Annotated in this window: 57 protein-coding genes (1 of these 57 running past the window's edge); 14 read left to right on the top strand and 43 right to left on the bottom strand. The window is 35.6% G+C overall.

Annotated features, from left to right (window positions below; all coding sequences use genetic code 11):
* Nucleotides 1-431, bottom strand: the 5' portion of a protein-coding gene (locus BKP35_RS14980; RefSeq protein ID WP_071314178.1) for a patatin-like phospholipase family protein. Its footprint begins 352 nt before the window's first position; the window shows 431 of its 783 coding nt (coding positions 1-431); the start codon lies at nucleotides 429-431; its stop codon lies beyond the left edge, outside the window.
* Nucleotides 432-729: 298 nt separating this feature from the next.
* Here BKP35_RS14980 and ylbJ point away from each other — a divergent pair, with 298 nt between their 5' ends.
* Nucleotides 730-1,950 carry a sporulation integral membrane protein YlbJ gene (gene ylbJ / locus BKP35_RS14975; RefSeq protein ID WP_139192895.1) on the top strand — a complete coding sequence of 407 codons (1,221 nt, stop codon included), beginning with the start codon at nucleotides 730-732 and terminating at the stop codon, nucleotides 1,948-1,950.
* Nucleotides 1,951-2,402: 452 nt separating this feature from the next.
* On the opposite strand, the gene coaD is transcribed toward ylbJ, so the two are convergent.
* From coaD to BKP35_RS14920, 10 genes are all read right to left on the bottom strand, one after another.
* Nucleotides 2,403-2,891: a pantetheine-phosphate adenylyltransferase gene (coaD, locus tag BKP35_RS14970; RefSeq protein WP_071314177.1), complete on the bottom strand. Its 489-nt coding sequence runs from the start codon at nucleotides 2,889-2,891 to the stop codon at nucleotides 2,403-2,405.
* A 115-nt stretch (nucleotides 2,892-3,006) separates the two neighbouring features.
* Complete coding sequence (gene rsmD, locus BKP35_RS14965) at nucleotides 3,007-3,558, bottom strand: 16S rRNA (guanine(966)-N(2))-methyltransferase RsmD (RefSeq protein WP_071314176.1); 552 nt, start codon at nucleotides 3,556-3,558, stop codon at nucleotides 3,007-3,009.
* Between the two features lie 647 nt (nucleotides 3,559-4,205).
* Nucleotides 4,206-4,481, bottom strand: coding sequence for a YlbG family protein (locus BKP35_RS14955; RefSeq protein WP_071314174.1), 276 nt, complete (start codon nucleotides 4,479-4,481; stop codon nucleotides 4,206-4,208).
* Nucleotides 4,482-4,608: 127 nt separating this feature from the next.
* Entirely contained in the window at nucleotides 4,609-5,049 is a 441-nt protein-coding gene (locus BKP35_RS14950; RefSeq protein WP_071314173.1) for a YlbF/YmcA family competence regulator, read from the bottom strand.
* Nucleotides 5,050-5,122: 73 nt separating this feature from the next.
* Nucleotides 5,123-6,085 carry a UV DNA damage repair endonuclease UvsE gene (gene uvsE / locus BKP35_RS14945; RefSeq protein WP_071314172.1) on the bottom strand — a complete coding sequence of 321 codons (963 nt, stop codon included), beginning with the start codon at nucleotides 6,083-6,085 and terminating at the stop codon, nucleotides 5,123-5,125.
* 9 nt (nucleotides 6,086-6,094) lie between these two features.
* Nucleotides 6,095-7,807, bottom strand: a complete 1,713-nt coding sequence (locus BKP35_RS14940; RefSeq protein ID WP_071314171.1) for a hypothetical protein — start codon at nucleotides 7,805-7,807, stop codon at nucleotides 6,095-6,097.
* Entirely contained in the window at nucleotides 7,795-9,453 is a 1,659-nt protein-coding gene (locus BKP35_RS14935) for a DNA repair helicase XPB (RefSeq protein WP_071314170.1), read from the bottom strand. Before BKP35_RS14935 ends, BKP35_RS14940 begins: the two co-directional genes overlap by 13 nt.
* Before the next feature lie 9 nt (nucleotides 9,454-9,462).
* The gene (locus tag BKP35_RS14930) at nucleotides 9,463-9,897 is read right to left on the bottom strand and encodes a hypothetical protein (protein ID WP_071314169.1); all 435 of its coding nucleotides are present in this window, start codon (nucleotides 9,895-9,897) and stop codon (nucleotides 9,463-9,465) included.
* 326 nt (nucleotides 9,898-10,223) lie between these two features.
* Nucleotides 10,224-10,463, bottom strand: a complete 240-nt coding sequence (locus tag BKP35_RS14925) for a YlbE-like family protein (protein WP_071314168.1) — start codon at nucleotides 10,461-10,463, stop codon at nucleotides 10,224-10,226.
* Nucleotides 10,464-10,507: 44 nt separating this feature from the next.
* On the bottom strand, nucleotides 10,508-10,975 hold the full coding sequence (locus BKP35_RS14920; RefSeq protein ID WP_071314167.1) for a YlbD family protein: 468 nt from the start codon (nucleotides 10,973-10,975) through the stop codon (nucleotides 10,508-10,510).
* A gap of 204 nt (nucleotides 10,976-11,179) precedes the next feature.
* Between BKP35_RS14920 and BKP35_RS14915 the strand changes: the two genes are divergently transcribed.
* Complete coding sequence (locus tag BKP35_RS14915; protein ID WP_071314401.1) at nucleotides 11,180-11,671, top strand: PaaI family thioesterase; 492 nt, start codon at nucleotides 11,180-11,182, stop codon at nucleotides 11,669-11,671.
* A gap of 123 nt (nucleotides 11,672-11,794) precedes the next feature.
* On the opposite strand, the gene BKP35_RS14910 is transcribed toward BKP35_RS14915, so the two are convergent.
* The 3 genes from BKP35_RS14910 to BKP35_RS14900 all read right to left on the bottom strand — a co-directional run bounded on the left by BKP35_RS14910 (nucleotide 11,795) and on the right by BKP35_RS14900 (nucleotide 14,793).
* Nucleotides 11,795-12,859 (bottom strand): CAP domain-containing protein, encoded by a 1,065-nt coding sequence (locus BKP35_RS14910; protein ID WP_071314166.1) that lies wholly within the window; start codon nucleotides 12,857-12,859, stop codon nucleotides 11,795-11,797.
* A 183-nt stretch (nucleotides 12,860-13,042) separates the two neighbouring features.
* A complete protein-coding gene (locus tag BKP35_RS14905) occupies nucleotides 13,043-13,471 on the bottom strand; it encodes a CBS domain-containing protein (RefSeq protein WP_071314165.1) in 429 nt (142 codons plus the stop codon).
* Between the two features lie 128 nt (nucleotides 13,472-13,599).
* The gene (locus BKP35_RS14900; RefSeq protein ID WP_071314164.1) at nucleotides 13,600-14,793 is read right to left on the bottom strand and encodes an alanyl-tRNA editing protein; all 1,194 of its coding nucleotides are present in this window, start codon (nucleotides 14,791-14,793) and stop codon (nucleotides 13,600-13,602) included.
* 216 nt (nucleotides 14,794-15,009) lie between these two features.
* Here BKP35_RS14900 and BKP35_RS14895 point away from each other — a divergent pair, with 216 nt between their 5' ends.
* Entirely contained in the window at nucleotides 15,010-15,360 is a 351-nt protein-coding gene (locus BKP35_RS14895) for a YugN family protein (protein ID WP_071314163.1), read from the top strand.
* A gap of 130 nt (nucleotides 15,361-15,490) precedes the next feature.
* Here the strand turns inward: BKP35_RS14895 and BKP35_RS14890 are convergent, their stop codons facing one another.
* A complete protein-coding gene (locus BKP35_RS14890) occupies nucleotides 15,491-15,838 on the bottom strand; it encodes an Asp23/Gls24 family envelope stress response protein (RefSeq protein WP_071314162.1) in 348 nt (115 codons plus the stop codon).
* Between the two features lie 132 nt (nucleotides 15,839-15,970).
* Here BKP35_RS14890 and ytvI point away from each other — a divergent pair, with 132 nt between their 5' ends.
* The gene (gene ytvI, locus BKP35_RS14885; protein ID WP_071314161.1) at nucleotides 15,971-17,026 is read left to right on the top strand and encodes a sporulation integral membrane protein YtvI; all 1,056 of its coding nucleotides are present in this window, start codon (nucleotides 15,971-15,973) and stop codon (nucleotides 17,024-17,026) included.
* Between the two features lie 391 nt (nucleotides 17,027-17,417).
* On the opposite strand, the gene BKP35_RS14880 is transcribed toward ytvI, so the two are convergent.
* The 6 genes from BKP35_RS14880 to cyoE all read right to left on the bottom strand — a co-directional run bounded on the left by BKP35_RS14880 (nucleotide 17,418) and on the right by cyoE (nucleotide 23,105).
* Nucleotides 17,418-17,870 (bottom strand): DUF420 domain-containing protein, encoded by a 453-nt coding sequence (locus tag BKP35_RS14880; RefSeq protein ID WP_084031693.1) that lies wholly within the window; start codon nucleotides 17,868-17,870, stop codon nucleotides 17,418-17,420.
* 463 nt (nucleotides 17,871-18,333) lie between these two features.
* Nucleotides 18,334-18,678 (bottom strand): cytochrome C oxidase subunit IV family protein, encoded by a 345-nt coding sequence (locus BKP35_RS14875; RefSeq protein WP_071314159.1) that lies wholly within the window; start codon nucleotides 18,676-18,678, stop codon nucleotides 18,334-18,336.
* A 4-nt stretch (nucleotides 18,679-18,682) separates the two neighbouring features.
* Complete coding sequence (locus tag BKP35_RS14870) at nucleotides 18,683-19,300, bottom strand: cytochrome (ubi)quinol oxidase subunit III (RefSeq protein WP_071314158.1); 618 nt, start codon at nucleotides 19,298-19,300, stop codon at nucleotides 18,683-18,685.
* A gap of 1 nt (nucleotide 19,301) precedes the next feature.
* On the bottom strand, nucleotides 19,302-21,134 hold the full coding sequence (ctaD, locus tag BKP35_RS14865; protein ID WP_071314157.1) for a cytochrome c oxidase subunit I: 1,833 nt from the start codon (nucleotides 21,132-21,134) through the stop codon (nucleotides 19,302-19,304).
* 22 nt (nucleotides 21,135-21,156) lie between these two features.
* Nucleotides 21,157-22,167 (bottom strand): cytochrome c oxidase subunit II, encoded by a 1,011-nt coding sequence (gene coxB / locus BKP35_RS14860; RefSeq protein WP_071314400.1) that lies wholly within the window; start codon nucleotides 22,165-22,167, stop codon nucleotides 21,157-21,159.
* Nucleotides 22,168-22,205: 38 nt separating this feature from the next.
* Entirely contained in the window at nucleotides 22,206-23,105 is a 900-nt protein-coding gene (cyoE, locus tag BKP35_RS14855) for a heme o synthase (RefSeq protein WP_071314399.1), read from the bottom strand.
* Nucleotides 23,106-23,614: 509 nt separating this feature from the next.
* Here cyoE and BKP35_RS14850 point away from each other — a divergent pair.
* Nucleotides 23,615-24,514 carry a COX15/CtaA family protein gene (locus tag BKP35_RS14850; RefSeq protein ID WP_139192894.1) on the top strand — a complete coding sequence of 300 codons (900 nt, stop codon included), beginning with the start codon at nucleotides 23,615-23,617 and terminating at the stop codon, nucleotides 24,512-24,514.
* 274 nt (nucleotides 24,515-24,788) lie between these two features.
* On the opposite strand, the gene BKP35_RS14845 is transcribed toward BKP35_RS14850, so the two are convergent.
* Nucleotides 24,789-26,570, bottom strand: a complete 1,782-nt coding sequence (locus BKP35_RS14845; protein ID WP_071314156.1) for a TIGR04190 family B12-binding domain/radical SAM domain protein — start codon at nucleotides 26,568-26,570, stop codon at nucleotides 24,789-24,791.
* Nucleotides 26,571-26,874: 304 nt separating this feature from the next.
* On the opposite strand from BKP35_RS14845, the gene BKP35_RS14840 reads away from it, so the two are divergent.
* Nucleotides 26,875-28,059 (top strand): NAD(P)/FAD-dependent oxidoreductase, encoded by a 1,185-nt coding sequence (locus tag BKP35_RS14840; RefSeq protein WP_071314155.1) that lies wholly within the window; start codon nucleotides 26,875-26,877, stop codon nucleotides 28,057-28,059.
* 337 nt (nucleotides 28,060-28,396) lie between these two features.
* On the opposite strand, the gene pyc is transcribed toward BKP35_RS14840, so the two are convergent.
* From pyc to BKP35_RS14815, 5 genes are all read right to left on the bottom strand, one after another.
* Nucleotides 28,397-31,846: a pyruvate carboxylase gene (gene pyc / locus BKP35_RS14835; RefSeq protein ID WP_071314154.1), complete on the bottom strand. Its 3,450-nt coding sequence runs from the start codon at nucleotides 31,844-31,846 to the stop codon at nucleotides 28,397-28,399.
* Nucleotides 31,847-32,132: 286 nt separating this feature from the next.
* The gene (locus BKP35_RS14830) at nucleotides 32,133-32,600 is read right to left on the bottom strand and encodes a site-2 protease family protein (RefSeq protein WP_071314153.1); all 468 of its coding nucleotides are present in this window, start codon (nucleotides 32,598-32,600) and stop codon (nucleotides 32,133-32,135) included.
* 109 nt (nucleotides 32,601-32,709) lie between these two features.
* Nucleotides 32,710-32,991 carry an Fpa/YlaN family protein gene (locus tag BKP35_RS14825; protein ID WP_071314152.1) on the bottom strand — a complete coding sequence of 94 codons (282 nt, stop codon included), beginning with the start codon at nucleotides 32,989-32,991 and terminating at the stop codon, nucleotides 32,710-32,712.
* 113 nt (nucleotides 32,992-33,104) lie between these two features.
* Nucleotides 33,105-34,037 carry a glutaminase A gene (gene glsA, locus BKP35_RS14820; RefSeq protein ID WP_071314151.1) on the bottom strand — a complete coding sequence of 311 codons (933 nt, stop codon included), beginning with the start codon at nucleotides 34,035-34,037 and terminating at the stop codon, nucleotides 33,105-33,107.
* A gap of 164 nt (nucleotides 34,038-34,201) precedes the next feature.
* Complete coding sequence (locus tag BKP35_RS14815; RefSeq protein ID WP_071314150.1) at nucleotides 34,202-35,533, bottom strand: PhoH family protein; 1,332 nt, start codon at nucleotides 35,531-35,533, stop codon at nucleotides 34,202-34,204.
* Between the two features lie 89 nt (nucleotides 35,534-35,622).
* On the opposite strand from BKP35_RS14815, the gene BKP35_RS19670 reads away from it, so the two are divergent.
* Together BKP35_RS19670 and BKP35_RS14810 are read left to right on the top strand one after the other, a co-directional pair.
* A complete protein-coding gene (locus tag BKP35_RS19670; protein WP_169819240.1) occupies nucleotides 35,623-35,772 on the top strand; it encodes a hypothetical protein in 150 nt (49 codons plus the stop codon).
* 2 nt (nucleotides 35,773-35,774) lie between these two features.
* On the top strand, nucleotides 35,775-36,473 hold the full coding sequence (locus BKP35_RS14810; RefSeq protein ID WP_071314149.1) for a YhcN/YlaJ family sporulation lipoprotein: 699 nt from the start codon (nucleotides 35,775-35,777) through the stop codon (nucleotides 36,471-36,473).
* Nucleotides 36,474-36,503: 30 nt separating this feature from the next.
* Here the strand turns inward: BKP35_RS14810 and BKP35_RS14805 are convergent, their stop codons facing one another.
* Nucleotides 36,504-36,959: a pyridoxamine 5'-phosphate oxidase family protein gene (locus BKP35_RS14805; protein WP_071314148.1), complete on the bottom strand. Its 456-nt coding sequence runs from the start codon at nucleotides 36,957-36,959 to the stop codon at nucleotides 36,504-36,506.
* 371 nt (nucleotides 36,960-37,330) lie between these two features.
* Between BKP35_RS14805 and BKP35_RS14800 the strand changes: the two genes are divergently transcribed.
* The gene (locus BKP35_RS14800; RefSeq protein WP_071314397.1) at nucleotides 37,331-37,531 is read left to right on the top strand and encodes a YlaI family protein; all 201 of its coding nucleotides are present in this window, start codon (nucleotides 37,331-37,333) and stop codon (nucleotides 37,529-37,531) included.
* Between the two features lie 317 nt (nucleotides 37,532-37,848).
* Here BKP35_RS14800 and BKP35_RS14795 read toward each other — a convergent pair whose 3' ends face one another.
* Nucleotides 37,849-38,181 (bottom strand): YlaH-like family protein, encoded by a 333-nt coding sequence (locus tag BKP35_RS14795; RefSeq protein WP_084031692.1) that lies wholly within the window; start codon nucleotides 38,179-38,181, stop codon nucleotides 37,849-37,851.
* Nucleotides 38,182-38,205: 24 nt separating this feature from the next.
* Nucleotides 38,206-40,050 carry a translational GTPase TypA gene (gene typA / locus BKP35_RS14790; protein WP_071314147.1) on the bottom strand — a complete coding sequence of 615 codons (1,845 nt, stop codon included), beginning with the start codon at nucleotides 40,048-40,050 and terminating at the stop codon, nucleotides 38,206-38,208.
* 184 nt (nucleotides 40,051-40,234) lie between these two features.
* Here typA and BKP35_RS19020 point away from each other — a divergent pair, with 184 nt between their 5' ends.
* Nucleotides 40,235-40,420 carry a DUF5325 family protein gene (locus BKP35_RS19020; protein WP_084031691.1) on the top strand — a complete coding sequence of 62 codons (186 nt, stop codon included), beginning with the start codon at nucleotides 40,235-40,237 and terminating at the stop codon, nucleotides 40,418-40,420.
* 193 nt (nucleotides 40,421-40,613) lie between these two features.
* Here BKP35_RS19020 and BKP35_RS14780 read toward each other — a convergent pair whose 3' ends face one another.
* The gene (locus BKP35_RS14780; RefSeq protein ID WP_071314145.1) at nucleotides 40,614-40,814 is read right to left on the bottom strand and encodes a hypothetical protein; all 201 of its coding nucleotides are present in this window, start codon (nucleotides 40,812-40,814) and stop codon (nucleotides 40,614-40,616) included.
* A 619-nt stretch (nucleotides 40,815-41,433) separates the two neighbouring features.
* On the opposite strand from BKP35_RS14780, the gene BKP35_RS14775 reads away from it, so the two are divergent.
* Complete coding sequence (locus BKP35_RS14775; RefSeq protein WP_071314144.1) at nucleotides 41,434-42,060, top strand: YktB family protein; 627 nt, start codon at nucleotides 41,434-41,436, stop codon at nucleotides 42,058-42,060.
* Here BKP35_RS14775 and BKP35_RS14770 read toward each other — a convergent pair.
* Entirely contained in the window at nucleotides 42,057-42,338 is a 282-nt protein-coding gene (locus tag BKP35_RS14770; RefSeq protein ID WP_071314143.1) for a UPF0223 family protein, read from the bottom strand. The genes BKP35_RS14775 and BKP35_RS14770 overlap by 4 nt on opposite strands.
* 45 nt (nucleotides 42,339-42,383) lie before the next feature.
* Complete coding sequence (locus BKP35_RS14765; protein ID WP_084031690.1) at nucleotides 42,384-43,346, bottom strand: NAD(P)H-dependent flavin oxidoreductase; 963 nt, start codon at nucleotides 43,344-43,346, stop codon at nucleotides 42,384-42,386.
* Nucleotides 43,347-43,527: 181 nt separating this feature from the next.
* On the opposite strand from BKP35_RS14765, the gene BKP35_RS14760 reads away from it, so the two are divergent.
* Entirely contained in the window at nucleotides 43,528-45,006 is a 1,479-nt protein-coding gene (locus tag BKP35_RS14760) for an aminotransferase class I/II-fold pyridoxal phosphate-dependent enzyme (protein ID WP_071314141.1), read from the top strand.
* Between the two features lie 243 nt (nucleotides 45,007-45,249).
* On the opposite strand, the gene BKP35_RS19015 is transcribed toward BKP35_RS14760, so the two are convergent.
* From BKP35_RS19015 to BKP35_RS14740, 5 genes are all read right to left on the bottom strand, one after another.
* Nucleotides 45,250-45,369, bottom strand: a complete 120-nt coding sequence (locus BKP35_RS19015) for a GapA-binding peptide SR1P (RefSeq protein WP_084031689.1) — start codon at nucleotides 45,367-45,369, stop codon at nucleotides 45,250-45,252.
* 186 nt (nucleotides 45,370-45,555) lie between these two features.
* On the bottom strand, nucleotides 45,556-45,852 hold the full coding sequence (locus BKP35_RS14755) for a DUF3055 domain-containing protein (RefSeq protein WP_071314140.1): 297 nt from the start codon (nucleotides 45,850-45,852) through the stop codon (nucleotides 45,556-45,558).
* Between the two features lie 179 nt (nucleotides 45,853-46,031).
* A complete protein-coding gene (locus tag BKP35_RS14750) occupies nucleotides 46,032-46,496 on the bottom strand; it encodes a hypothetical protein (RefSeq protein ID WP_071314139.1) in 465 nt (154 codons plus the stop codon).
* Nucleotides 46,497-47,003: 507 nt separating this feature from the next.
* Entirely contained in the window at nucleotides 47,004-48,119 is a 1,116-nt protein-coding gene (locus BKP35_RS14745) for a M23 family metallopeptidase (protein ID WP_071314138.1), read from the bottom strand.
* A gap of 291 nt (nucleotides 48,120-48,410) precedes the next feature.
* Nucleotides 48,411-49,313, bottom strand: a complete 903-nt coding sequence (locus BKP35_RS14740) for a polysaccharide deacetylase family protein (RefSeq protein WP_084031688.1) — start codon at nucleotides 49,311-49,313, stop codon at nucleotides 48,411-48,413.
* Nucleotides 49,314-49,722: 409 nt separating this feature from the next.
* On the opposite strand from BKP35_RS14740, the gene BKP35_RS14735 reads away from it, so the two are divergent.
* Entirely contained in the window at nucleotides 49,723-50,061 is a 339-nt protein-coding gene (locus BKP35_RS14735) for a thioredoxin domain-containing protein (RefSeq protein WP_169819239.1), read from the top strand.
* Nucleotides 50,062-50,141: 80 nt separating this feature from the next.
* Here BKP35_RS14735 and lpdA read toward each other — a convergent pair whose 3' ends face one another.
* From lpdA to BKP35_RS14710, 5 genes are all read right to left on the bottom strand, one after another.
* On the bottom strand, nucleotides 50,142-51,551 hold the full coding sequence (gene lpdA / locus BKP35_RS14730; protein WP_071314135.1) for a dihydrolipoyl dehydrogenase: 1,410 nt from the start codon (nucleotides 51,549-51,551) through the stop codon (nucleotides 50,142-50,144).
* 3 nt (nucleotides 51,552-51,554) lie between these two features.
* A complete protein-coding gene (locus BKP35_RS14725; RefSeq protein ID WP_071314134.1) occupies nucleotides 51,555-52,844 on the bottom strand; it encodes a dihydrolipoamide acetyltransferase family protein in 1,290 nt (429 codons plus the stop codon).
* A gap of 53 nt (nucleotides 52,845-52,897) precedes the next feature.
* Nucleotides 52,898-53,875, bottom strand: coding sequence for an alpha-ketoacid dehydrogenase subunit beta (locus BKP35_RS14720; RefSeq protein WP_071314133.1), 978 nt, complete (start codon nucleotides 53,873-53,875; stop codon nucleotides 52,898-52,900).
* A 3-nt stretch (nucleotides 53,876-53,878) separates the two neighbouring features.
* The gene (gene pdhA / locus BKP35_RS14715; RefSeq protein WP_071314132.1) at nucleotides 53,879-54,964 is read right to left on the bottom strand and encodes a pyruvate dehydrogenase (acetyl-transferring) E1 component subunit alpha; all 1,086 of its coding nucleotides are present in this window, start codon (nucleotides 54,962-54,964) and stop codon (nucleotides 53,879-53,881) included.
* A 468-nt stretch (nucleotides 54,965-55,432) separates the two neighbouring features.
* Entirely contained in the window at nucleotides 55,433-56,086 is a 654-nt protein-coding gene (locus tag BKP35_RS14710; RefSeq protein ID WP_071314131.1) for a YkyA family protein, read from the bottom strand.
* 377 nt (nucleotides 56,087-56,463) lie between these two features.
* On the opposite strand from BKP35_RS14710, the gene def reads away from it, so the two are divergent.
* Entirely contained in the window at nucleotides 56,464-57,015 is a 552-nt protein-coding gene (def, locus tag BKP35_RS14705) for a peptide deformylase (protein WP_071314130.1), read from the top strand.
* Nucleotides 57,016-57,671: the final 656 nt, after the last annotated feature.

The following is a 57,671-nucleotide window of genomic DNA, read 5'->3' as shown; positions in this document are numbered from 1 at the left end:
TCTGGAACAAATATTCCAGGTATAGAAATACTTGCTCTAAGCGCAGATGCAATATCCCCTTCATTAAATACTACTTTTTCACCTTTTAAAAGATCGGTAGCAACAATTGATAAGTCTATCTTTAAATCTTCAATACTTTGCCCCTTTGTTAAAATTCTAATTAGTTGCTTTATTTTTTCTCCAGAAATTAAACCCATTTTAGGAACAGTGAAATCTAAAAAATATTTCCTCTGAAAATGCAAAGCCATTTTTGCCATTTCCTTTGGAGTATAGCCACATCCATAAAACGCTCCTACAAGAGCCCCCATACTACTTCCTGCAATACAATGTATCGGGATATTGGCTTCCTCCAAAACTTTTATAACACCAATATGAGCAAAGCCCCTTGCACCTCCAGAACCTAGTGCTAAACCAACCTTTGGCTCCGACACAACCACTCCCCCTTATAACCATAAGTAAACTACAGACAAAGTTAGAAAAACAACACTCTTTTTAATTAACTGAGTGAATTTCATAATTACCATAAATGAGCCACACCACGCAACTATATATTGATCTTAGTGGCGAGAATAATGAATTATGAAATTCATTGAACTACCTCTAGTTAAGATTATAACTAAAAATCAACGTAATATCTCTTAAAATCATATGGTCTAAAATGCTTGTGTATACGTATATTGATTAATAGGACATGTATCATTGTACAACTATTCAAGGGAGGCTGGGCCATTGAACGCCTCAAAGCTAAAAACAATTATCCTCGCCATGAGCGCAACCATTTTAGCTCTTTCCTTAATGGTTTTTCCAAAGGAATCCTTTGAAGCGTCTATGCGCGGGCTTACGATGTGGTGGGAAGTCGTGTTTCCCTCACTTTTACCATTTTTTATTGTATCGGAGTTCTTAATTGGTTTCGGTGTTGTCTCCTTCTTAGGAAGTATACTAGAACCACTAATGCGGCCACTTTTCCGCGTTCCAGGAGTAGGCGGATTTGTTTGGGCAATGGGGCTAGCATCAGGATATCCTGCTGGTGCAAAACTTACAGCAAGGCTACGCCAAGAAAATAAACTTACAAGGTTCGAGGCCGAAAGACTTGTATCATTTACGAATTCATCAAACCCATTATTCATTTTCGGCGCAATCGCCGTCGGTTTTTTTCATAATCCCGCATTAGGAATTATATTAGCGGCGGCACACTATTTAGGAAATTTTTGCGTTGGATTATTAATGCGATTTCACGGTTATACAAAAGAAAAAAAACCAACTAAAGATAAAAATAAACGAATTTCACTCAGAACGGCTTTTCATTTACTTCACCAAGAACGCTTAAAAGACGGTAGACCTATCGGCAAAATTTTAGGGGATGCCGTTCAATCATCAGTAAATACGCTCTTAATGATTGGCGGTTTTATTATTTTATTTTCTGTCCTTAACCGTGTACTCTCATTATTAGATATCACTACATTTTTATCTTTATTTGTAACCGTAATTTTCGCGTTTTTTCAGTTACCTAATGAGTTAAGCTTACCATTCATTTCTGGACTTTTCGAAATTACGTTAGGCGGTCAATTGGCTAGTCAAACAAGCTCAGCTACACTTTTTCAACAAGTAGTAGTCACAAGTTTCATTTTAGCTTTTAGTGGTTTTTCCGTACAAGCTCAAGTGGCGAGCATTTTAGCAGAAACGGACATACGCTTTAAACCTTATTTTATCGCAAGACTTTTTCACGGAACGTTCGCAGCCTTTTTTACGGTCATTTTCTGGCAACCTCTATACGTTGATCAACAAGTGTTAGAAAAGGGAAGCAACACCATCCCTGTTTTTCTACAAAACGATACGTACTCATTGTTTTATAGAGGTTGGGATATGGTACTGCAATACGGATCGTATTTTACGTTAATTGCATTAATGGTTTATGTACTATTAACCTTTAACAAAATTACTAAAGTGTAATTATCTAGCTGAGGAAAAGGCGGACACTTTCCCTCACTTCGCAGTGAAGCTACTGACCTCAATCACATCATGTCACACATCTTAGCATAGTCTTCGTGCAGCTTTGCGACGAGTAACCACAGGAGCACACTCTTACGAAACTCAGAGGCTCGTTCACGGAACCATCTGCCTTTTTCATACAAAACTCTTATGACGTCACACCATCACCATCTAAGGTGTAAATGCCGGACGAATTCTCTCGCTTCGCTGTAAACCTCTATTTTAGAGGCTCACTCGAGAATTCGTCCTGACATTTTCATTCAAAACTCTCTTGGCGGCATGCATGCCGCCACCAATTAACATGAAAAGTCGGACGAGGCTCCTAACCAACTTTTACAAAATAAAGGCCAAGCGACTGCTTGGCACTATTATTTCTTTTATGTAATTTCACATTGACCGGTGTTCGATAACTATTATTTTAGTTCTGTATATTTTCCTTTTAACGCAGTTTCAACAATTTGCGGTACTAAGTCACCAACTGGTGCATTGTATTTAGCTATTTCCTTTACTATGCTTGAACTTAAGTAGGAATATTTATTGTTAGTCATCATAAAAAATGTTTCTACATCTTCATCAAGCTTTCTATTGATCGAAGCCATTTGCATTTCATATTCAAAATCTGAAACCGCCCTTAACCCTTTAATGATTGCACTAGCATCTTTTTCTTTCACATAATCTATTAAAAGGCCGTTAAATGAATCGATTTCCACATTCGGTAATTCCTTAGTCACTTCTTTTAATAATTCGACCCTTTCTTCTACTGTAAATAAAGGCTGTTTACTACGATTGTTTAAAACGGCAACAATTACCTTATCAAACACTTTCGCTCCCCTAGTAATAATATCTAAATGCCCTAAAGTTACTGGATCAAAACTACCTGGACAAACTGCAATACTCGCCATGATATAATCCCTCCTTTTTTATGTTAGTTTTGAATTATGAGTGTTGAGTTTTGAGTTTGTTTAGTATAGCTTCGTAGCTAAACCCTACTAACTCATAACTCATAACTCATAACTCTTAACTATATTTATAAATTGAAATCGCGGTATCTCCATATTTTTCTTGTCTATAACAAGTTAAACTGCCTATCATTTGATTTAATTTTACGGATGCGTCATGTTCTACAACAATTACCCCTTGGTTAGATAAGAGGTCATTTTCGCTTATGAATATTAACTCATCTTTTAGACGTTGCTTCGCATAAGGCGGATCAAGAAAGATGACATTGAATTTCATTTCTCGTTTTGCAACAGCTTTTAAAGCTCGTTTTGCCTCATTGCGATAAACTTCTGCCTTCTCTTCAAAATGACAACTTTTTAAATTTTGCTGAATAACTTCAATTGCTTTATAACTTTGGTCAACAAAAATCATTTGATCAATACCGCGACTTAACGCTTCAACTCCTAGGCCCCCACTACCAGCATACAGATCGAGACCTTGTCCACCTTCAAAAAAAGGACCGATAATATTAAAGATTGATTCTTTCACTTTATCTGTCGTAGGTCTAGTCCCTACACCAGGAACCGCTTTCAAAGGTCTCCCTTTACATAAACCTGAAATAACCCTCATAAATTTCACACACCTTATTTTCGTTACATTTGCCCATATCTTTTCCAATCCTACCATAAAAAATAAAAAATCTTAACAAATTATTAATAAAATTTTAAAATTAATCGAAAATTGCAAATAAAACAAATGACGTATATATCATTTTTCAATGGCCATAATAAAATTAGCAACATGAATATCTCATGTTGTTGACAACCGCGGAGAAGGCTTACGTTTCCCCATAAGTTCTTCCTCCGGTTTCTCCTCTCCCATAGCCTTGAACAAAAACAAACACTAATCGGTATTTGTTTTTGATATTAGGCACCTCGTAGGAAATCCTACGAGGATTTTTTTATTAGAAAAGCGCAAGCGCCTTGATAGGTCCGACAAAAAATGGAACCTTTCACCCAGAAGGCGCACTTTGCCTTTTGGGTGAAAGGTGAAGTTTTCGAGGGCCTAGGCGCTGAAGCTAGTCAGAGAAAAGCGCAAGGCGCCCGCCTATCGGCGAAAACCGGTGGAAGACCTGCCCGCAGCGGTCAGGTTTTAGACCGTGAGAGCAGGTCTGAAGCGGTCGAGCCGATGGCGCCTGAAGCTAGACAGAGAAAAGTGGACGCGCCCACAGAATAGAAATAGCTGACCTAAACTCTCGGTCAGCCATCATATATTCATTAAATACCCATTTTATAGTCGTATTCTTTTGCTTTATCCGGTTTTGAATTTTGAAATTCTGTTTTTAAATACGGTCGCATTGATTTATTAACTTTTTTAACATAATGCAAAGATTGTAGACGTTCCATCGTTTGATCTACTGAAGATTCATCACAATATAACACTACATACTTCATTTTTTTAGAAGCGTAATGAACGTTTCCGTATTTTCTCATTTGCCTTACATATTTTAAAGAATGTAACCAAACTGCTAGTCCGATACGGTTTCCTATCATTTTTATTTCTCCTTTTTTCTCACTTCAACCATTTTAAGTCTACCATGACTCAACAATAACTTCAATATTATTCCTTAGTTGGTGAGTTTAAGGCGAGGTCGATCTGAGGCATCTAATGAATCAGGATTTATTTACACCCACAACTTCCTCCTGTGCCACAACCACCTCCACAAGACATAGAGTCAAAAAACGGATTCCCTGTAGGAACTTTTATTTTTTCAGAAACAGCATGAGCAACCATTAAACTAATTTCGCTTAAAAGTTCGTCAAGTTGTTTTTCTGACTTTTTAAATTTGGCAATAGGGTCATATAAATCTAATTTCCTTTTTAATTCACGAACCTCTTTTGAAACACGGTCGTAATCAGGATGATACTTCCCAAATCGTTGCACTTCTTCAAAATCATTCTTTCTTTTCGTAAACTCCCAAATCATTTCTTGCGCATCTATATCACTTTTAACTGCTTGCTTAGCAATTTCATATTGTTTATATTGTTCTGATTTTAAAATCATTTCTGCTAAAGTTAATGACTCTGAAATAATGTCTGTATGTGTCACCTCTTTTAACATGATCACCCTCCTTAAGTACTAAATTATATCACGTCCATCGTTATAAAGCGAGTTTATAACGTCTAGGCAGTGCTTATATTTCAATACTTGCTTCCGACAAAAGAGAACAGTCATTTCTTTGTTTTAACTGCTCCATTAACTTAAATAAAGCATCATCTTTCATTTTCGCTTCAATCATCACATCGATTTGCTCTACAGAACCTTTTACTTCATGCAATAGTCTCATTAATCGATCAACATCAATGTAATCATGATGCTTCTTATCTAAGCCCCCCTCTTTCGGTGTTGATACGTGAATTTTTACTGGGAGTGGACTGTTCTGCCAAGTAGGCACAATTCGTTGCCATATCGTTGAAAAAGAAAAGTTTTCAGGTTGGTTAACATCATGGTGATGAACATCATATACGATCGGAATTTGTAGCTTCTCTCCTAAATAAAGGGCATCTTCTATATGAAAAACGGTGTCATCATTCTCTAACATCAACATTTGCTGTAAAGGTGTCGGGATCTTTTCAAAGTTTTCAACGAAATCCTCTAAACCACTTATTTTACCTTTTTTTGCACCACCTATGTGCAACACACAGCGATGAAGCGGATTTATATCCATTCCTCGTAAAAGCTTATGATGATAAATTAGTGTCTCGAGTGAGCGTTTTAATATTTTTTCATCTAAGTTATTAAGTACAACGAAATGGTCGGGATGAAAATCTATTCGCATTTTGTGTTTCTGAATAAATTCGCCAATCTCTTTTAGTTGTGGTGCAAGTGGGCGCTCATATTTCCATTCTTTAGTATACGGGTGATTTACTAAAGGAACTAATTTTGAAGAGAAACGAAAGAAAGTAACATCATTAGCTAAATTATGTTTTAAAAGGCGATAACAATTTTTCAAGTTAGAAATAGCAATCCGTTCTAATTTTCGGATTGCATCGTCCTTATTATTGATTTGTTCAAATTGTTTTACAGTCATGGTTTGAGATGGCGAAGCATTCTTTAAATGAACACTCATTGCTACATAACCGAACCTGACAATCATAATATCGCCTCATTTCTTTAAATTCAAATTTTTCAGTGGGTGTACAATAGCTAATTTTTTAATTTGTTGTAATGAGACACTTTTATTGTCTTGTCCCAAAACAGTATAAGAGCCATTTTCAATTTGTATTTTTAAAGGGTGCACTATGATGATATCTTCGTTTTTATTCTTTACTTCAATTGGAATTTTTAAAATAATCGCTTGTTTAATAATACGTTGCAATGCCTTCTCTTCATAGGCAGTTAAGCTAAACCACTGTTTCGGTAGTTTCTCAACCTCAGGAAAAACGTCCCCAAAATCCGGAAATGAATTATTGACCGTAATAGGAGATGGTGGTTGTAATTCGTGTTCCTTATTATCTGCCATAACGACAGTTACTGAACATTTTTGTAATAGTTGCTCAAACTTTGCTTCGAACTCTTTTTCAATCGTTATTCCTGAATCGCTTTTAGCCCACCAGTGCTGCCAATGTTGTTCAATATATTTCACATGTAACTTTTCAGTAACTTCATATAAAGTAAGCTTTGTTTTCTTTTTGATTGGACGCCCATGTTCAAGCCACTTTTTTACCGTTTCTTCGAAGGCAGACACATCAACTTTTGCAATAAATTTCTCTAAGTGATCGAACAATTTTTGCACGTCCCGATTCATCGTTAAAGCGTTCAATATAGTTTCACGCTTAAACGAAATGTGAACCATCGCTTCCCATTGGACAATCTCTCCCCAACATCGAAATATCCACAGTGCTTCATTATCAACGTAAGCAGGAATAAGAAATTCACATTTCCCAACGACCATTCCTCGTTTTTGACCTTGCTTATAATAATCATCTTCTTCACCCTGGACAACGATTACTCCCTCTGTCGATTTTGTAATTATATTTAATAACGTTAATTGCTCAATGACCGCATTTACGTTAACAATACTTTCTTGACCAAACTGAGTAACAAAGTTTTGAATTTCTTCTATGGTAATACTACCTTTTCTGAAGCAATTAACAATATAAAAAACGATATAAAAATCTTTTAAGTAATGAGATGCTATAAACAATGTCAATGATTGTTGAATGTCTTTGTTTTTTCTTTTAAGAAATTGATCACAGTTTTCATCTAAAACAATATAACCGCCATTTGTTTTCTTTAGCAAACGTTCGTGTACAAGGTAATTTATTAGTAATTCACCATCAATTGAAGTTAATGAAATACGGTCAGTAAAACTATCAAGTTGTGAGGCTTTTTTTATTTTTTCTTCTTTTATAAATAAAAGTACTTCAATTAATATATATAAGTATTGCTTTGTAGAAACGACGTCTTGATCAATCAATCTGCTTTTACCTTTAGTAACTGTAAGCTCAATATAGCTTTGTACAACCTCGATTGGTATTACATACCTTTGATGTTGGTTACGTGTTTCCACCTCAAACAATAAACCTTTTTGCCTTAACAAAAGAAGAGCAAGCTTCTCTTCGCTAGAAGCTAGCTGCTCTTCTTTTCCACCATTTTCATGATAAATACTGTATTTTCTTATAAATTTGATGAAATATTTTTTTTCAACATTAGTTAACGTCTTAAGCAACTTCTCACGAAACTGCGGGCTTTCTAAGCGTTCTTCTAAGGTAGCGAACGTCTCTGTAGGTAGTAGCTCATCTTGCTTTTCTTTTATTTTCTTTTTCACTTCATCATTTAGCTCTTTTAAACATTGGGTAATTTTTACGATAACCACTCTTCCACCTCATAAGTATATCCTTGCTCTAACATAAAAAGTTGACGCCGTTCGGAACATTGCTCTTCTTTCGTATTTCTAGTGACAATTGAATAAAAATAAGCTTCATTATTGTTTTTCTTCGGTCGCAAAACTCTCCCTACACGTTGGGCCTCTTCTTGTCTCGATCCAAAAGCACCAGAGATTTGGATCGCTACCTCTGCATCTGGGAGATCTACAGCAAAATTAGCGACTTTACTAACGACAAGAACGGAAATTTCCCCTTTTCTAAACTGGTCATAAAGTATTTCCCTGTCTTTTTGCGATGTTTTACCAGTGACCATCGACAAGTTAAGTTCCTTGGCAACTTCACCGAGCTGATCTATATATTGTCCAATAATTAGTGTAGGCTGATTCCGATGAGTTTTTAATAATTTTTTAATAACTTCGATTTTTGACGGATTTATAGAAGCAATTTTAAATTGCTGTTGGCCATTGCTTTGTACATAACACTCTAAATCTTCCTCAGCAAAATCAATTCGAATTTCTTTGCAAAGCGTCTTCGCAATCCAACCGTTGTTTTCAAGACCTTTCCAAGCAACTTCATATTGCTTCGGCCCAATTAAGCTATATGCTTCCTCTTCTTTCCCATCTTCTCGAACTAGTGTCGCTGTTAACCCCAATCTTCTCTTTCCTTGAATGCTTGAAGTTGTACGAAATACAGGCGCTGGCAGTAAATGAACTTCATCATATATAATTAGTCCCCAGCTTCGTTCGTTAAATAAAGGCAAATGAACAAATTGCTTGCGATCATGGTCTTTGTAAATCACCATTTGATAAGAAGCAATGGTAACTGGTTTCACTTCTTTTACAGAGCTCGTATAAAGTCCAATTTGATCGGCACTCAAGTTAGTTTTTTCGATAAGTTCTCTTTTCCACTGTTTCATTGATGTTTCACTTGAAGTAATGATTAGCACTTCTTCTTTTACTTTTTCTATCACACCTAAACCAACGATGGTCTTACCTGAACCACAAGGCATAACAACAATCCCATTACCCCCTGTGTTTGCCCCCTCTTTTAAAAAGTGTTTTACCGCTTCTTTTTGATATGGGCGTAAATTTGCATCATTTAAGAATTGAACATTTAACCTTTCCCCTTTTTTATAGCCGATACAATCATTAATAAAGTAACCGTAAGTTAAACAAACAGATTTAATTTCACCTCGATTGTCTTCGTTAAAAAACCATTCGTTTTTTTCTTTATCTTTACAAGTAACTAACTTCTTAATTTTTCTATCCTTAAGTACAATTTCGGCAGTCCTTTTATCACGAAATGTTAGTATGCAACCATCTTCATGCTTTTCCATCAAAATAGCTTTAGATCGATAATAATGTTCTTCGATAAACTGAACAACTTTTTGCGCTAACGGGTATTTACAATATTCATTTAAAAAATTAACCATTTCAGTCATTTGAATACCAACAGTTTGAGCCGACCAAATTGAATACGGAGAAAGTTTATACGTATGAGAAGATAACGAGGCCTTCTCTAATGTTGCCATTTGTGAGAGCATCGGTTGAATGATTGGAAATTGTTTATGATTACACTCGACAATAATGGTTCCGTCTTGTTGTACTACTAGCGGGTTATTGTAATTAAAAAGCATAACAGCCTCCTACAACGTTATCTCAAACTCTTCTGAAATCCCATAACGGGTATAATCATTATGTATGAGGTCTAACTTAATGTTATACGTGCCACTTGGTAAAGACCTTATGATAAACGAAGGTTGGAAGATCGAATCCACCTTATTACCATTAATATAAAGGTGGATATGGCCCTCCCCCTCTCTTTTAACCGATCCAATCTTTTCTCTACTAAAATTAAAATCCTTCACGAAACATTCGACGTAAATATCTTGATCTTTCACTTCATATTTAACACTTAACCTCTTATCTTCACTTGAACTTGTGACAACAAGTTCATACTTTTCGTCAAAAGGAATCGACTTCGTAAAGTACGTATCTTTTTCAGTCATTGTTAACTCATGTTGTACATCATTAAAAGCTCCTGTTGAAATTAGTAAAATAGTTAATATTATTTTAAGCATAGCAACACATCCTAAATTTTTAATCTCATCTAAAGTTTTGCCTGAATTGTATTGATTTATCCAAATTTACAAAATATCTTCAACACTCTCTCCCTCTTTTTACGTACCAAACTGATATGACGTAATATCATCACAATCTAATATGGAAAAGGCGGATGATTTCCTTCACTTCGCTTTGACATTCTTTCGAATCTCAGAGGCTCGTTCACGAAATCATCCGCCTTTTTTCATATAAACTCTCATAACGAAGCATCGGTAACCTGTTAGCATGCAAAAGTCGGGAGAGGGTGTCCCTAACTAACAAAACCAACTAACCAACTAAAAACTTATTTTGGTGCATTCATTCCTCTGATCATATCTAAAAGCATCATTGCCATATTTAGATTGGATTGAAACCTCTCGATTTTTTGTGGAAAGGTTTTTCCGTAAAAATGCTTAACTTCCTGTTCTAACTGAATGACAGATTCTGGATTACGGGATAAATACCGATACCATATCGGATTATTTCTTATAAATTGTTTTATTTCTGGGTGCTGATTAATATACAGTTGAACTTCATGTCTCATAAAAACAAAGCCCCTTTGTGATTAAAACTTATGGGTTCGCACCTTCAAAATTGGCGAAAATTAAATGGGTTTTGTTGGTTTTGTTGGTTTTGTTGCCCTTGTTGTCCCTGATTACCTTCTTGAGACTGTTGGTTGTTATTATTAGAGTTTGACTGAAACGACTGTAATAAGCTCTGAACTGAAGCCATCATCCCACTAAGGTTTTGAATGTGACCTTGAATATCGTTCAAATTAATATTTTTTAATAAAGATAACAAGTCACCGCCTTGTGATTTTGAAGGTTCATTCTCTTCCTCAGTTTCAATGTCAGCAGCTACTTCTTCACTCGCATCGTGATTATTTTTCTTATATTTCTCCCATACTTCATCTTTTTCACCTAATATTGTCCACTCTTCATAAATGTCTTGCCAAGTCTTGTTGCCATCCCTCACTTCCTTAATTAATAATGGATGTTTTTTCACAAATTGTTTAAACTGTTGTACAGATGGGTGTAGTTTCGTTTTTTTACTCAAAAGAACACCTCCTCATCATTCTTCATAACTAGCAGTAATTAGTTCTATTACATCATACAAAAGAGCCTAGCTATGTGTGCGCCTATTTTTTGGGCTGTTTCCACTGGAATTCACTTTCTAGAGGAGGCGGTGAAGTCCGCCATCGAAATTTTTAAAAATAACCGAGAAAAAGATCATTTAAATTGGGAAAGGGGTAAGTTAACTATGGACTGCAATCAATTGCTTGAAAGTATCGAAGATTATTTAAGTGAGGCTTCACCTGAAGAGGTTGATGTATTGTCATCTATACTCGAAGGTCTGAAAGGTAAAAAACACGGAGAATACCGTTCTTATATCTCCGCTCTCACGATGGATCGTCGTAGGTTTCTAGATAACGGTGATTATGAAGTTAGACTTCCTATTCAACCGTTAATCTACAACCCCCTAAATTTTGTTCACGGTGGAATTACGGCAACATTACTCGACACGGCCATGGGCTCATTTGTAAACCAATCGCTACCTGAACATTTAGCAGCTGTAACAACAGAAATGAAAGTAAATTATTTAAAGCCTGGCACTGGAAAAGAACTTATTTGTATTGCTTCTATCATCCATAAAGGAACATCCTTTTACGTTTGTGAAGCGAAAGTTTATAACGACAAAAATAAGCTGATCGCCAGCGGTTCAGGAAGTTTTTTTATCATTAAAAGAAACTGAAGAAGGTATCCTAAAAGTGTCAGTCAACATTAGACAGTAAATACAGGACGATGTTAATTCAATACATCTATCTCTATATTTAGTAGTTACCTTTGATGAACTGACACTTATGGGGTCCTTCTATTACCAAGGAGTTATAAAATTTTGTGTATAATAACGTTGGTAGACACCAACACCTAAATGAGTAAATTCTTCATGCAATAAATTAACTCGGTGGCCTTCACTATTTAGCCAACCTTCAACAGCTTCAATCGCATCTACATATTTTGCTGCAATATTTTCCCCTGCTAACTTATATAATATCTCCTGTCTTTTTAAGCGGTCTTTCAACTCGCCATTGGCTGGGGATGTATGAGAAAAATAGCTGTTAATTTTCATATCTTCGCTATGGAGGTATGCAACATGTGCCGTTTCTTCATCCCAGCTAAGTGTCTCTAAAGAGTGTTTCTTACGGATTTGATTAGTTATATAATAAATTTGTAGTGAAGAACCTACCTCAATCTCTCTCCATTCATTTTCACTTAAAGGTTGTGCTTCAATTAATTCTCCTCGATAAACAACAGAATATGGACGATGCTTTACGATCGTTTCATGGTCAAGATAACGTATACTTGATAACTGATTAGTAAAAGTATCGAAATACAACTGAACAAAAATGTTATCAATATAAAGTAACGGCCTAGTTTTCAGCTCTTCCTCAGTCAGATTAAACTGATAAGAGTTACTTCTTACATTAAATGATACTTGATCTTCAAAGTTAAAATTTTCATTAAGTTTGTCATAAGGTGCTCCTAATTGAAACGGTGCTGTTGACACATTTTCATCTCCAATCACATAAACAGACACCACCTTTTCGTCTTCAACCCCCACTTGTAAATAGCCATTTTCTAAATGATCACTGTAAATCCACCAATCATAATCATAAGCTGATTTATCGATGCGTACAGGCTCCCCAAGATTTTTTTCAAGATATGTAATGGGTTGTCCAATATAGGAGTGCAATCCATCATCTGTTAATTTATTGCGGTTGTTATTTCTAATTGAAAACGTTTCGCTTTCCATAACAGCTAGGCTTTTGTCTATTTGTTCTACATCTTTTTCAACGACTAATTTACTATCAACAAAAAAAGAAAAGTATATTGCAATACTAGTAAAAAAAACTATAATGAACAAATATATTTTCCCCATCAAATGCCTCCTCTTAAATGAATTTACGACCTTACCATCAAAGCATTGCACACAACTTAACTTGTACTAGTAATTATTGTTCTTTAATATATATACTTTTCCTGCAAATAGTTTATGACAAAATCATACAAAAAGGCTTACCCTATTGCTCGGATAAGCCTTTAATGGAAATAAAATTAAGTTTTAGTGGTGAACTTCTGGTCTCTCAGAAATCTCTGATAAAGCAAATCCAGCCTCATCATCAGTTCCTACATTTACTGCTAAATCTCCTAATGAACACATTCCGACTAAACGATTGTTTTCTACAATAGGCAATCGGCGGATTTGATGTTTTGCCATTAAGTTAGCAGCATCATCGATACTCATACCTGGGTCAGCAGTGACCAATTTTTCGCTCATAATATCAGTAACTTTTGTTGAGTTTGGGCGCTTTTCAGCAACTCCTCTAACAACGATATCTCTGTCAGTGATCATCCCTAAAAGATGGTCATTTTCACAAATCGGAATCGCTCCACAATCTAAATCCTTCATTTTAACAGCTACTTCGTAAACGTTGTCTAAAGGGGTACAATACTCAACATTTGATGTCATAACATCACGGACATGTTCCAAAATTAAAACCTCCTTAAAAAGATTAAATACATACATTTGTATCATGCCCTCTTTGTCATGTTGTTATTAGAAAAACTTGGCTTATTACGAAACTATGTCGAAAGCTTTATTTTCCTTATGCAACCACCTCATCCGTTATAAGTTGTTTTAATGTCAAAATCACCGATGGTTTGCTGTTTAAATTGCTCCCATTGTTCATCATTGATTTCGCCTACCCATTGACCAAACACAGGATTGCCCCCACCTTTACCACCAAACGACTCTTTTAATGACTGAATACACGTAGAAACATTAAAGATTTGTGAGGATGACGAGGCAAATATCCAAGTATGGTGTTTACGGCTACAAAAAATAACAGCTTTTTCTCCAGTTTCTATGATCATTTTTGCTAAATCTTTCATTTCTTGTATCGGTCGATCAGACCATTTTACGTGCACAAATCCATGTTCCACATTTTTGACCAAAACATTTGCCTCATGGTAAATATCTTTTTCATAAAGCTTTTGATATTTCTTTTTTAACAATTGATACTCATGATAAAACTCGCTAAATCTTTCATTAATATTTGTAGCAGGGACATTTAATTTGTTACTAACTTCTTGACTTGAATTATATACTGCTTGAAAATAATTTAATGCCCTTTTTCCACAAACAAAGCTAATTCGGGTATTTTGTTTATACTTTTCCGATCCAACCATTTTAATCATACCAATTTCCCCTAACATACTGACATGAGTCCCACAGCATGTAGACAAATCAATACCTTCAATTTCAACTAATCGAACAAAATCTGGCTTTTCCTTTAACTTAATCAGCTTCTCATAATCCACCTCATCATAAGGTAATACATAACTTTCAATCGTTGGGTTTTCAAAAATATATTCGGCCACCCTGTTCTCCACTTCATTTATATGTACATCATCTATATTGTCTGTTTGGAGATCAATGGTACAAACATCCTTGCCTAAATGAAAAGAAACCGTTTCAAATTCAAACAATTCTTTCCACACTGCAGATAAAAGATGTTGACCACTATGTTGTTGCATATGGTCAAACCTTCGTTCAAAGTCTAAATGAATTTTTACACGAACTCGATCAATTGGCTCGAATACTTTATGATAAATTTGACCATCGTATAACTGAACATCTAATACAGGAGATTGGTTAATAAATCCAACATCAGAAGGTTGTCCGCCACCTTCTGGATATAAATTCGTTTGATCGAAACAAACCCAAGTCTCACCGTTTATGAATTTAGTGTCTTGTATTGTTGCAAAACACTCTTTTATATATGGATCAATTTCATATATTTTTTTCGTCATCTTATTTCATTCCTTTTTCTTTTTTATTAGCAAGATTTTTGTCTCGACAGCAAAAGCTACTCAAAAAGGCAACACTGTTTACGAAAACAATTTTTATTAACGTAATCTGTTACCAACATTAAAAACGTGATAATATAGTTTATTATGATTGCATCTACTCTCTTTTCATACTATCATATTTAATTGAAACAAGTTTACATAACAGGAGGGTTATTTATGAAATTTGAAGAAACAGGTATCTCCAATAAAGAAGTAGAATTTTCTGAAGCAGAACATGTGTTAAGTGAAGCTGGCTTTGTCCATGCCGGTCAATGGGATTATGAACGTGTTACGTTTGACTATAAATTTGACGACCTCGTCAATGATGACGTTTATTATTTACGTCTCCAAGCATATGCTGTAAAAGGGGACATACCTTCACCATCTTGTGTAATAAAATTTTTAGATCCTATTTTAGGCAAACATTATTATCCACACGGTGTTGAATATTCAGGAGAAGATTTCCCTAAACATATTGTCGAAAAAAGTAATAAAAAGTTAGAACAAGTTACTTCACTATTAAAATAATTACAGTTTTAGTTTTACGCAAAGCATTCGATTGGCCACGGCCCAAAAAGTTAAAAGCAACAATCTTTTAGAATAGAGTGTCTGCAAAAAAAGAAGCGTCTGAGAATATAGACTAGACTCATACGCTTCTTTATTCTTCTATTATGATCTCGTTTACAAGTACATTGATTTCTTCAACTTGAAACCCAGTGAATATTTCTATATGATTTTTTATTGCTTCCTGTAGTTCTTTAATCACTTGTGGAATATTTTTACCGTAGTATATTCCCACTGTTACATCTACACACACCGAATCACAACTTTCACAATTAACATTAATACTACGATAATTTCCTTTTAACGTTTTAAAAAAATTCCCTTTAATTAAGGAAGAGCTGCTTTCAACTCCTTCAATTTCTGTTATCGCAACCTTCGTAATAAGTTTAATGACTTCGTCAAAAATATACACTGTACCATACTCTAAACCTTTTTTTAACATAATAACCTCCTTTAATAATTGTTTTTTTATACCATTTATTAAATATTTATTACGAAAACGATTTTTTACTGTAAAAATCACAAAATAAATACTATAATATTGATATGTTGTCCTATAGGAGAGGAGTTTGAAATGTCAGCAATATTTTCTAAGAAAAACATTATGATAATTATTTCAATTTTAATAATAATTATTTCAGGGTATTTTATCCTACCTGTTTCCGTACCGATAATTACTGCATTAATTACTGCAATGCTTCTTTCTCCTGTTGTAAAGGTAGTTCAAATGAACAGGTTAAAGCGGAGTTTAGCCGTATTTATTGTATTTATGATATTTTTATGCTTCATAGGCTTGACAGGTTACTTTTTAACAACAAAGGCGATCACACAAGTGGATTATTTTGTTAAAAATTTCCCATCATATATTACTGAAATACAGTTCGCATGGTATGATATAGAACGAAATTTAAATGAGAAATTCGTGGAATTACCAGAAGATTTTGTAGCAGAAATTAATATCTATGTAAATCAGTCTCTAACAACGTTAAGAAACGAAGTAAGCAGTAGGAATTTTATTAGTGATATCACTTCCTTAATCACAAAAATTCCAAACTATTTAATTTCTTTTCTTGTTTATTTAATTGCACTATATTTATTTTTATTGGAACTACCTAAACTTAAAAAGCAAATCTTTTCCTATTTATCTGAAAAAACGAAAGACAAAGTACAGTTTATGAGTTCAAGACTATCTTACGTTGTTTTCGGATTTATTAAAGCTCAATTTTTAGTTAGTATTATTATTTTTGTCGTTTCTTTTATTGGGCTATTGTTTATTGTCCCAGAAGTAGCATTATTAATGTCGTTTATCATCTGGGTCATTGATTTCATTCCAATCATCGGTTCTATAGCAATTTTAGCCCCTTGGGCAACCTATCATCTAATTGCTGGTAATATAGGGTTAGCTACACAATTATTTGTTCTTGCGGCAATATTATTAATCATTCGAAGAACAGTTGAACCAAAAGTAATGGGGCACCAAATTGGCTTATCGCCACTAGCAACTTTAATTGCGATGTATATCGGTTTAAAGCTTTTAGGAGTAATTGGTTTTATCGTAGGCCCACTCGTTGTCATTCTATTTACTTCTGCTAAAGAAGCTGGAATCATTAAGTTGAACTTTAAACTTTAAAAGTACAAAAACTCGATTTACGCAATCTCCACACAAGAAAAGCGCAAACGCCTTGATCAGCCAAGCGGCTTCATCGATAATCTTCTCTGTGCTTTGCGACGAGTAACCGCAGGAGCAGTGAAAAGCGATGGAGAGCCAGCGACGATTTATCTCCTCTTGATTTATCATCCTCGAGTAGATAAATATCGATGGATCGAAGCGCTCGAAGGGCTACCAAGCTGCTCCTGCGCCACTACGTTTGCTCGTCGCAAGGCAGCAAAGAAGTTTATTCAAGAAGTTGCCTCGCTGAAGCTAGACAACAAAAAAGAGGCTTTCCTAAGGTACACTTAAAGGAAAGCCTCTTTTTATTCAATTCAATATCAATATTGTAAATTTAAATAGTTATACTGTGTTAAAAGCCCCAAATTGCGCGAAAAACGTTTGTAACTTCCCCTGGAGGATAGATTACGTAAAGTAAGAAATATACAGCAATCCCCGTAGAAGAACCTAAAAACCAAACAATTGAAGTAACTGGGCCTAATTTCCGATGTAACTTCATGTTATTTTTATAACCAGAAATGAGTGCAGTAATCCCTAAAACCGCAGCAGTTGTAGCTAATGTTATATGAATGATTAAGAAAATTGTATAATATATCTTTACTTCTTCAGGACCACCAAATGCAGTACTTCCAACAAAAACCGTCTTTGCTACATATGTTACAAAGAAAATGACTGCAAACAACGCTCCATAAAACATCATTTTCTTATGTAATTCTACTTTACCTTTTGCCACTACAATCCATCCGAGTGCTACAAAAACCGCACTTATTCCAATAAAAATCGTACTTATTAAAGGTAGTAACATACCATCAATCCTTTCTTCCTTTTCAATTAACTTTTAAAAAGCTTCCTAGATGATTCTAAATAATTATATCATGTGACAAATGTCACACCAACATATAAATTTGACAGTTTTAAAACATTTTTACAGTGTTTATGTTTTAATTTGAAATTTACAATTAGCAATTCACAATTTAAAATGAACTATCTAATCTGAAAGCCAGGGCTTCACTTTTACGTGTTCCAACTAACCAACTCTTCTACATATAAAACTACCATGACGATTAATCGTCATCATTTAAAATGAAAAGGTGGACACTTTCCCTCACTTCGCTGTGACCTTCTATCGAATCTCAGAGGCTCGTTCACGAAAGCATCCACCTTTTTTCATACAAATTTACAAACCTAAATTGTACATTTTTAATTTTTAATTCAACTAAGAAGAAGCTAACTACATTAAACAATGTAGTTAGCTTCTCAGTGTCAACCTAATATTTTACTACTCCTAATAATAGCATTAACGCTGCAACCATCGGTATAATAATGACTATTCCTGACAACATAAAGGCATTTGGCCACTCGTGGTCTTTGTCCTTTAAGTGCATGAAATAGTATAGCTGTAAGATCACTTGAATGACTGCAAGGATTAAAATAAATGGTACTGCGAACGATGCAGGAATTAAATCACTCGCAACAGACATGAAAGCTAGTGCTGTGAAAAAGATCATTACTACAAAGGTGATAATTTGGTGTCTCATTTCACGCTCAAGCTTTATCTTTTCTTTTTTCGAAAGATTGACTTGTGGTTGATTCGTATTTAACTTTGGTTCCATGCATCTATCCTCCTATTCCCATTAAATATACGACAGTGAAAATAAATACCCATACGACATCAATAAAGTGCCAGTATAAACTTGCTAAATAAAACTTCGGTGCATTTGTTAATGTTAACCCGCTCTTACGATAGCGAATTAATAACGTAACGATCCAGCCGATACCAAAGGCAACGTGAGCCCCGTGGAAGCCGACTAACGTATAAAACGCAGATCCAAATGCACTCGTTGTAAATGTTAAACCATAGCCTACATACACATAGAATTCATAGATTTCTAGACCTAAGAATGCAACCCCTAAACCAACCGTTACCCACATCCATACTAACATTTGTTTAAAATTCCCTTTTTTCATTGCGAGCATCGCAAAAACACTCGTTAAACTACTAGTTAGTAGGATCGTTGTCATAATAAAGACAAGAAATAAGTCAAAAATCTCTGCTGCTGTTGGTCCACCAGCTGTTCCGTTACGCAATCCTAAATACGTTCCGAAAAGACTAGCAAAAAGAACTGTTTCCCCACCTAAGAAAAACCAAAACGCTAAAAACTTATTACGACCTTCAAGAGTTGCTTTTTCAGGATTCGGAGGAAGAGTGTCAGTATTATGCTGAGCGTGACCCATATTATCCTACCTCCTTATCTTGCTTAATCTCTTCAACAGGAATATGATAACCGTGATCTTCTTTTACCGACCTTACAACCATACATCCTAGAGTTAAACCAAGTCCTATAACTGAAACCCAGTATGTTGCATAAATAAATCCGAAACTTGCTATAAATAATCCGAGTGACATAATGATTGGTAAAATCGACCCATTCGGCATATGAATTTCACCTAATGGCTCTGCAACAGGTAACTTTTTATTGCCTTGCATTTTCTCATACCATAACGCATCAAGTTCACGCGCTACTGGCGTCTGAGCAAAGTTATACTCTGGTACAGGAGTTGGTGTTGCCCACTCTAACGTACGTCCATCCCATGGATCCGCTACTGCTTTATCATTTCTTGCAACAAAAATATTTACAAGCAAGATGACAAACGCTACCGCCATAAAGAAGGCCCCAATTGTACTAATAAAGTTTAGATCGTTTAACCCTTGACCATCTAAATAAGAAGCAACACGTCTAGGCATACCCATTAAGCCTAGGAAGTGCTGAACGAAGAAAGTTAAATGGAAACCGATAAAGAATAACCAGAAAAACCATTTTCCTAACGTTTCGTTTAACATATATCCAAAAATCTTCGGCCACCAATAAAATGTCCCCGCAAATAATCCGAATACTACCCCACCGATAATGACATAGTGGAAGTGAGCAACGACGAAATACGTGTCGTGGAACTGATAGTTAGCTGCTGATGTTGCAAGCATTACCCCAGTTACTCCACCTAATACGAATGAAGGAATAAAACCTAACGCAAACAGGTTTGCAGTCGTAAATTTAATTCTTCCACCCCAAAGTGTAAATAACCAGTTAAAGATTTTAATCCCTGTAGGAACGGCGATAGCCATCGTCGCAACTGCAAAAATTGCGTTAGCTACAGGTCCCATACCTACGGTGAACATATGGTGCGCCCACACCATAAATCCTAAAAATCCGATAATCAATGTTGCAAATACCATTGCGCTATATCCAAATAAGCGCTTTTTAGAAAATGTAGATAGTACTTCAGAAAAAATACCAAATGCCGGTAAAATTAAAATATATACTTCTGGATGCCCAAATATCCAGAACAAATGTTGCCAAATAACAACGTTACCTCCAGCTTCAACAATGAAGTAATTCGCCCCAAAAAGTCGCTCAAACATTAATAAGAACAAACCTACTGTTAATGCTGGAAATGCAAATAAAATTAGTGCAGATGATACGAATGAACTCCATGTAAATAATGGCATTTTCATCATCGTCATCCCTGGTGCTCTCATCGTAATAATGGTTACTAAGAAGTTAATACCTCCGATTAACGTCCCTGCACCACTGATTTGTAATCCTAAAACATAATAATCTAAACCCGTTCCTGCATATTCAGCACTAGAAAGTGGAACATACGCTGTCCAACCTGCATCAGGGGCTCCCCCAAAGAACCAACTGAGATTAAGTAAAATTCCACCAAATAAAAATAACCAAAAACCTAACGAATTCAAAAACGGGAATGCAACATCCCTTGCACCAATTTGCAGTGGTACTATAAAGTTCATAAATCCAAATAGTAACGGCATCGCCGCTAAAAAGATCATTGTTGTACCGTGCATCGTTATTAGCTCATTAAAAGCTTGTGCACTAACTATATTTAACTCTGGGAACATTAACTGCGCTCGTATTATCATGGCTTCAAGTCCACCTAACACGAAGAAGAACGCACCGGCGACCAAATACATGATACCAATTTTTTTATGGTCAACAGTCGTCAGCCAATCCCAAAGCACGCTTTTTTTCAAAGCTTGTGAGTTTGACAATTGAAGTTACCTCCTTTTTCGGCTAGTCTAAGACTTTTAAGCCTTTCATATATTCAATTAATGCTTCCATCTCACTATCATCAAGATGATTAAATGCTGGCATCGTATTTCCAGGCTTAGTTTCAGCAGGATATCGTAACCATTTTTCTAAGTTTTCATCATTGAATTCTAAGAAGCCAGCAATCACTTCTCTTTCTCCAAAGTTTGTAAGGTCTGGTCCACCAGCTACCGGATTTCCACCAACACCGCCGACCGCATGACAAGCAATACAACTTGCCTGGAATACTTCACGACCAGTTTCCGCCAATTGAGTGGCTGGTTCTTGTTCTGGCTCGCCCATATTCGTTGCCCATTTGTCAAACTTATCCGGTTCAACAGCAATAACTCTAAAGTCCATTAACCAATGTCCTTCCCCACAAAGCTCTGTACACTTCCCTTTGTATACACCTGGATGTTCTGCTTCTAACCACATTTCATTAGTTATTCCTGGAACATTATCTTGTTTACCTGCTAAAGCTGGAACCCAAAATGAATGCATTACATCAGATGCTTCAAGTTGAACAATAATCTTTGTATCCGTCGGAATATACATGTCCTGCCCTGCTATTACATTGTGGTCAGGATATTCAAATTCCCACCAAAATTGGTGTGCGGTTACTTTAACGGTAATCGAGTTTTCGTCTGCTTCAACATTTGCAAGTGTAAACGTATCCATTACGTTCGGTACTGCTAGAACGATTAATAGAAGGACTGGGATCGTTGTCCAAATAATTTCTAGCGTTTTACTACCCTCTACTTGCTTTGGAATATGTGTATCGCCTGGTTTTTCTCGATATCGCCAAAGAACGTAAGCGAAGATTGCAAATACTACCACAATAACAATAATCATAATGTAAAGACTGAGTTTTATAAGTGATAATTGCATCTGGGCAACAGGTCCTTGAGGATCAAGGGCAGTTAAATTCAATTCACCACAGCCGGTAAGCAAAAATATAATTGCTGTTAACGGAAGTAGCTTGCCGAGTTGTTTCATCAAAGTTGTAAACCTCCCTTTTGGATATTTAATTTATTCTAAACAATGTGGATTACAACCATTAAAATAAAAATAATTGTTAAGTAGTTCAGCGAATAAACAAACATTAAACGCGCCCATTTCATGTCATCCTTCATAAAGAAACCAGCCAAACCTAGAGCTAACCAGCCTACTCCAAGTAATAAGGCTATTGAAGTATAGACAGTACCAAAAGCCGGTGCAAGCAACAATGAAATTGGAATAAGTGCTGCAACATAAAACACCATCTGACGTTTAGTAACTGCAAAGCTTGATACGACTGGTAGCATCGGAATGCCCGCTTTTCGATATTCCTCGCAACGCTTCATAGCTAATGCTAAGAAATGAGGTGGTTGCCAAATGAACATGATTAAAAATAAGACCCATGCAAACGGATGTAATCCTGGATCAATCGCTGCCCACCCAATCAGTGGCGGTACTGCCCCTGATACACTACCTACAATCGTGTTTAATGATGTTGTTCTTTTTGTCCACATCGTGTAGATAACGACGTAAAAAATCAAACCTATGAAACCTAAAACCACTGCACTGAAGGACGCTAACAATAAAAATAAAATCCCTAATGCAGATAATGTTAATCCGAATATTAATACTTGCTTTTCAGGAATTTTCCCCGTAACTGTTGGTCTTGCGTTAGTTCTTTCCATTAAATGGTCGATATCTCTATCAATGTAATTGTTTAAACTACATCCACCTGCCATTACTAGTGCAGAACCTAACAAACCAAAAATAACAAGTTGTATATTTGATAATAATTGAACATCCATATAGTAAGCGGCTAAGTACATTCCTGCAAAAGCTGTAATCATATTCGACATAACGATCCCAACTTTAGTTAAGGCAAGAAAATCTCTCCAACTAACATCGCTATTAGATACATTTGTAATTGTTGTATCCATTACTTTCGCACCTTCTAAAACAGTTTTATTCAAAATTTCACCCCCTGAAAATTATAAAAACTACTAAGCTACAAATATATAAATGAAATCCACTTATATGATTACATTATGTCAGTTACCGTATAATTATTGAATAAACAGCATTTAACAACATGAAGTTAGTGGAAAACTACTCAACAATCACATTATAAATGAAATCACAGTGATTTTCATCACTTATATTTTCCAATTTCATTTTTTATTAAGTAGATTGTAACATTTTTATATTGCTAACGGTAATTATATGCTTAATGTGGTAAATTGACAATTTCTTATTTTGTACTTAAAATGAAGTAGTCAAGAAAAGCGCAAGGCGCCCGCCTATCGGCGAAATGCTCCTGCGATTACTCGTCGCAAAGCTGCGAAGAAGTAACTCAGGCAGTAGCTTCACTCCGAAGGCCTCTTACAGAAGCCGCTTTTTGGCTCATTTCAAAAGCTTTTCATTAACACAAAAAGGTCAGGTGAGCACCTTGAATAAAAAACTTAAAATCTTTTCCATACTAACCACCATCGGAATGATTATTGTTCTATTGCAAGGAGCGTTAGTAACAAAAACCGATTCCGGACAAGGTTGTGGCGACTCATGGCCACTTTGTCACGGTCAAGTCATTCCTGAATCTATTTCAACTGCAGAAACGATTATCGAATATAGTCATCGCTTTGTTTCTGGGATTCTCGGATTAATGGTTATTATTCTAGCAATTTGGATGTGGAGAAAATTTTCTCATATAAGAGAAACCAAATTCCTTTCCATCATCGCAATTTTATTTATTGTTTTCCAAGGGTTGTTAGGTGCTGCAGCAGTTATGTGGGGGCAATCATCAGCGGTGTTAGCATTGCACTTCGGTTTTTCATTAATCTCATTTGCAAGTGTCCTCTTATTAACAATACTTGTGTTTGAAGAAGACAAAGGACCGAAAATACGCACACCACGTATGAAAAAAGGGCTGAGAGGCTTTATTTACTTTATATTTACTTATTTATATATTGTTGTTTACACAGGAGCGCTCGTACGTCACACTGGTTCTAGCTTAGCTTGTGCCGGTTGGCCATTATGTAATGGGCAAGTAATCCCACAACTCCAAAGTAGTATAGCTGTTCAATTTGGGCATCGCGTTGCTGCCGGGCTAATGTTTTTAATCATTTTAGCACTGGCAATATATGTATACAACTACTATAAAGAGGAGTCTGCATTTCGCTATACGACTTTTATATCGTTATTTTTAGTTACTGCTCAAGTATTGAGTGGTGCCTATGTTGTATTTACAGCGATGAGCTTATTTTCGGCAATGCTTCATGCCTTTTTAATTACATGTTTGTTTGGAGCCATTAGTTATTTAGTGATGCTTGCTACAAGATCGAAGCAATAATAAAACTATATGAGTGAATTTTATAATTACCTAAATCGAGCATATCAAACTATATGTAGTTGCGAACGACTTAACGCAACTACATATAGTTACTTTATGTCACAAAAAATAAAGAGGGTGGGACAAAACAAAGTGTCAGACACCGCTAGACACCGAATATAGACATATGATAAATCTTTACGTCTATATTTAGTAGGAACCGCGTGGTGTCAGACACTTTTGTCCCACCCTCTTTAACGTCTTCGGTGACTGACATTTTTTTGGGGACACCCTCTTATTTTTTTCTTTTAAAAAGTTTTGCAAAAGTTGTTTTAATATTATTAAATTTATCTTTAATTAGAAGTTCTAGCCCGACAATTGTGAGCGACAGTGGGTTAGCATAATTCTTCTTCACTTCCCACTTCAATTCATCTTTTCCACAAATACTATAACTGTTTAGTTCACGAACTTCTTTTTTTATATTTTCAAACCCCTTAACTTTCTCCCCTTCTGGTAATTGTATTATTCTATCAATCTCATCGATAAAATTTAATGAATAATTTACTTTTTTCTTCACTTGCTCATATGTTAATTCATCGATTAGTTTATATTTATATTTAAAGGCGTTAAGGGCTAAAGCAGATTCATACGTTGCCCTAACAATATCATCTCTTGATAAATCCTTCGTTTCATAACTTAACATGTATTTCCATGAAGGTTGTATAAGAGCATTTCGATGATCTTCTACCGTGTGACAAAACTTTTTATAGCCATGTAACTCAGGATTTTCAAAAGCAGGACTTCCTGGATCAAGAAAAGGAGCTAACGGCGCAATAAAATAAGATAACCTCTTGTCTTGATTACATCTTAAATGGATTTCTTCACAAAACTCTACGTTTTTAATAGCACTTTCATAGTTTTGTCCGGGTATACCGACCATAAAAAACAGATCAATTTTTGAACAATTGTGGTTTAAAGCTGACAGGATCGTTTCTATTACCTTTTCATTCGTACAATTAAATTTTCCATTAACTCTTCGTATTTCTTCATCAAAGCTTTCCAAAGTTATTTCAATACTATACTTAGGAATAGATTTTTCTATTTCACCAAAAAACTCATCACCTGCTGAGTGAAACAGTTCAAACACTAATTCATTTTTCAGCTTCGCTTTTCTGTTTTGCAAACGATTCAAAAAGTCAGAAACGTACTCTGCTCCTCCTTGCCGAATATCATTTAAGAGGAAAATGGGTGCTCTACTAAACCGTTGAATAAATAATATGTCTTTTTCTAATTTACTAGGTGAGCGCATCGCTATTTTTTTACGGTTACATAACATCTCGTAAGATGATTTCGTTCCACCGCAAATTAAACAATTATAATTACAGCCCTTTGAAGTTAATAATGCCGTGTTAGGATATTTTAGCCAATCTGAATAAGGAAGTGGATCTAAAAAGTTCCAATATTTAAATACGGAACGGATCACATAACGATATCCTGGAATATCAAATTCATCCAAGTTATCTACTACATACGTTTGATCATTAATGATCGGCTTCCCGTCTTTTTTCCACGTTAAATTAGGAATTATTGAAAAATTTTCCTCACCACGCTCAATTTGCTTCATCCATTGCAAAATTAATTCTTCTGTAGAATCACCACGAAATACAAAATCAACATACGGGGATTTTATTAATTCTTCGTGATAATAAGAAGATGATAAACCACCCAAAATCACCGGTACATTTGGATGGTACTTTTTTATAATTTTTGCAAGTTCAAGGCTACCGTGGGCATGTGGTAACCAATGGAGATCAATACCAAACGCTTTCGTTTTAATTTTTTTTATCTTTTTCTCTACATCAAATTTAGGATCCAACACCATCCTATTAGCGATATTTATGATCTTTACTCGATATCCATCTCTTTCTAAATAATCTCCTATACTAGTTAATCCGATGGGATACATTTCAAAGATTGGTGAAGATGGGACCACATCACTAATTGGACCAACTAATAACGATTTTTCCCTAAAGTCATACACACTTGGTGGGTGTAAAAGTGCTAAATCAACTTTCACCTAAAGCACCTCCTTATAATTTTGCATACTTTAAAGTATTCAGTTCGTTAGTTTCAAACAATGAAAAACAGTATTTTTCTTTTAATGTTCAAAATTGAAAGGTTAATTTCGTAAACAATATCGTTTTTCGGTCTTTTTGTGAAAGAAGTGCTAGATGCTAACTATAAATCTTTAAATAGGACGATAGCTTTTAAAAAAGAACTTTTTGTGAAATAATTCACAAACTAGTTTGACCTGCATATATTGATATTGAATAAAGGAACGATTCGCAAACTTACTTTTTTAGAATAGGAAGGTGGCTAGTATGAAAAAAAATAAAATAGTTATTCTTGGCGGTGGGTATGCGGGTTTAATGACTGTCGTAAATTTACAGAAGAAGTTAAAAAGAGAAGAAGCAGATATTATTCTTGTAAACAATGAAGATTATCAATATTTAACGACTAAGTTACATGAACCTCCTGCCGGCACTTTAGAAGAAGAAGAAATCAAAATCATGATAAATGAGGTCGTTGATACAAATACCGTTACATTTAAGAAGTCAAATGTTATCGGTATCGATAAAGAAAATAAAAAAGTCTATCTAGAAAATGAAGAGATCGTATATGATTATTTAGTCGTTGCATTTGGGGCAGTACCAGAAACATATGAGATTCCTGGTGTAGGAGAACACACATATTTTATTTTCAATTCTGATAGTATCCACAAACTAAGAAATCAAATCGAAAAAATGTTTCAAAGATATAGTAAAGAGACTAATGACGATTTATTAAGTTTTATCGTTGTTGGTGGTGGCTTTACTGGTGTCGAGTTTTTATCAGAATTGGCCTATAACGCACCTTCCTTATGTAACAAATATAAAGTTCCTTTAGAAAAAATTAAAATTACTTGTATTGAAGCTAGTTCATCAATTTTAAGGGAATTCGATCAAGAAATTATAAATTATTCGTTATTTATTTTAGAACAGTATGGAATAAAAATTATTTGTAATGAAAAAGTTATTCGTTGTGAAAGCGACGGTGTAGTTTTAAGCAATTCAGAGAAGATACGCGCAAATACAATCGTTTGGACGGTTGGTATTAAAGGGAGTCATCTAGCAGCTCAATCTGGATTTAATGTAAAAAATGGCCGTGTTAAGATTAATCAATTTTTACAAGTCCCAGGAGAAAAGAATATATTCTTTATTGGTGATAGTAGTATATTTATCGATGATAAAGGAAATGAAGAGCCACCAACAGCTCAAATAGCTATTCAACAAGGAGAGCACTGTGCTAAAAACCTTATTGCATTAATTAAAGGAGAAAAACTGAAACCTTTTAAATATGTGTACCGAGGTACGTTAATGTCTTTAGGTAGAAAAAAAGCTACTGGGGTAGTTTATGGTGTAAAAGTGAAAGGGAGAATTGCTTCATTTTTGAAAAAAGTAACTGAATGGCGCTACTACTTAAAACTAGGTGGCCTTAAGCTCTTATTCAAAAAAATGTTTATATGAAGAAAAGTGCAAGGCGCCTGCCTGTCGGCGAAAAGCACTGGAAGGCCTGCCCGTAGCGGTCAGGTTTTAGACCGCAAGGGAAGGACTGAAGTGGTCGAGCCGATGGCGCCTGGAACTAGACAGATAAGAAAAGCGGAGGCGCCTTGGTCAGCGAAGCAACTTCTTCGAATTACTCCTTGAGCTTTGCGACGAGTAACCGCAGGAGCATCGAAAAGCGCAGCGCTTTAAACACCTGATTACTTTACTAAAAAGAAGTCCGATATAAGTTCACCAATGGTATTGGTTGACACTTTGTTATCGGACTCCCCTTTTTTAGAATTCATTCTAGCCCTTTTAATTAAATGTTGAGCTCAATTAATAAATCACCGGTTTGTATCGCTTCTCCGTTATGAACGTGAACCCGCTCTACGACTCCATTAAATGGTGCTTGCACAGTTGTTTCCATTTTCATCGCTTCAGTAATCATGAGATGGTCACCTTTTTTAACCTTATCACCAGCTGATACAAGTGTTTTTACGACCGTACCAGGCATCGTTGCTCCAATATGGTTGTTGTTCCCTTTGTCTGCCTTTACTTTCACAGAAACGGTACTCTCTACATTTTGATCTTTAATAACGACTTCACGTCGCTGTCCATTTAATTCAAAATAAAGAATTCTCGTACCATCTTTTTGGGCCTCGCCAACTGAAACTAGTTTCACGATTAACGTTTTTCCTTGCTCAATTTCCACTTTAATTTCTTCACCGAGTCTTAACCCATACAAAAATGTCGGCGTATCAAGAACTGATAAATCTCCAAACTGTTCATAAAAGCGCTGTTGGTCTAAATAAACCTTTGGATAAAGTGCATAAGAAATAATATCAAAGTCAGTTACTTGACGGTTTAACTTTTCAAATAATTCTTCTTTTAGCGAATCAAAGTTAACCGCTGGTAAGTTTTCACCTGGTCTTGTCGTAAATGCTTTCTTCCCTTTCAAAATAATTTGTTGTAATTTTTCAGGAAAGCCTTGATAAGGTTGCCCTAAGTTCCCTTGGAAAAATTCAACAACAGAATCAGGGAAGTCTAACGAACTACCACGTTCGAAAATATCTTCTTCAGTTAAATTATTTTGTACCATAAATAAGGCCATATCACCAACGATTTTCGAAGATGGTGTTACCTTTACGACATCCCCGAACATATCGTTAACCGTTCGGTACATCTTTTTCACTTCATTCCAACGGTTTTTCAAGCCAACTGCCTTGGCTTGCTGTTGTAAGTTACTATACTGTCCGCCAGGCATTTCATGTTCATATACCTCTGAGTGCGGAGCGTTCATGCCACTCTCAAACCCTTGATAATACTTTCTAGTATCTTCCCAGTATTCACCTAACTTTTCAACGGCTCCAATATCGACATTCGGTTGCCTATCACTACCAGAAAGAGCATAATACAGGCTATTCATGCTCGGTTGTGAAGTAAGTCCAGCCATCGATCCTACAGCAACATCGACAATATCAACACCTGCTTCAATCGCTCTTGCATATGTGAATAGGCCGTTTCCACTCGTATCGTGTGTATGCAAGTGTATCGGAATGTCAATCGACTCTTTCAGTGTAGACACAAGTTTGTAAGCTGCTTCTGGTTTTAATAAACCTGCCATATCTTTTATGCCAAGAATATGAGCTCCCGATTGTTCGAGTTCTTTTGCCAGCGCTTTATAATAATCAAGATTGTACTTCGGTCTATTCGGATCTAAAATATCACCCGTATAACACATCGTTGCCTCAGCGATTTTACCTGATGAACGAACAGCATCAATAGTTAGTGTCATCCCAGGAACCCAGTTTAAACTGTCAAAAATTCGAAATACATCAATCCCTGCCTCTGCCGATTTTTGAACAAACTCTTCAATAAGATTATCCGGATAATTCGTATACCCAACCGCATTTGATGAGCGAAGTAGCATTTGTAAAAGGACGTTCGGCATTTGCTTTCTTAACGTTAATAAACGCTCCCACGGATCTTCATGTAAAAACCTCATTGCAACATCAAAGGTTGCTCCTCCCCACATTTCAGAAGAAAACAAATGAGGGAGCATTCTCGCCGTAGGTTCGGCAATTCTCTTTAAATCGTTAGTTCTAACTCGTGTTGCCAACAGAGATTGATGAGCATCACGGAATGTCGTATCAGTAAGTAACACTCCCTTTTGTTCCTTCACCCATTTTGCAACACCGTCAGCGCCTCTTTCATCTAAAATTTGCTTAGTGCCGTTTGGAATTGGCTCTAACAAGTTTAATTTAGGAATAGCTGGTTGATCAAATACAGGCTTTTTCACATTCTCTAAACCAGGGTACCCATTGATCGTTGTTTCACCAATAAATGTTAACATTTTCGTTCCACGATCTTTTCGTTTCGGAAAAACAAATAACTCAGGAGTTGTATCAATAAAAGATGTATTGTATTCACCATTTAAAAACTTCTCGTGTTGAACAACATTTTCTAAAAAGGCGATATTTGTTTTTATTCCACGGATTCTAAACTCCCTTAAATTCCTTAACATCTTTGATGCTGCATCTTCAAAGTTTAGAGCCCATGTCGATAATTTCACTAGTAAAGAATCGTAATACGGAGATATCACAGATCCTTGAAAACCGTTACCAGCATCAAGTCTCACGCCAAATCCGCCACCTGAACGATACACGGAAATCCTACCTGTATCCGGCATAAAATTATTACTCGGGTCTTCCGTTGTTACGCGTGATTGGATCGCATAACCGTGGCACATAATTTTATCTTGACTCGGGATATTCAGCTTTTTCCCGTGAATTTCTTCTCCATCAGCAATAAAAATTTGCGCTTGAACAATGTCGACACCGGTGACCATCTCTGTAATCGTGTGCTCTACTTGAACACGTGGGTTTACTTCAATAAAGTAGAACTCACCAGAATCAGTGACTAAAAACTCAACAGTTCCAGCGTTGATATAGCCGACATTTTCCATTAATTGAACAGCAGCAGCACAAATTTTTTCCCTAACTTCATCGGTTAACGACACACTTGGAGCAATCTCTACTACTTTTTGGTGACGGCGTTGTACGGAACAATCTCTTTCATAAAGATGGATGATATTTCCGCTACCGTCACCTAATATTTGAACTTCAATATGTTTTGGGTTTTCAATAAATTTTTCAACATAAACTTCATCATTACCAAATGCCGATTTAGCTTCTGATTTAGCTCGATCATAAGCTTCACTTAGCTCATCTTGAGATCGAACAATTCTCATACCGCGGCCTCCACCTCCGAGTGAAGCTTTAATAATAAAAGGAAAGCCGTGTTGACGAGCAAAACTACTTACTTCTTCCACGCTATTAACTGGACCATCACTTCCTGGAATAACCGGTAAACCGGCATTAATCGCTTGTGTCCGTGCTTGCACTTTATCGCCAAACATAGTTAAATGCTCAGAACGCGGACCTATGAAAATAATCCCTTCTTCTTCACAACGCTTCGCAAAATGAATATTTTCCGAAAGAAAACCGTACCCTGGATGAATAGCATCGACACCATTTCGTTTAGCAATTTCAATAATTCCATCAATGTCTAAATAAGCATCGATCGGCTTTTTTCCTTCACCGACTAAATAAGCTTCATCTGCCTTATAACGATGATAAGCACCCGTATCCTCATTAGAGTAAATGGCAACAGTACGAATATGTAGTTCTGTACAAGCTCGAAAAATTCGAATTGCTATTTCACCACGATTTGCGACTAATACTTTTTTGATCTTATTTAACCTATTCATGTTACAACGCCTCCTGACAATTTTTAATCACCTACACGTCTGATGATCAGCTCATAAGTACTCCAAAATAGACTTAATATCTATCATACATTTTTTCAAAAAATATTTAAAGGAAATTTTATTAAAAATGCTGAATTTTTTATTATTTGAGTGAATTTCATAATTACCAAAAATTGAGCCACATCATGCAATATATAGTTTGCGAATGGTTTTGACGCAACTATATATTGATCTTAGTGGAGAGAATCATGAATTATGAAATTCATTAAATTAAATGGAGTGAATTTCACTTTAAAATTTCTCTTATCGCTTTTACTATTACCCAACCGTCTGAATAAAACATCCCTATTTTATATGGAATTAAATTCATCACACATACCCAAAGATTAAATAACGCAAACCATTGAAGCCATAGCGTAATAAAGTCGAGGTCATTCCCTAAAACTGGGGAAAATAAAAGAATAGCTATGAAGGCATTTAGTAATGGACCCCCGAGGGAGATCCAAATTTGTTTTAAAGGAGATAAGTATGAAGTCAATTCAAAAAAAGTTGCTCCTCCATAAGGAAATATGCGAAGAACAAACGTTAAACTTTTTAATTTAAAGTGAATGAGCTTTTTACCACTCCCAACACTTATTGTGACATTGTCAACGAAATAAAATTTAGTCATAAAGTAATGTCCTAATTCGTGAAGTAAGGTAGTTAGAGGTATAATTGTAAAAAAGCAAAAAATGATAAATAATATATATTCCATAAGTTCCCCTATCTTTCTTATCTTTTAAAAAAAAAGATGACTTCTGTTTGAGCGCTTCCCATCTAAAACCAAAAGGGATGCTCAAAAGAGTCATCTTTTTTTAATAAAGTTATCTTTTCATAGACGCTTCATGAAGAGCTGCAAGTTCCCGTTCAAGTGCAGCTAACAGTTCCTTACCTTTTTCCTCTTCTATAAGCTCAAGGCGGATTGCGAAATCAATTTCCCTAGACAAGCCGAACATTTGGGTATCTAAAACCTCTTCATAAAGAGGGCATTGTGGCATTGTTAAGTTTGCCATTTGAACTTCGATAAGTTTTAAAATCTTATTTGCATCCGCTTTTAGAAGGGCGTACGCTTTTTCGTTATGTCCTGTTTGAACATCGTTAGACATTGGTTATTCCCTCCCATACGAGTTGTGTCACTGTCCCTTATTACCTTATGATAGCTTTTATAGTAAGAAAATGCAATATTTATGAAACTTTTATCGCTTCAAAATGGTCGTTTTTAAAAAATACTTAAATCCCATCTACTTGATAAGCTCTCTAGCAACTTCATTCCTGCAACACTATTCCCTCGTTCATCTAATGCTGGACCGTAAATACCTATTCCTATACCGTGAGGAACTGCACCCATAATCCCCCCTGAAACACCACTTTTTGCAGGGATGCCGACCTTGATGGCAAATTCACCTGAAGAATTATACATCCCACAAGTAACCATAAATGTTTTTAAAATTCTAGTGATGTGAAGAGGAATTACTTGTCTTTCTGTGACAGGGTTTTTCCCTTCATTAGCAATGACGTAACCTAGCTTTGCTAAATCATGACAATCTAATTGGATCGCACATTGCTTCGTGTATAAATCCAGTAACTCTTCGATATCACTTTTTATGACATCGTGTTGTTTCATAAAATAACATAATGACCGATTTAAATACGCTGTCTCGAATTCAGATTTAGCGACTCGTTCACAATAACCTAGATCAGTATTATTCGTCATTTCATGAACCAGGCTTAATAAACGACCTAGCTTTTCACCTGTACTTTCCCCGATGATCATATCAGTTACAGCTAATGCTCCTGCATTAATCATCGGATTCAAAGGCTTTGATGGGCGATTAGATTCAAGCTTAACGATAGAATTAAACGGGTCACCTGTAGGCTCCATTCCTACACGCGAAAAAACATAATCTTCCCCTCTATCCATTAATGCTAATGCTAACGTCAATACTTTTGAAATACTTTGTAGCGTAAATTTTTCATGAATACAACCTGCCGAGTAACAATCTTCATAGCCACGATAAACTGCAATTGAAAGCGTATCAGGATCAGCATCCCCTAACGCCGGTATGTAATCTGCAACATTGCCGTATTTTGTGAACTTTTTTGCTTCCATTACCATTTCATCTAATGCCTCTTGATGTAAACACTCTGTCATTTTCAGCACTCTCCTAAATGTCTGTTCTTTATTAGAATGACCATCTACTATTATTCCATGAATAATAGTATCATTTTTTAGAAAAGCTTGGCTACGCTTACATAAAAAACAGAATGACTACAGTAAATGTAATCACTCTGTTTTTAAGCAAAAGCGGTTGTTATTTAAAGTAAGTCAGCTGCTAGTTGGGCAAGGCCTGAGCGTTCTCCTTTTTCAAGTTTTACATGACCGCTAATTTTTTCATTTTTAAATTTTTCAACAACATACGTTAATCCATTCGTAAATTCATCTAAATACGGATGATCAATTTGTTGGGGATCACCCATTAGAACAATTTTACTTCCTTCGCCTACTCGTGTTAATATCGTTTTCACTTCGTGTTTCGTTAAATTTTGAGCTTCATCAATAATGATAAATTGTTCTGGAATACTGCGTCCACGTATATACGTTAATGCTTCAACTTGTATAGACCCCATTCCAGCTAATATTTGATCGATCTCACCAGGCTTTTTCGTATTAAACAAAAACTCAAGGTTATCATAGATCGGCTGCATCCACGGTCGTAGTTTTTCTTCTTTTTCTCCTGGCAAATAACCAATATCCTTGCCGACTGGTACCACAGGCCTTGCAACCAGCAGTTTCTTGTAATGATGAAGATCTTCTGTTTGTAACAGTCCTGCCGCTAAAGAAAGTAACGTTTTTCCTGTTCCCGCCTTTCCGACCAAAGTAACTAAAGGTATATCGTCTTGCAATAATAATTCAAATGCCATTTTTTGTTGTACATTCCTTGATTTTATCCCCCAAACTTGATCAGGATCCATTTTAAACGGTTTAACCAATCTACAATTTTTATCAATTTTTCCAATTGCTGAACTTGAGCTACCAAGTTCATCTTTTAAAATGACAAACTGATGAGGGTATAAATGAGTTTTTTGTTTTAAATCCTCTACTTTAACTTCTTGCTCTGTGTAAAATTTTGTTAACACGTCTAAGCTAACGAAAGCCTCGAGGTATCCTGCATAAATATGATCTGATTCAATGACCCTATCATTTAAAAAGTCTTCTGCTTGAATTCCGATTGCATCGGCCTTAACTCGTAATAACGCGTCTTTTGAAACTAATATAACTGGTTTTTTATTTTCTTTACTACTCTCTTCTAATAATAAATTTAATGCTACTGCTAATATTCGATTGTCATTCGTTTTTTCATCAAACACCTCTTTCATTTTTTCAAATGAACGGTGATTTAGTTCAACCCTTAGTACTCCACCATTTTCTAAGTTCACTTTTTCATGGAGTTTTCCTTTTTTACGTAAACGATCCATAATTTTTGCAATTTGTCTAGCATTTCTTCCAATCTCGTCCATATACCTTTTCTTTGAGTCAACTTCTTCTAATACAACTGCTGGGATAACTACTTCATTATCCTCAAATGCGAAGATTGCAAAAGGATCTTGTAATAATACGTTCGTATCTAAGACGTAGATTTTATTCAATGTTACGCCTCCTTGACTAGTGTAATGGGATGATTGTCTTATTACTATGATATGCAGGAAAAATAAATTTGAGATGTGTGAATAAAAAAATGATTAAACGTAAATCTTCCTTTCAAAAGATTGTTAGTTCAACTTATAAAATTTTAAAAGAGTTTTACTATAAATGTATGTACAACCGAATAAAGTTAGACGAAGAAACGAACAATAATTATAAATATTTACAAGAAAGGGATGTTTAATCATGAAATTAATAAACATTTGTATATATTCTATATTGTTTTCGATGCTCTTTGCTTGTCAGCCAAACACCGCTCATGAAAATGATGGAAATCAGCAACCATTAGGTATTGCTGAACAAGCAGAAGATCCACGGATGAACGAAAATAAAAGTGCTCAAGAAGTTGCTGAACATTTAGTTCACCTTGCAGAGCGAGTACCTGAAGTAGAAGCTGCAACAGCTTTAGTTCTTGGCGATTTAGCAGTAGTAGGGATTGATGTAAGTGAGGAGTTAGACCGCTCAGATGTCGGTGTTGTGAAGTACGAAGTCGTGGAAGCTTTAAAAGATGACCCACATGGTGCTTATGCTTCTATAAGTGCAGATCCAGATATAAATGCGCGATTAAGAGGAATGCAGGAAGATATCCAGGCAGGACATCCTATTGCCGGGATAATGAATGAATTAGCAGCGATCGTTGGCCGATTAATGCCAATTGTACCTGGTCCTGAACATGAAAAAGCTGAGCCTGAGCCAACTGATGCAAATGAAGAAAGATTAAATGAAGGACAAGAAAGTCAACTTGAAGAACTGCAAGAAGAGCACGGAAAAAGAGATATGGACGACGAAAATATTCGCGAAATCGACGAAGAACAAAAACAAGAAGAAAATAGAAGGCAGTTAGAAAAAGATGAAGGTGAAAATGAAGAAATAAACAACGATTGATATATAGGAAGAAGAAAGCTTAGTCGTCGACTAAGCTTTTTTCATCGCAGTCATTACTTGTAAATCTAACTTATCAGCTGCTTCTTTGTCATATGTTTTTTCATACTCAGGTTCAACAGATATTTTTGAACCGTAAAACATTACATCGCGGACTTCGCTAATTGTTATTTCAACGAGGGCTAACTTTAGTGGGACCTCTTCTAGCTTTTCTACTTTAACTTGCGCTGTTCCGCTAATTGAGTATGTAGACTCATTTCCGATTATATTTAGAACAGCATGAGGGTTAGCTTTAATATTTTCTATAATTCGCGAGCGGTTATCGACAGCAAAACGAACAGCCTCTTTTTTAGGAGCATATACCCAAGAAATCGCACTTATATTCGGTGCGCCTGTTTCATGATCTACCGTTGCAATAGTTACAAAACGTTCCTTTTGTAATAACTGAAATAACTCATCTGTTAAAATTTGTTCTACTTGATTAGCCAAAATAAAAACCTCCTTAAATAATAAAAAAATTAGTAGTCACCTATTAATTTAAGATGCTAAATATATTTTTCCTAACTGAGTGAATTTCATAATACCAATAAATAGTCACCTCATCAATCTACATCTAGTTCAGGACGATTAAACTCAACCAGATGAGGCAGCCTAGTGTGCTAAATAAGAATTATGAAATTCATTAATGTATTGTTACAATTACACTATACCTTTTTTTACCTTATGTTTAAACTATTTTGCTTATTCATGATAAGAAAAGCGAAAGACGCCAAATGATCTCCTTCACAATAGCAACTTTTTCAATTATAATGCTTGTATACCTTTACAAAGATTGGTAAACGAAGATGAGGTGAATAATGATGAGAGTTAAATGCGTCATTTGTGATAAAATTGAATCTATTGATAGTGATTCTTTTTTAGCGAAGCGCTTAAGAAATAGACCGAAGCATACATACACATGTCAAAGTTGTTACGATCGAATAACTGAAAAAACGAAAGCCAGATTAGCAACTGGTAACTTTCGTTTTAATAAACCAATAGAAAATGATGACGAGTGGTAACAAGAAAAACGCATGCGCACGCCTATCGGTGAAAAGCACTGGAAGACCTATCCGCGGAGGTCAGGTTTTAGACCGCAATGGAAGGGCTATAATGGAATGATCGAGCTCGTATGCGCTGGAGCTATACAGCATTCAAAGTATAAAACGAGTTATAATTTCTAATCTATGTAAAAAAAAGAGGCTGGGACAAAATAAAGTGTCAGACACCGCTAGGCACCAAATATAGACATTCGATTAATCTTTCTTGTCTATATTTAGTACGACCCGCGTGGTGTCAGACACTTTTGTCCCAACCTCTTTTTTATTTTGAAATATCGTTACGCATTTTCTGTTCTCTTTTCTTTATGAAGTCGAAATTTATACGCACCTAGTACTAATGTTGCTATGAGTAGTGACTCAACGACAGGAAGTGTTAAAGCTAAAAACGTAATAAAAATCGAACCGAAAAGTAAAACGATATAAACAATTGCCGTCTTTAAAACCGGTAGTTTCCGCGCAAACCCTAAATTATATACAACCACCGTTAAAATAACAACGACGATATAAAGAATTGAAAATGCAAATAAAAATTGCTCTGGATTTCCCGCTCCTAATGCTTCAGCTAAAAAGGAAAAATTCGGTGTCGGGATCTTTTCACCAGGGGTAGCCATAATAGCCCTCCTTTGAGTAAGGTGTTAAACTTTATTAGCTAATTTGTTTCTCTTCTCAATTCGCTCACGTTCGTTTTTATCTAGAATTTTCTTTCTTAGACGAATTGATTCTGGCGTAATTTCACATAACTCATCATCATTTAAATACTCTAATGATTCTTCTAATGTCATAATCCTCGGTCGTTTCATCGTAACTGTTTGATCTTTATTCGCTGAACGCATATTCGTCATTTGTTTCACTTTTGTTAAGTTGACCGTAATATCGTTTTCTCTCGTATGTTCGCCAACAATCATACCTTCATAAACTTCAGTTCCTGGCTCAACGAAAATAATTCCACGGTCTTCTACTTGCATAATACTGTATTGGCTTGCTTTTCCTTGCTCCATCGATACTAATACACCTTGACGTCTACCACCTACTTTACCTTCTAGCATCGGTTGATAACCGTCAAATGTATGATTAATAATACCATAACCACGAGTTTGTGTCATAAATTCAGTAGAGTAACCAATTAGGCCACGAGCTGGGACCAAAAATTCAAGTCGAACTTGACCACTACCGTTATTAACCATGTTTAACATTTCACCTTTACGCTCTCCTACCGACTCCATAATGGCTCCAGTATATTCTTCTGGAACGTCGATAATCACTCTTTCCACAGGCTCAGAACGAACTCCGTCCACTTCTTTAACAATAACTTCCGGTTTTGATACTTGTAATTCATAACCTTCTCGTCTCATGTTTTCAATTAAAATGGATAAATGAAGCTCACCACGACCTGAAACAATCCAAGCTTCTGGTGAATCTGTATTATCTACACGTAAACTAACGTCTGTTTCCAGCTGCGCTCTAAGGCGTTCTTCGATTTTTCTACTCGTAACGTATTTCCCTTCGCGACCGGCAAATGGGCTATTGTTAACCGAAAACGTCATTTGTAACGTCGGCTCATCAATTCGTAAAATCGGTAAAGCTTCTTGGTGGTCAAGTGGACAAACTGTTTCACCTACATTGATTTCTTCCATCCCTGAGATAGCAATAATGTCTCCTGCGATCGCTTCTTCAATTTCGATTCGCTTTAATCCGATAAAACCGAACAATTTCGTCACACGGAACTGCTTCACTGATCCGTCTAATTTCATTAAAGCAACTGGTTGTCCAACCTTAATGCTACCACGGAATACACGACCAACACCAATTCTTCCAAGATAATCATTATAATCTAACATCGTAACTTGAAATTGTAGCGGTTCCTCGCGATTGTCAACCGGAGTTGGAATATGATCAATAATAGCAGAAAATAAGTCATTCATATTTTCATTTTGCTTTTCAGGCTCAGGGTCAACACTTGCGGTACCGTTTATTGCTGACGCATAAACAACTGGAAAATCTAATTGCTCTTCATCTGCATCTAAGTCAATTAATAAATCTACCACTTCATCAACTACTGCTGCAGGTCTAGCTGCGGGCTTGTCTATTTTATTTACGACAACAATCGGTGTTAATTTTTGTTCTAACGCTTTCTTTAATACGAAACGAGTTTGTGGCATACAACCTTCGTAAGAATCTACGACAAGTAGAACCCCATCAACCATCTTCATAATACGTTCAACTTCTCCACCGAAATCGGCATGCCCTGGAGTGTCTAAAATATTAATACGTGTATCTTCATATTGAATAGCGGTATTTTTCGCTAAAATGGTAATTCCTCTTTCTTTTTCTAACGCATTTGAGTCCATCGCTCGCTCTTCTACTTGTTCATTTGTACGAAATGTTCCTGATTGATGTAACAACTGATCAACTAACGTTGTTTTACCATGGTCAACGTGAGCGATGATCGCAATGTTACGAATATCTTTTCTATGTTTCATCTATTATGTCTCTCCTTAAAATTGTAATATTTTTTCACTTTTTACCCACAACTGTTCTATTATAGCACAACTTTTTCAATCGAATACAATTTTATATTTTTCCTCATTTTTAAGTTTAATTTCAAGTTATTTCACTTTTCTAACGAGCAAAATACTTGTACACTAATAAGTAGGAGGGATTAACTTGAAAAAAGAACAAATAATCTTCTTATTATGTGCAATATTTACAACGTTCTCCATCATTGGTATTGGCATTTCAATTGCATTAGAAAGTTTGCTTATCTTTAGCTTATCCATTTTATTAGCAACCATTTGTTGTGGAGTAGGCTTTACTTTAAGGAAAAAATTAGCAGCATCTACAAATGGATAAATAACAGGTAAACCAAAAGAGGCTGTCACATGAGTGTCTGACACCGTGTAGAACTCACTAAATATAGACGTTCAAATTAATTATCCGTCTATATTACGTGCCTAACGGTGTCTGGCACTTTCTTTTGGGACAGCCCTTTATTATTAATTCCTTCTTTAATGTTGCTGCTTTTTGCACTTTGACGTAAATACCCTTACTTTTTGATTCTTTTTAAGAGCGTATATAACTCCTGACGAAATCTCTCTAATCTTTTTTTGCACTCATTTATTTTGTTCAAATCTTCTACAACCATTGCATCGTGTAGTGTTGCCAGTTCATAATCAATTTCCAACCGCAAAACAGCGATCCTTGTTTCACAATCAGCCTTTTTAACTGATTGAACAACTTGTTTCATGGAAACCTACACCCCTTTATATTAATTTTTTAATAATGAATTTCATAATTCATTATTCTCTCCACTAAGATCAATATATAGTTGCGTCAAAACCATTCGCAAACTATATATTGCTTGATGTGGCTCATTTTTAGTGATTATGAAATTCACTCATATAAATTACCTTTCGAAAATAGTTATATAAACCTTAAAAGAACATTGTTTACGGAATTTTCTGATCGGGTAACTATATTATATTATATGCTTATACTTACCAGAATGTTTCTCACTAGCGTTATGGGAGCTACACCGTTCATCAATGTTCACAAACAATACTAACCTTTCACATCAAGGAGAATAACTTTGTTCCAAAAAGGATTTTATTTACATTTTACCACCGTTACTTCATTGTTAAACTAGGTATAAGCCCATTTCCTTATTGTCCAAGCTAATTTTTAGTGAATAAAATTCTTTTATGGTAGACTATTTACAGTAATAATTTAAAATTCACAATTATTTAAGCTTAGCTTCGAAGCTAAGCACTTAATTAATTTTAATTGAGTAACTTAAGCTTCAAGGCAATACCCACATGAATTTTTAATTTTAAATTGTAAATTGTACATTGAAAGGGATTGATTTAATGTTTACCGGCTTTACAGAAAAAGACTTTGAAACATTTTCAATTGATGGCCTAGAGGATCGCATGACTGCGATACAGGAAAGAATTCAACCGAAGTTTAAAGAAATAGGCGAAGTTCTCTGTGATGACATCGCTACTCTTAGTGGTAATGAAATGTTTTTACATATAGCAAAACACGCTAGAAGGACCGTTAATCCACCGAACGATACTTGGATGGCTATTTGTCATAATAAACGTGGCTATAAAAAGCACCCTCACTTTCAAATTGGACTTTTCGACGATCACGTATTTATCTGGTTTGCTCTTATTTATGAAGTTCCAAACAAGAAACAAATTGCTGAAACCTTTTTAGATCATATCGATTCTATTTACGAAACGATTCCGAAAGATTTTGTCATTTCTCTCGACCATATGAAAAAAGAGGCTACTTCACTTATTGATATTGATAAAAATGATTTTGAAAACATGTTAACTCGTTTTCGTGATGTTAATAAAGTAGAATTTCTAGTTGGGCGACACATCCGTGCGAACGATCCTATCTTAAAAGACGGCGATCAATTTTTAAATCTCGCTAAAAATACGATGAAAACTTTAATGCCACTATACAAAAAATCAAGCTCAGTTTAATAGCTGAGCTTGATTTTTTTAGTGGCTGGCATTTCCTTGTTTAAAGCTTCTTTTACTACATGGTAACAGCTGTAATTCGATTCTTTATCAAACTGCTTAAATAATTGTTTTTCCTCACTTTTAGAGGGAACAATTTTTTTGAAGCGTTTGTACAAAGTTAACATTTCATTTTTTTCAATTCCAGTCTCATAAGCTTTTTCAATTCCTTCAAAAAATTGAACAACATCTATTACTTCTTCTTTTGTCCAATCGAGGGAAATAGGAATGTTTATATTCATGTATTAAATCTCCTTGTAGTGTTTCTATTGTGTTATTCCTTAAATTTACAAGTTCTTCAACTTATTTTGAACTTGATCGGCCAGATCAACCATCGTTTCAAAAAGCTCAGCAACAGAAGGAACGTCATTAATTAAACCGATCACTTGTCCTGCCCAGCCGAATCCCTCTTCTTCAATCCCTTCATATATATACTTTTTATTAGCTTCTCCACTAATATAATTTTTTAATGCATCATAGTCTGCACCTTTTTCTTCAAGGGAGAGAATTTGATCTGTCCAACTATTTTTAAGAGCACGCGCAGGAGCCCCTAGGTTACGTTTAATAACAACAGTATCATTTTCTGTCATTTCTACAATTTTCTGTTTGTATGATTCATGGGCATGTACACATTCTTTCGTAGCTACAAAACGAGTCCCCATCTCAATTCCTTCTGCCCCTAGTGCTAGCGCTGCCATTAAACCTCTTCCATCTCCAATACCTCCTGAAGCTATTACAGGTATTGAAACTGCATCAACGACTTGGGGAATTAATACGAGTGTACTCGTATCATTCCGTCCAAGATGCCCTCCCCCTTCTTGTCCGACGACCATTATCGCATCAGCACCTAGTTGTTCCGCCTTAACAGCTTGCCTCTTCGCAGCAACGAGGACAATTTTTTTCACGTCTACACCTTCTAATTGTTCAAAAATTGGTGCAGGATTCCCCCCTGTCATTGTCACAACTGGAACTTCCTCTTCGATCGCCACTCGAACCATATGGTCAAAAGGTCTCCCATGCTGACCAATAGCAAAGTTTACACCAAAAGGTTTATCAGTTTTTTGTTTTACTTTTTGAATTTCTTCTCTTAATTGTTCTGGAGATGAAAGTGACATCGCTGTAATTTGACCTAATCCACCAGCATTAGAAACCGCCGCAGCTAACTCTGAATAAGCTAAATAGGCAAGTCCTCCTTGAATAATCGGATATTTAATTTTTAAAAGTTCACTTACTTTAGTATTCATCGAAATCTCCCCCGTCTCAATAAAATAAATTACTTTTCTTTGTAAATATTTTCGATACTATTGAAGAAAACTCCTCTTAAACGCGCTTTATTGTTTTTTACCCTATCATTTTTTTTTTGAATTTGATATACTCATTTTTGTTTTATGCAAATCATACTTATTTTAATTTAGAGGTGAAATGGCAATTATGTCTCAAAAAAATACCCCATTATTTACTGGGTTACTCGAACACGTTAAAAGAAACCCCGTTCAATTTCATATACCTGGACATAAAAAAGGAACTGGTATGGACCCAGAATTTCGTAACTTTATAGGTGATAACGCTTTATCTATTGACTTAATAAATATTGGTCCTTTAGACGATCTGCATCACCCTCATGGCATGATAAAGGAAGCACAACAATTAGCTGCTAAAGCTTTCGGAGCTGATCATACTTTTTTCTCTGTACAAGGTACTAGTGGAGCGATCATGACGATGATCATGAGTGTTTGTGGGCCGGGAGATAAAATCATTGTCCCTAGAAATGTTCACAAATCGATTATGTCAGCGATTATTTTTTCAGGGGCAACTCCTATTTTTATTCATCCAATTATTGATCCTACTTTAGGGATTTCACACGGAATAACGATAGAAGCAGTAGAAAGCGCTTTGACGGCACATCCCGATGCTAAAGGGGTACTTGTCATTAACCCGACATATTTTGGTATCTCTGCCAATTTAAAAAAGATTGTTGAGGTCGTTCATAGTTACGGAATTCCAGTGCTTGTTGACGAAGCACACGGTGTCCATATTCATTTTCATGATGATCTCCCACTCTCCGCTATGCAAGCAGGTGCTGATATGGCCGCTACAAGTGTTCATAAACTAGGTGGGTCAATGACGCAAAGTTCCGTTTTAAACATAAAGGGCAACTTAGTTTCGCCAAAGCGAGTTCAATCCATCATTAGTATGTTAACAACTACATCTACTTCATATTTGCTGTTAGCATCTTTAGATGTTGCCAGAAAACAATTAGCAACGAAAGGGTACACCCTTATAAGCAAAACGTTACATTTAGCAAATGAAACAAGAGATGAAATTAACCAAATTAATGGTTTTCATTGTGTCGGTTCTGAAATCTTAGGAACTAAAGCAACTTACGACTTTGATCCTACTAAGGTGATTATCTCTGTTAAAGAGTTGGGGATTACGGGTTACGATGTGGAGGTTTGGTTACGTGAGAATTATAACATCGAGGTAGAGCTATCAGATTTATATAATATTCTTTGTATTATTTCAATCGGAGATACAAAAGAAACGATTGATATTCTTATTACTGCATTGAAGGAACTATCTCAAAAATACATGTCGAAAATTAAATCTCAACACACAAAACCAATTCGTGTACATGTTCCCGATCTTCCAACATTAGCTCTCTCACCGAGAGATGCCTTTTATTCTGAAACTGAGGTCATCCCATTTAAGGAGTCTGTTGGACGTATTATCGCTGAATTTGTCATGGTGTACCCTCCTGGAATCCCAATTTTTATACCTGGAGAAATCATTACTGAAGAAAATATTGATTATATTCAAGAAAATATCGATGTCGGCCTACCTGTCCAAGGCCCTGAAGACGAATCATTCAATAATATTCGTGTCATTAAAGAGCATAAGCCATTCATCTAATATGTCATACTAATTATTTATGGAGATAAATTGTACGGCACAAACCATTTCTGGCAACTTTATAATAAGAAAAGCGCAAGGCGCCCGCCTATCGGCGAAAACAGGTGGAAGACCTTCCCGTAGCGGTCAAGCCGATGGCGCCTGGAGCTAGACACCTTTCCAACTTCAAAAATTATATACTTTCTTATTTATCGAGAAAAAAAAGGTAGACAGGATCGTCTACCTTTATTAGTATATCTTTTTTTATTTTTTAGCTTGTTCCTTTTTTGTAGCATTACAGCAAGTTCCATATAAAGTTGATACTTTCTCTGCTTCAAAATGCTCGATGACTTTCCCACATGATTGACAAATGATTACACCCATTTATTCCACTCCTTTATTTTGAAAGCGTTTTTATACCTTGTATTTACATAATAATATGTCACATTTAATATGTCAATAGTTAATTGTATGTCACATTAGTTTAAAAGAGCAGAAATTATTACAAAAAAAAAAAAAAAAAAAAAAAAAAAAAAAACAGGCGCTTGGCCTGCTTCTTATTCTTTATAATTAATATTGAGTATCAAATGTCATTGTAGGGAGATTTTTAGTGAAAAATAGTGACAGATCTGATGCTTCGTCATCACATTTTATTTGGAAAACTTTTTTTACATGGTCAACATTCTCTGCTTCCTCGGCACAAATTAGTGTTGAACGCCCAGTTTGCATGCAAATCACTAGAGGCTTTCCAAAGAACATATTCGTATAAACAATCCCAAAATCATAACGTGCACTCTCAGTTGTAAATCCAATAAACTGTACTTTAACATTTTCTTGCTCATCATAAAGTCTTTCAAACAAGTTCATTTGCAACGCCTCCTTTTAAATATTCTGAATTTTATTATAACTAAAATTATTATAAATGTCAAACTACTTTGCACTTTATTAACAAAACACTAAAACAACCTATTAAATCAAGTTTTCATTGTCCAAAAAGATAAATAAAAAGTCTTTCCTTTTATCTTTCCCCTTAAATATATTATCAATTAAACGCTGTTGTTATCAATTGTCCAATCGTTATATTGAACTCCTTTAATTTCAATATACCTTGCAATTTCCTCAAGAAATATAAAGTCTTCTTCAGTAATTTTATAGTTTACAGTTTGAAATTCAATAAAAAGTATTCCAATTAAATGATGGCCATCATAAAACGGGGCATAAGCCTTTATTGAATTCGCTTCAGTTTGTATAGTTACTTTACCCCTAATACTACAAACACTAAACATACAATCTCCATATTTACTATATTTTTTTTCATTCACTTTTCCATAACTAACAATATTCGAAAAGTAACCATTATCACATCCATATATCGCCACTCCACAACCTACAGGAAGGTGGCTCCCGATAATATTAATGATTCCTGAATAAAAATCTTCTCTAGTATTCACCTTGTCCGCAACCATCCCCACTTCAAGCCTGAGTTCATCCAGTTTGTCTGACTTATTCACTAAAAACCCCTCCTAAAAACTTAACTATTCTCCTTTAAGAAAAATAGAAATAATAAAGTTTTTTATCGGAAAACATAAACAGGTAGTGTATTTGTATGCAACGACTCAAAAAGCTAATAGCAACAATCTTTTAGAAAAGAGCCATTTGTTAAAAGTAACCTTTATAGATTATCATAACTAATTTGCAATTGGTGTCAGGTTTTGTCTTTCACTTTGGAATTTTTATTTAAAAGAAAGGAAGGAAGAAATCGATGAGGAAAATACGTTTCAAAGCTCAATGGATTTTTTTATAAGTTTTTTACCGTGCCCACGAAAATGTAACAGGCATCAAAGTAGAGTCCAGTAAAGTTTTTTCTTACGAGCTTGGGATTCGTAATTATGGTGAGAGTGACTTAAATAAAAGCGAGAAAAGAACGATAGCAATTAATACTTAAATAGGGTGTCCTATAAGAAATTCAGCATTGAGAAATACACTCTTCTGAACTAACACTTATAGGACACCCTCATCTATTCTTCAAATATCCGAACGATAATTTCCTTTACTTCATCTAAAGAAAATGGTTTCCAAAATAACTCACCATAAATGAGCAGATCTTGATGCAAATGCAACTGTGTACCATCTTGGTTGACAGCACCACTCGTTCCTGAATTTCCGACGTACCCAATAATTGTTTCGCTCGTAACCTTATCTCCTACTTTAAGATCCTCAGGAATCGCATCAAGATGAGCAAAGCGGTTCATTACCCCCTTTTCATACTGAACCCAAACTTGCTTTCCACGTAAACGGTCAAAAATGTACTCCGGAGTCTCACCTAATTGCGCAGTGAGCGATAAATCTTTATTGCGAATTAAAGGAGATGGATATTCCTCGTAATCGTGGTCCGCTCGAACAACAACCCCTTCAGCCATCGCATATATCGGAGTATCGGTGGAAATTTGTTTCCCGGTTGCATAACCATACCAATCAATACCTTCATGATAACCATTTCGATACGCTCTCTTTGCTCCTGGAAGATGGTTAGGGATCGTACTCACTTCAGCGTCTTCTATCGGTTTTTGTAAAAAAGATAAATAATCAACCATTTCATCTATTGTCCACGTTCGATCTAGTAAACTTTCTTCACGTACCGAACCTACCGGCAAGGCTTCTTCCATCCATTGAAACGATACTAAGCGCTCGTTTACTTCGACATCTAAACCTAAGGCAACATCTAAAAAGGATACCGGCAAATACAGTTTCTCTTCTTCAAGAACCATCGAAATCTCATTGGTAGGTAAATACAACCCATTATGCTCTACAACCGCAATATCATACACTAACTTAAAAATATGATTATCAATCTCCATTTCGACAGAACGATGCAAATCGTCGTATTGATAAGTGCCATCAATAAGTTCAAAAAGATCATCAACTAAAAATACTTGTTGCCCATCTATAGATTTAAGTTTTAATTCTTTAAAATAAATACTTTCTTCGTCCTCTTTTTCTTTCACAATCTCTTCGACTTGTTTTTGATTTTCATCTTTTACAGACTCTTTAGGATCTCGCTCTTCCTCAACTTTAGTTCCACATGCAGCTAGTAAAATCATCAAAGTACACGTCAAGAAAATTAAACGCTTCATCCTTTTATTCACCCTTACAACTTAATATTTTATAGCTTGTCTTCATTTTCACCATATATTTTTGCAAATAAACAAAACCATCATGTCATTACACCGTCACTATCTAACATGTAAAAGAACGAGCGATTTCCTTCTCTTCGCTTTAAACTTCTAACGAATTTTAGAGGCTCATTCAGGATATCCCTCGTTCTTTTTTCATCCAAAACCAATGTGGCGACACATTCGTCACCATCTTAGATGTAAATTCCGGTGTTTTTCCAACTTTCCAACTAACCACTAACCACCAAACAACTATTCAATCAATTTAGGGTCAACAAATTCGTAACCTTTTTCTCTTAATCCGGTAATAATATCCGGCATGGCTTCCAAGGTCCATTTTCGATCATGCATTAGTAAATTTGCACCAGGCTTTAATAAAGAATAAGGTACATCCACTTCTGGCCCTTTGCCTGTGACCATCGCTTCGGTAAGAGCTTCAGCATTCATATATGGTTGGAAATAGTCGTACCCATATGTCCAATTCATCCATTGCATATTTTCTTCTAACACCACTTGACGGGACACTTCTGTGTTTACCCCAAACGGAGCTCTAAAAAACCTTGGTCTTTCTCCGATAATATCTTCAATGAGATCATTAAGCTCAACGATTTCTTTCCGTTGCTCTTCTTCCGATAAGTCTCTTAAGTTTGGATGAGTCATCGTATGGTTACCAATTTCAAACCCTAGGTCATAAATCACTTGTAGTTTCTCTCTACCTGTCTCATCCATAATAAAATGACCGTTCACAAAGAAAATTGCATTTACTTCTTTTTCTTTTAATAGTTTTGCCATATCAACAGAGTAATGTTCCGGTGCATCATCTATCGTTAATAGAACGACGTTTTTATTGCCCTTTTCATCAATCGGTTTTACCGTTTCATTAGTTTGTAACGCATAGCTCGGAGAAACCACCACTTCCTCCTCCTGCTTATCCTCTTCTTGTTGTTCATTTTCATCTTCAACTAACTCGGCTTGTTTTTCTTCTCGAGAAGATTCTTCATCTACACTAATACCTTCTTCAATCTCATCAACCACCGCGTCTTTTGGATCGTACTCATTTTCTCCATTTACATTTTTATCACCTTCTGCACAAGCTGTACTTAGCAAAAAGAAGATAGCTACGAAAAACAAAATCACACTTTTTTTCAAAATCATCACCTAACTAAATTTTTTTATAACCTAATGAATTTCATAATTCATCATTCTCGCCACTAAGATCAATATATAGTTGGATAAAACCATTCGCAAACTATATATTGCTTGATGTGGCTCATTTTTGGTAATTATGAAATTCACTCAACCATTAAATAATATATTAACATACGATGTCCATCGATAGCTAAAATTGTCTCAACTTGTCAACACTTCATAAAAAGTCCTTCTAATCGGAGTTATTTTTCATTTTGGTAACAGTTTCATTACGAACAGTAAAAAGATGCGATTTCATGATAAAATTATTAAGAATAGAATATCTAATCTAAAGTTATAATCACATCAAAGGAAGTGAATAGTATTGTTATGCCAAAAAACTATAACAACTTCTTTCAGTTATATCTTTCTCTTAATGTTCTTATCTAGTTGCAACAATAATGAAGTACTTTCTAATTATCCTTTTTTACAAAAAGAAGACGAGCATATTACTATTCTCTTTTCAGACGATCATTATATACACGAAGAAGGAAACTACTATGACGCACTGTTAGATGTTAAAAGAAGATACCCTGAACTAATTCGATCTTTTAACATTATCCATTCTTCAGACAGAGATTTAATTCGTTATTTCGAAATTAGCGAATTTCCTACTTTACTCGTTATACATAACGAAAAAATCACAATCCGCGTCGAAGGTTCACTTCAAAAGAATGAAATATTACAAACACTAGAACAATCATTAATAAAATAAAAAAGGTGACTCAAAAGTTCTTTTAGCCAACCTACATTACATAATGTAACAGCTAAAGCACTTTAAAAGTCACCCTTTTTTTATTTTACTATATGGATCGGCATGTCAATCGCTACTTCTGCCACTTCCATTGTAATTTCACCTAAAGATGGATGTGCATGTATCGTCATTGCAATATCTTCCGCAGTCATACCTGCTTCAATAGCTACACAAGCTTCAGAGATCATATCAGAGGCATTTGTACCAGCAATTTGTACTCCTAGCACTAAACCATCTTCTTTTCTCGTTACCATCTTCATAAAACCATCTGTCTCATTCAGAGATAAAGCCCGCCCATTTGCCGCAAATGGGAATTTTGAAACTTTCACATCATAACCCGCTTCTTTTGCTTCCCCTTCAGTTAAACCTACAGATGCAAGTTCAGGCCCTGAGAAGACAACGGCCGGTATTGCTAAATAATCAACTTCGGCAGAGTGCCCTGAGATAACTTCAGCAGCCACTTTCCCTTCGTACGATGCTTTGTGAGCAAGAGCTGGACCATCAACAATATCTCCAATTGCATATATACCGTTCACACTTGTTTTACATTGCTTATCGACTTTCACTAGTCCTCGATCAGTCATTTCAATTCCAACTTGCTCAAGACCAAGGTCTTCAGTATTTGGACGACGACCAACCGTTACTAAGCAATAGTCCGCTTCAAACGTCTCGGTTTCACCTTTAATTTCAGCAGTAACTTTCACACCATCTGCCGTTTCTTCTACTCCTTGAGCAAGAGCATTTGCATGAATGGTCGCTCCGTTTTTCTTCAAGTTTTTAGCAACTAACTGGCTCATTTGTTTTTCAAAGCCTGGTAAAATTTGTTTACTTCCTTCTAAAATGATAATTTCAGTACCTAAATTAGCATACGCTGCACCTAGCTCTACACCAATATAACCACCGCCGATAACAACCATTTTTTTAGGTACTTCTTCTAAGGCTAACGCTCCTGTTGAAGAAATAACTCGCTTACTCCATTTGAAAGTCGGAATTTCAATCGGAGAAGAACCCGTCGCAATAATACAATTGTTAAATTTATACGTTTGCGATGACTTATCATCCATAATTCGAACCGTATTTTCATCAACAAAGTACGCTTCACCCTTAACAATGTCGACTTTATTACCTTTTAAAAGTCCTTCAACACCACTTGTTAGTTTATTAACAACTGAAGCTTTCCATTTTTGTACTTTCGAGAAATCTAAATTAACATTTTCTACAGTAATACCAATATCTTCTGAATGCTTTGCATCATGGTATTTATGTCCAGCGGCAATTAACGCCTTTGAAGGAATACAACCAACATTTAAACAAACTCCACCTAAATTCTCTTTTTCAACAACCGTTACTTTTTGCCCTAGTTGCGCCGCTCGAATTGCAGCTACATAACCACCAGGACCTGAGCCGATGACAAGTGTATCAACTTCTACTGCAAAATCTCCTACTACCATACTTTACGCCTCCATAACTAATAATTGCGGATCGTTCAATAAACGTTTGATGTGATTTAACGCATTTTGCGCTGTCGCTCCGTCAATTAAACGGTGATCGAAACTTAATGATAAGGCTAACACTGGTGCAACTACAATCTCCCCGTCTTTTACGACCGGTTTTTCAGCAATACGACCAATTCCCAAAATCGCCACTTCTGGGTGGTTAATAACCGGCGTGAACCACTGACCACCAGCAGAACCAATATTCGTAATCGTACAAGAGCCACCTTTCATTTCATCCGTGGCTAATTTACCTTCACGAGCTTTTGTGGCTAACTCATTAATTTCACCAGAAATTTTAAAAATTGACTTTCGGTCTGCTTCTTTTACCACCGGTACTAACAAACCTTTGTCTGTATCTGCTGCAATTCCGATATTATAGTAATGTTTATATACAACTTCGTCACTCGCATCATCAATCGATGCATTTAACGTCGGGTATTCTCTTAACGCAGAAGTTAACGCTTTTACTACATAAGGTAAGTACGTTAATTTAATACCTTTATCTTGAGCAACTGATTTGAACTTTTTACGGTGTGCAACTAAATCTGTAACATCAACTTCATCCATTAATGTTACGTGAGGTGCGGTATGCTTGGAATTAACCATCGCACTCGAGATCGCTTTGCGAATTCCGCTCATTTTTTCGCGAGTTTCCATTTCACCAAATACAGGTTCATAAGACTTAACTTCTTTCTTCGTAGTTGGACCGTCTTCTTTAGAAACCGGTTGTTCCGTTTCTCCTACTGCCTCTTGGTTTGGTGCTTCGGTACCAAAGTTATCAATATCCGACTTTAAAATACGGCCATTATCACCTGTGCCATTCACTTGACGAATATCAATTCCTTTTTCACGAGCATATTTACGAACAGATGGCATAGCAATAATTCTTCTTGTTTCATCAACTTCAACCTCTGTCACTTCTTGAGTAGGTTCTTGTTTCGCTTCTTCCTTCTCAGGTGCTGCCGTTTCTTCTTCATCATCATGACCATGTGCTGAGCCCGGAATTTCACCGTCATAATCAATCGTTAAAAGAACATCTCCAACAACTGCCACAGTCCCTTCAGTCACTTTCAATTCTAAAACTTTCCCTTCAACAGGTGAAGGAATTTCCACTACGGCTTTATCGTTTTGTACTTCAAGTAATACATCATCTTCTTTTACTTCGTCGCCAGGTTTTACAAACCATTTAACGATCTCACCTTCATGAATACCTTCACCGATATCAGGAAGTTTAAATTCAAACGCCACAAAAAACGCCTCCCTTTTATTACATGTCAAATTTTATTATGAAAATCACTCAATTAAAAGTTAATCACTTTCTTTGCTGTTTCAACAATTTCTTTATAACCAGGAAGCCATACATCCTCAGCAGAAGCAAACGGGAATACTGTATCAGGTGCAGTTACACGTAATACCGGTGCTTCCAGGCTTAAAATCGCACGGTCGTTAATTTCTGCAACAACATTCGCTGCAATCCCAGCTTGCTTTTGTGCTTCTTGAACGACAATTACGCGGTTTGTTTTTTCTACTGAAGTGATAATCGCATCGATATCTAACGGACTAATTGTACGAAGATCGATCACCTCTGCTTCAAGCCCTTCTTTAGCTAGCTCTTCTGCCGCTTTAAGAGAAGAGTGAACCATTGCTCCATAGGTAATAATCGAAATATCTTTACCTTCTCGCTTAACGTCTGCTTTACCTAATTCAATAGTATATTCTTCTTCTGGAACCTCTCCACGGAAAGAGCGGTAAAGTTTCATATGCTCTAGGAATACCACCGGATCATTATCACGAATAGCCGAAATTAATAAACCTTTTGCGTCATAAGGAGTTGCAGGTATTACGACTTTTACCCCTGGCGTTTGCGCCATTAAACCTTCTAAGCTATCGGCATGCAATTCAGGAGTTTTAACACCACCACCAAACGGAGACCGGATTGTCACTGGTGAATGATACATCCCACCTGACCGATAACGCATCCTCGCCATTTGTGCCGCTATTGAATCAAACACCTCAAATACGAAACCGAAAAACTGAATTTCCATAATCGGACGAAAACCTGTTAAACCTAATCCGATAGCTAAACCACCAATCCCCGATTCAGCTAGCGGAGTATCAAACACACGCTCTTCGCCAAATTCATCTTGTAGGCCTTCTGTGGCACGGAATACCCCTCCATTTTTACCTACATCTTCCCCAAATAAGAGTATACTTTCATCTTTCTTCATTTCTACTCTCATGGCATCAGTTATCGCTTGAATCATTGTCATTTGTGCCATAGCTTACTTCGACTCCTTTGCTTTAAACTCATCCATTTGCTCATTCAAATTATAAGGAAGCTTCTCGTTCATAAAGCCAATTAAATCAGTCACTTTTTGCTTCGGTGCAGCGTCTGCTTTTTTAATTGCCGCTTTTATATCTTCCTTGGCTTGATCTACTACTTCATTTTCTTGTTGTTCATTCCATAAATTTTTCTTTTCTAGAAACTTACGGAAACGAACTAATGGATCTTTCTTCTCCCATTCGTCATCTAAATCAGATGTACGGTAACGAGTCGGATCATCTCCAGCCATTGTGTGTGGTCCGTAGCGGTATGTTAACGTTTCGATTAACGTTGGCCCACCACCATTTAAACCACGCTCACGAGCTTCTTCGGTAGCAGCGTAAACAGCTAAAACATCCATACCATCTACTTGCACTCCATGAATACCAGCAGCAACTGCTTTTTGAGCAATCGTACGCGCTGCAGATTGCTTTTCTACTGGTGTAGAAATTGCAAAACGATTATTCTGAACAACGAAAATCGCTGGCGCACTGTAAGCACCTGCAAAGTTAAGACCTTCATAAAAGTCCCCTTGCGATGCTCCTCCATCTCCAGTGTACGTAATTGCCACTGTGTTTGTTTTTTTACGCTTTAAACCTAAGGCTACGCCTGCTGTTTGGACAATTTGAGCACCAATAATAATTTGCGGCATTAACACATTAACACCTTCTGGCATTTGCCCACCTTGGAAATGGCCACGCGACCATAAAAATGCCTGTTCTAATGAAACTCCATGATAAACAATTTGCGGAATATCACGGTAACCCGGTAAGATCCAATCTTCTTTTTCTAAAGCAAAATGCGTACCTAGCATTGAAGCTTCTTGCCCAGCAACCGGGGCATAAAAACCTAATCTACCTTGACGGTTTAAAGAAATAGCGCGCTGGTCCCAAATTCTTGTATATACCATACGTTTCATTAATTCTTGTAATTGATCATCACTAAGGTTCGGCATCGCCGCCTCATTTACAACTTCTCCCTCTTCATTTAGAATTTGGAAGGTTTCAAACTGATTTTCAACTTGCTCTAATGTTTTACTTTTCATTGTATCGTTCACCTATCCTTTCTTATCCAAAAAATTCAATCCTCGCTAATTAACTCTAGTTTAGGTTGCCCATAAATTTATTCATTACAACTTTAATCAATCAAAAATTAATTTTTACAAAGCTACAATTGATCAATCTGTATTAATGATTTTTTTAAAAGACTGGTACAACTCGACTATTTGAGAATAATTTTACATCATAGCAAATTTATTTGTCAACGGATAAATCCTTGATTATGAGGTCGTTGTGCGTTTTTTATCCCCTAAAAACTAAATAACCACCTAGCGAACTGTTATAGTTGTACAACGTAACCTGTTTCACTAAAACCCTCAAATCACTCACAAAACAACATTCTCACAGTGTTAATACACATTACCCCTGTTATATTTTTTAAAACTAAAAAAATAGGCATCAAAACAAAAAAATGTTTCAATGCCTAATTTCAACCATCTATTATTTTGTAACCCTTAATTGTAACTTACGTTGAGATCTCCAAGTTTATAAAAATCACGTTTAATGTCATTGTACTTCAATGTATATTCATTAAACTTCTCTTTCAGATCATTTACTTGCATGTAAGAAGCATTTACTTCATCATGCATCATTTCAAGTTCCTCAATCGTAAGGTCTTCACTTTTAACTAATGAATAAAGCTCTAAATCCAAATCTATCGATGCCTTATATACATTATATAGTTCATTATAGGTTTCAAACCTATTTTCCATTGTAGAAATTAACTCGTTGGCAAGTGTCAACAACTCTTCATCCTCAATTGTTTCAACAATCGGTTTTATATGTAAAAACTCATCGTAAGCTTCTTGTATACTCTCTTTTTCCTTTTCAATCATTTCTTTCCTCGACAAAGCTAACTCTTCAACTTCAGTAACTAAATTATTAATTTCATCTAGTTCAGAAAGTTTTAAAATTTCATCATATAATTCATACTCTTCATTCTCAGCTTTTGACAATGGTGCTTGCTGTGCTTCAAAACCCGCTTCTAAGCTAACTGCTTTTTCTAAATGATTATAAATTTCTTCAGCCGGATTGACTGTAGTACAAGCAGAAAGACCAAGCAAAAATACTATAATCATTACATAGTAAATATTTTTTCGTTTGAACATCGATATTTCCCCTTTACATACATATTTTCCAATAATGGCATGTTCAGTAAAACACTATCCTATAAATGGATTTTTGACAACAAAAAATAATTTTACCTAATATATATTACTTTACCATATTTTTAGTACAAGTTTAATGAATTTCGTAATTCTATTTTATCGCCATTAAGATCTAAATGTAGTTGCGTTAAACCGCTCGCAACTACATTTAGTTTCATATTGCTCAATAAAGTAATTATGAAATTCACTCAGTTACCTGAGAATTTTTTTTAATGTTTAGGCTCGTTTCTTTCCTTTTTATTTTCTATAGTATAGTATTACTATTAGATTAAGCAATCTTACATACATAAACATAAAACAGTCAGGAGATGAAAAAAATGATTACAATGAAAGATATTATAAAAGAGGAACACCCAACACTAAGAAAAGTAGCTGAGGAAGTAAAACTCCCTGCATCTAAAGAAGATATTGAAATTCTTAAGCAAATGATGGAGTTTTTACACAACAGTCAAAACGCAGAAATTGCCGCCAAATATAATTTACGAGCTGGTGTCGGCTTAGCAGCACCACAAATAAATGTTAGTAAACGAATGATTGCCGTTCTTGTAACTGACCAAAACGAAAATTTATACGAACATGCTTTATTTAATCCAAAAATCATCAGTCAATCTATAGAAATGACACAATTAGAAAATGGCGAAGGATGTTTATCAGTTGATAGAGATGTACCAGGTCCGGTCCCAAGACATGCTAGAATAACCGTACAAGGAACTAATCTTGAAGGCGAAACCATTTCTATACGTTTACGCGGACTACCAGCTATTGTGTTTCAACATGAAATTGATCATTTAAACGGGATTATGTTTTACGACCGCATTGAGGAAAGTAATGACCCTCAAAAAAAACCAATCCCCCAAGCATTCAAATAAAATTGTTTAAAATGTTAACTTGCCCAGAGGGTGTCCTATAATAAAGTGTCCGATTAGCATTAAATATAGACAAATTATACTTACTGCATGTCTTATTTAGTAAAAATCGTTAGCCAACACTTTTAGGACCCCCTCTTCTTTACGCCTTTTTTTCGCATTTAAACGTCTTAATTTTCCACTCATTACTTTCCATTTTAAACGCATACTAACACAAAAGAAGAATTTAAAGAGAAATGGAGGGTGTGTTGTATGCTAAAAAAATGGCGTGAAAAATTACTTAAACGGTGCCGCGACCTACTTCCTAAAAATCGTCTATTAGAAACATAACTCAATTTTATGGATTTTGGATCTATTTTTCAAAATCCATTTCCTTTTTTATCCCCTAAATTTGTTATCTAAAGAAAAATAATGTATGATGCTAAATAGCATTGTTTTCTCATAATGAAGAAATTTGTCGAATGAATTGCAAAATAAAAACATGAAAATAAAACCAATTTCATTTATAATGTTGAAAGATAAAAGATTTAAGGAGCATTCCTGTTAGAAGGATTTTCGGGGACTTGAAAAAAAAAGAGCCCTCCTGGTATGATACGGGGTGTCAAATCGTGCACCGAGATGACCCCTAACTTAGTTAACCAAGGAGGACTTCATAATGA

The organism is Anaerobacillus arseniciselenatis (genome assembly GCF_001865995.1).
Lineage (GTDB): Bacteria > Bacillota > Bacilli > Bacillales > Anaerobacillaceae > Anaerobacillus > Anaerobacillus arseniciselenatis.
The sequence above is the reverse complement of the archived record's forward strand: the minus strand, read 5'-3'. Positions and strand labels throughout refer to the sequence as shown.

Coding starts and splice junctions, on each gene's coding strand:
- coaD (WP_071314177.1), bottom strand. CDS start 2,891: ATGGCGAGTATTGCAGTTTGTCCAGGTAGTTTTGATCCAGTAACTTTA.
- rsmD (WP_071314176.1), bottom strand. CDS start 3,558: ATGAGGGTTATTTCAGGTTTATGTAAAGGGAGACCTTTGAAAGCGGTT.
- BKP35_RS14955 (WP_071314174.1), bottom strand. CDS start 4,481: ATGATAGGAAACCGTATCGGACTAGCAGTTTGGTTACATTCTTTAAAA.
- BKP35_RS14950 (WP_071314173.1), bottom strand. CDS start 5,049: ATGTTAAAAGAGGTGACACATACAGACATTATTTCAGAGTCATTAACT.
- uvsE (WP_071314172.1), bottom strand. CDS start 6,085: ATGATTGTCAGGTTCGGTTATGTAGCAATGAGTGTTCATTTAAAGAAT.
- BKP35_RS14935 (WP_071314170.1), bottom strand. CDS start 9,453: ATGCTTTTTAATTACAATAACCCGCTAGTAGTACAACAAGACGGAACC.
- BKP35_RS14930 (WP_071314169.1), bottom strand. CDS start 9,897: ATGCTTAAAATAATATTAACTATTTTACTAATTTCAACAGGAGCTTTT.
- BKP35_RS14925 (WP_071314168.1), bottom strand. CDS start 10,463: ATGAGACATGAAGTTCAACTGTATATTAATCAGCACCCAGAAATAAAA.
- BKP35_RS14915 (WP_071314401.1), top strand. CDS start 11,180: ATGGACTGCAATCAATTGCTTGAAAGTATCGAAGATTATTTAAGTGAG.
- BKP35_RS14910 (WP_071314166.1), bottom strand. CDS start 12,859: ATGGGGAAAATATATTTGTTCATTATAGTTTTTTTTACTAGTATTGCA.
- BKP35_RS14900 (WP_071314164.1), bottom strand. CDS start 14,793: ATGACGAAAAAAATATATGAAATTGATCCATATATAAAAGAGTGTTTT.
- BKP35_RS14895 (WP_071314163.1), top strand. CDS start 15,010: ATGAAATTTGAAGAAACAGGTATCTCCAATAAAGAAGTAGAATTTTCT.
- BKP35_RS14890 (WP_071314162.1), bottom strand. CDS start 15,838: ATGTTAAAAAAAGGTTTAGAGTATGGTACAGTGTATATTTTTGACGAA.
- ytvI (WP_071314161.1), top strand. CDS start 15,971: ATGTCAGCAATATTTTCTAAGAAAAACATTATGATAATTATTTCAATT.
- BKP35_RS14880 (WP_084031693.1), bottom strand. CDS start 17,870: ATGTTACTACCTTTAATAAGTACGATTTTTATTGGAATAAGTGCGGTT.
- BKP35_RS14875 (WP_071314159.1), bottom strand. CDS start 18,678: ATGGAACCAAAGTTAAATACGAATCAACCACAAGTCAATCTTTCGAAA.
- BKP35_RS14870 (WP_071314158.1), bottom strand. CDS start 19,300: ATGGGTCACGCTCAGCATAATACTGACACTCTTCCTCCGAATCCTGAA.
- coxB (WP_071314400.1), bottom strand. CDS start 22,167: ATGAAACAACTCGGCAAGCTACTTCCGTTAACAGCAATTATATTTTTG.
- cyoE (WP_071314399.1), bottom strand. CDS start 23,105: ATGGATACAACAATTACAAATGTATCTAATAGCGATGTTAGTTGGAGA.
- BKP35_RS14840 (WP_071314155.1), top strand. CDS start 26,875: ATGAAAAAAAATAAAATAGTTATTCTTGGCGGTGGGTATGCGGGTTTA.
- pyc (WP_071314154.1), bottom strand. CDS start 31,846: ATGAATAGGTTAAATAAGATCAAAAAAGTATTAGTCGCAAATCGTGGT.
- BKP35_RS14830 (WP_071314153.1), bottom strand. CDS start 32,600: ATGGAATATATATTATTTATCATTTTTTGCTTTTTTACAATTATACCT.
- BKP35_RS14825 (WP_071314152.1), bottom strand. CDS start 32,991: ATGTCTAACGATGTTCAAACAGGACATAACGAAAAAGCGTACGCCCTT.
- glsA (WP_071314151.1), bottom strand. CDS start 34,037: ATGACAGAGTGTTTACATCAAGAGGCATTAGATGAAATGGTAATGGAA.
- BKP35_RS19670 (WP_169819240.1), top strand. CDS start 35,623: ATGATTAAACGTAAATCTTCCTTTCAAAAGATTGTTAGTTCAACTTAT.
- BKP35_RS14810 (WP_071314149.1), top strand. CDS start 35,775: ATGAAATTAATAAACATTTGTATATATTCTATATTGTTTTCGATGCTC.
- BKP35_RS14800 (WP_071314397.1), top strand. CDS start 37,331: ATGAGAGTTAAATGCGTCATTTGTGATAAAATTGAATCTATTGATAGT.
- BKP35_RS14795 (WP_084031692.1), bottom strand. CDS start 38,181: ATGGCTACCCCTGGTGAAAAGATCCCGACACCGAATTTTTCCTTTTTA.
- typA (WP_071314147.1), bottom strand. CDS start 40,050: ATGAAACATAGAAAAGATATTCGTAACATTGCGATCATCGCTCACGTT.
- BKP35_RS14780 (WP_071314145.1), bottom strand. CDS start 40,814: ATGAAACAAGTTGTTCAATCAGTTAAAAAGGCTGATTGTGAAACAAGG.
- BKP35_RS14775 (WP_071314144.1), top strand. CDS start 41,434: ATGTTTACCGGCTTTACAGAAAAAGACTTTGAAACATTTTCAATTGAT.
- BKP35_RS14770 (WP_071314143.1), bottom strand. CDS start 42,338: ATGAATATAAACATTCCTATTTCCCTCGATTGGACAAAAGAAGAAGTA.
- BKP35_RS14760 (WP_071314141.1), top strand. CDS start 43,528: ATGTCTCAAAAAAATACCCCATTATTTACTGGGTTACTCGAACACGTT.
- BKP35_RS19015 (WP_084031689.1), bottom strand. CDS start 45,369: ATGGGTGTAATCATTTGTCAATCATGTGGGAAAGTCATCGAGCATTTT.
- BKP35_RS14755 (WP_071314140.1), bottom strand. CDS start 45,852: ATGAACTTGTTTGAAAGACTTTATGATGAGCAAGAAAATGTTAAAGTA.
- BKP35_RS14745 (WP_071314138.1), bottom strand. CDS start 48,119: ATGAAGCGTTTAATTTTCTTGACGTGTACTTTGATGATTTTACTAGCT.
- BKP35_RS14740 (WP_084031688.1), bottom strand. CDS start 49,313: ATGATTTTGAAAAAAAGTGTGATTTTGTTTTTCGTAGCTATCTTCTTT.
- BKP35_RS14735 (WP_169819239.1), top strand. CDS start 49,723: ATGTTCTTATCTAGTTGCAACAATAATGAAGTACTTTCTAATTATCCT.
- lpdA (WP_071314135.1), bottom strand. CDS start 51,551: ATGGTAGTAGGAGATTTTGCAGTAGAAGTTGATACACTTGTCATCGGC.
- BKP35_RS14720 (WP_071314133.1), bottom strand. CDS start 53,875: ATGGCACAAATGACAATGATTCAAGCGATAACTGATGCCATGAGAGTA.
- pdhA (WP_071314132.1), bottom strand. CDS start 54,964: ATGAAAAGTAAAACATTAGAGCAAGTTGAAAATCAGTTTGAAACCTTC.
- BKP35_RS14710 (WP_071314131.1), bottom strand. CDS start 56,086: ATGTTCAAACGAAAAAATATTTACTATGTAATGATTATAGTATTTTTG.
- def (WP_071314130.1), top strand. CDS start 56,464: ATGATTACAATGAAAGATATTATAAAAGAGGAACACCCAACACTAAGA.